Origin of the sequence: Atopomonas sediminilitoris (assembly GCF_022601735.1) — a bacterium.
Lineage (GTDB): Bacteria > Pseudomonadota > Gammaproteobacteria > Pseudomonadales > Pseudomonadaceae > Atopomonas > Atopomonas sediminilitoris.
In genome coordinates this window covers 54,584-111,541 of record NZ_JAKUMM010000010.1, presented here as the reverse complement: position 1 = coordinate 111,541, position 56,958 = coordinate 54,584, and the positions used below count along the sequence as shown (strand labels likewise).

Annotated in this window: 57 protein-coding genes and 1 other RNA gene (2 of these 58 only partly in view); 23 read left to right on the top strand and 35 right to left on the bottom strand. The window is 57.2% G+C overall.

The window, feature by feature from the left end:
• Positions 1 to 365, bottom strand: partial view of a nucleotide exchange factor GrpE gene (gene grpE, locus MKI83_RS15600; protein ID WP_241588156.1) — the 5' portion only. It extends 199 nt beyond the left edge of the window; 365 of the gene's 564 nt are visible here — the first part of the coding sequence; its start codon is at positions 363 to 365; its stop codon lies off the left edge, out of view.
• A 164-nt stretch (positions 366 to 529) separates the two neighbouring features.
• Here grpE and recN point away from each other — a divergent pair, with 164 nt between their 5' ends.
• Positions 530 to 2,203, top strand: a complete 1,674-nt coding sequence (recN, locus tag MKI83_RS15595; protein ID WP_241588155.1) for a DNA repair protein RecN — start codon at positions 530 to 532, stop codon at positions 2,201 to 2,203.
• A 65-nt stretch (positions 2,204 to 2,268) separates the two neighbouring features.
• Here recN and fur read toward each other — a convergent pair whose 3' ends face one another.
• Positions 2,269 to 2,679 carry a ferric iron uptake transcriptional regulator gene (fur, locus tag MKI83_RS15590; protein ID WP_241588154.1) on the bottom strand — a complete coding sequence of 137 codons (411 nt, stop codon included), beginning with the start codon at positions 2,677 to 2,679 and terminating at the stop codon, positions 2,269 to 2,271.
• 99 nt (positions 2,680 to 2,778) lie between these two features.
• Here fur and MKI83_RS15585 point away from each other — a divergent pair, with 99 nt between their 5' ends.
• Complete coding sequence (locus MKI83_RS15585) at positions 2,779 to 3,297, top strand: outer membrane protein assembly factor BamE (protein WP_241588153.1); 519 nt, start codon at positions 2,779 to 2,781, stop codon at positions 3,295 to 3,297.
• 273 nt (positions 3,298 to 3,570) lie between these two features.
• On the opposite strand, the gene lpxC is transcribed toward MKI83_RS15585, so the two are convergent.
• The 18 genes from lpxC to rsmI all read right to left on the bottom strand — a co-directional run bounded on the left by lpxC (position 3,571) and on the right by rsmI (position 22,821).
• Positions 3,571 to 4,482 carry a UDP-3-O-acyl-N-acetylglucosamine deacetylase gene (gene lpxC, locus MKI83_RS15580; RefSeq protein WP_241588152.1) on the bottom strand — a complete coding sequence of 304 codons (912 nt, stop codon included), beginning with the start codon at positions 4,480 to 4,482 and terminating at the stop codon, positions 3,571 to 3,573.
• A 112-nt stretch (positions 4,483 to 4,594) separates the two neighbouring features.
• The gene (ftsZ, locus tag MKI83_RS15575) at positions 4,595 to 5,782 is read right to left on the bottom strand and encodes a cell division protein FtsZ (protein ID WP_241588150.1); all 1,188 of its coding nucleotides are present in this window, start codon (positions 5,780 to 5,782) and stop codon (positions 4,595 to 4,597) included.
• Between the two features lie 55 nt (positions 5,783 to 5,837).
• Positions 5,838 to 7,076, bottom strand: coding sequence for a cell division protein FtsA (gene ftsA / locus MKI83_RS15570; protein WP_241588149.1), 1,239 nt, complete (start codon positions 7,074 to 7,076; stop codon positions 5,838 to 5,840).
• A gap of 16 nt (positions 7,077 to 7,092) precedes the next feature.
• A complete protein-coding gene (locus MKI83_RS15565; RefSeq protein WP_241588148.1) occupies positions 7,093 to 7,965 on the bottom strand; it encodes a cell division protein FtsQ/DivIB in 873 nt (290 codons plus the stop codon).
• Between the two features lie 4 nt (positions 7,966 to 7,969).
• Entirely contained in the window at positions 7,970 to 8,917 is a 948-nt protein-coding gene (locus MKI83_RS15560; RefSeq protein WP_241588146.1) for a D-alanine--D-alanine ligase, read from the bottom strand.
• Positions 8,914 to 10,350, bottom strand: coding sequence for a UDP-N-acetylmuramate--L-alanine ligase (murC, locus tag MKI83_RS15555; protein ID WP_241588144.1), 1,437 nt, complete (start codon positions 10,348 to 10,350; stop codon positions 8,914 to 8,916). The genes MKI83_RS15560 and murC overlap by 4 nt, the downstream gene beginning before the upstream one ends.
• Entirely contained in the window at positions 10,337 to 11,416 is a 1,080-nt protein-coding gene (murG, locus tag MKI83_RS15550) for an undecaprenyldiphospho-muramoylpentapeptide beta-N-acetylglucosaminyltransferase (protein ID WP_241588142.1), read from the bottom strand. Before murG ends, murC begins: the two co-directional genes overlap by 14 nt.
• The gene (gene ftsW, locus MKI83_RS15545) at positions 11,409 to 12,602 is read right to left on the bottom strand and encodes a putative lipid II flippase FtsW (RefSeq protein WP_241588140.1); all 1,194 of its coding nucleotides are present in this window, start codon (positions 12,600 to 12,602) and stop codon (positions 11,409 to 11,411) included. Before ftsW ends, murG begins: the two co-directional genes overlap by 8 nt.
• A complete protein-coding gene (murD, locus tag MKI83_RS15540) occupies positions 12,602 to 13,948 on the bottom strand; it encodes a UDP-N-acetylmuramoyl-L-alanine--D-glutamate ligase (protein ID WP_241588138.1) in 1,347 nt (448 codons plus the stop codon). The genes ftsW and murD overlap by 1 nt, the downstream gene beginning before the upstream one ends.
• Positions 13,949 to 13,958: 10 nt before the next feature.
• Complete coding sequence (gene mraY, locus MKI83_RS15535) at positions 13,959 to 15,041, bottom strand: phospho-N-acetylmuramoyl-pentapeptide-transferase (RefSeq protein WP_241588137.1); 1,083 nt, start codon at positions 15,039 to 15,041, stop codon at positions 13,959 to 13,961.
• A 3-nt stretch (positions 15,042 to 15,044) separates the two neighbouring features.
• The gene (locus MKI83_RS15530) at positions 15,045 to 16,409 is read right to left on the bottom strand and encodes a UDP-N-acetylmuramoyl-tripeptide--D-alanyl-D-alanine ligase (RefSeq protein ID WP_241588136.1); all 1,365 of its coding nucleotides are present in this window, start codon (positions 16,407 to 16,409) and stop codon (positions 15,045 to 15,047) included.
• A complete protein-coding gene (murE, locus tag MKI83_RS15525) occupies positions 16,402 to 17,865 on the bottom strand; it encodes a UDP-N-acetylmuramoyl-L-alanyl-D-glutamate--2,6-diaminopimelate ligase (protein ID WP_241588135.1) in 1,464 nt (487 codons plus the stop codon). The genes MKI83_RS15530 and murE overlap by 8 nt, the downstream gene beginning before the upstream one ends.
• Entirely contained in the window at positions 17,865 to 19,610 is a 1,746-nt protein-coding gene (locus MKI83_RS15520) for a peptidoglycan D,D-transpeptidase FtsI family protein (RefSeq protein ID WP_241588134.1), read from the bottom strand. Before MKI83_RS15520 ends, murE begins: the two co-directional genes overlap by 1 nt.
• Positions 19,607 to 19,903, bottom strand: a complete 297-nt coding sequence (gene ftsL, locus MKI83_RS15515; RefSeq protein WP_241588133.1) for a cell division protein FtsL — start codon at positions 19,901 to 19,903, stop codon at positions 19,607 to 19,609. The genes MKI83_RS15520 and ftsL overlap by 4 nt, the downstream gene beginning before the upstream one ends.
• Entirely contained in the window at positions 19,900 to 20,841 is a 942-nt protein-coding gene (gene rsmH / locus MKI83_RS15510; protein WP_241588132.1) for a 16S rRNA (cytosine(1402)-N(4))-methyltransferase RsmH, read from the bottom strand. The genes ftsL and rsmH overlap by 4 nt, the downstream gene beginning before the upstream one ends.
• The gene (gene mraZ / locus MKI83_RS15505; RefSeq protein ID WP_241588131.1) at positions 20,841 to 21,296 is read right to left on the bottom strand and encodes a division/cell wall cluster transcriptional repressor MraZ; all 456 of its coding nucleotides are present in this window, start codon (positions 21,294 to 21,296) and stop codon (positions 20,841 to 20,843) included. Before mraZ ends, rsmH begins: the two co-directional genes overlap by 1 nt.
• A gap of 304 nt (positions 21,297 to 21,600) precedes the next feature.
• Positions 21,601 to 21,943: RNase P RNA component class A (rnpB, locus tag MKI83_RS15500), an RNA gene on the bottom strand.
• 32 nt (positions 21,944 to 21,975) lie between these two features.
• The gene (rsmI, locus tag MKI83_RS15495; RefSeq protein ID WP_241588130.1) at positions 21,976 to 22,821 is read right to left on the bottom strand and encodes a 16S rRNA (cytidine(1402)-2'-O)-methyltransferase; all 846 of its coding nucleotides are present in this window, start codon (positions 22,819 to 22,821) and stop codon (positions 21,976 to 21,978) included.
• Between the two features lie 145 nt (positions 22,822 to 22,966).
• On the opposite strand from rsmI, the gene MKI83_RS15490 reads away from it, so the two are divergent.
• From MKI83_RS15490 to MKI83_RS15475, 4 genes are read left to right on the top strand one after another with little or no spacing between them, the layout of a single operon-like run.
• The gene (locus MKI83_RS15490) at positions 22,967 to 24,772 is read left to right on the top strand and encodes a penicillin-binding protein activator (protein WP_241588128.1); all 1,806 of its coding nucleotides are present in this window, start codon (positions 22,967 to 22,969) and stop codon (positions 24,770 to 24,772) included.
• Complete coding sequence (locus MKI83_RS15485) at positions 24,765 to 25,139, top strand: YraN family protein (protein ID WP_241588127.1); 375 nt, start codon at positions 24,765 to 24,767, stop codon at positions 25,137 to 25,139. The genes MKI83_RS15490 and MKI83_RS15485 overlap by 8 nt, the downstream gene beginning before the upstream one ends.
• 5 nt (positions 25,140 to 25,144) lie before the next feature.
• Positions 25,145 to 25,738 (top strand): phosphoheptose isomerase, encoded by a 594-nt coding sequence (locus MKI83_RS15480; RefSeq protein WP_241588126.1) that lies wholly within the window; start codon positions 25,145 to 25,147, stop codon positions 25,736 to 25,738.
• Positions 25,735 to 26,313 (top strand): BON domain-containing protein, encoded by a 579-nt coding sequence (locus MKI83_RS15475; protein WP_241588125.1) that lies wholly within the window; start codon positions 25,735 to 25,737, stop codon positions 26,311 to 26,313. The genes MKI83_RS15480 and MKI83_RS15475 overlap by 4 nt, the downstream gene beginning before the upstream one ends.
• Positions 26,314 to 26,373: 60 nt before the next feature.
• On the opposite strand, the gene MKI83_RS15470 is transcribed toward MKI83_RS15475, so the two are convergent.
• From MKI83_RS15470 to rplM, 7 genes are all read right to left on the bottom strand, one after another.
• The gene (locus MKI83_RS15470; RefSeq protein WP_241588232.1) at positions 26,374 to 26,802 is read right to left on the bottom strand and encodes a ClpXP protease specificity-enhancing factor; all 429 of its coding nucleotides are present in this window, start codon (positions 26,800 to 26,802) and stop codon (positions 26,374 to 26,376) included.
• An 11-nt stretch (positions 26,803 to 26,813) separates the two neighbouring features.
• Positions 26,814 to 27,440, bottom strand: coding sequence for a glutathione S-transferase N-terminal domain-containing protein (locus MKI83_RS15465; protein WP_241588124.1), 627 nt, complete (start codon positions 27,438 to 27,440; stop codon positions 26,814 to 26,816).
• An 85-nt stretch (positions 27,441 to 27,525) separates the two neighbouring features.
• Positions 27,526 to 28,308 (bottom strand): cytochrome c1, encoded by a 783-nt coding sequence (locus MKI83_RS15460; RefSeq protein ID WP_241588123.1) that lies wholly within the window; start codon positions 28,306 to 28,308, stop codon positions 27,526 to 27,528.
• Complete coding sequence (locus MKI83_RS15455) at positions 28,308 to 29,519, bottom strand: cytochrome b (RefSeq protein WP_241588231.1); 1,212 nt, start codon at positions 29,517 to 29,519, stop codon at positions 28,308 to 28,310. Before MKI83_RS15455 ends, MKI83_RS15460 begins: the two co-directional genes overlap by 1 nt.
• Positions 29,519 to 30,112 (bottom strand): ubiquinol-cytochrome c reductase iron-sulfur subunit, encoded by a 594-nt coding sequence (gene petA, locus MKI83_RS15450; protein WP_241588122.1) that lies wholly within the window; start codon positions 30,110 to 30,112, stop codon positions 29,519 to 29,521. The genes MKI83_RS15455 and petA overlap by 1 nt, the downstream gene beginning before the upstream one ends.
• Positions 30,113 to 30,340: 228 nt before the next feature.
• Entirely contained in the window at positions 30,341 to 30,733 is a 393-nt protein-coding gene (rpsI, locus tag MKI83_RS15445; RefSeq protein ID WP_241588121.1) for a 30S ribosomal protein S9, read from the bottom strand.
• A 15-nt stretch (positions 30,734 to 30,748) separates the two neighbouring features.
• A complete protein-coding gene (rplM, locus tag MKI83_RS15440; RefSeq protein ID WP_241588120.1) occupies positions 30,749 to 31,177 on the bottom strand; it encodes a 50S ribosomal protein L13 in 429 nt (142 codons plus the stop codon).
• Positions 31,178 to 31,395: 218 nt separating this feature from the next.
• Here rplM and MKI83_RS15435 point away from each other — a divergent pair, with 218 nt between their 5' ends.
• Entirely contained in the window at positions 31,396 to 32,436 is a 1,041-nt protein-coding gene (locus MKI83_RS15435) for an NADP(H)-dependent aldo-keto reductase (protein WP_241588118.1), read from the top strand.
• Positions 32,437 to 32,493: 57 nt separating this feature from the next.
• Here MKI83_RS15435 and MKI83_RS15430 read toward each other — a convergent pair whose 3' ends face one another.
• A complete protein-coding gene (locus MKI83_RS15430; protein ID WP_241588116.1) occupies positions 32,494 to 32,823 on the bottom strand; it encodes a DUF1820 family protein in 330 nt (109 codons plus the stop codon).
• 131 nt (positions 32,824 to 32,954) lie between these two features.
• Between MKI83_RS15430 and miaB the strand changes: the two genes are divergently transcribed.
• The 5 genes from miaB (at position 32,955) to lnt (ending at position 38,216) form a co-directional block, all read left to right on the top strand.
• Positions 32,955 to 34,283 carry a tRNA (N6-isopentenyl adenosine(37)-C2)-methylthiotransferase MiaB gene (gene miaB, locus MKI83_RS15425; protein ID WP_241588114.1) on the top strand — a complete coding sequence of 443 codons (1,329 nt, stop codon included), beginning with the start codon at positions 32,955 to 32,957 and terminating at the stop codon, positions 34,281 to 34,283.
• 92 nt (positions 34,284 to 34,375) lie between these two features.
• Positions 34,376 to 35,380: a PhoH family protein gene (locus tag MKI83_RS15420; RefSeq protein ID WP_241588112.1), complete on the top strand. Its 1,005-nt coding sequence runs from the start codon at positions 34,376 to 34,378 to the stop codon at positions 35,378 to 35,380.
• Positions 35,377 to 35,832, top strand: coding sequence for an rRNA maturation RNase YbeY (ybeY, locus tag MKI83_RS15415; protein WP_241588111.1), 456 nt, complete (start codon positions 35,377 to 35,379; stop codon positions 35,830 to 35,832). The genes MKI83_RS15420 and ybeY overlap by 4 nt, the downstream gene beginning before the upstream one ends.
• Before the next feature lie 7 nt (positions 35,833 to 35,839).
• A complete protein-coding gene (locus MKI83_RS15410) occupies positions 35,840 to 36,679 on the top strand; it encodes a CorC family transporter (protein WP_241588110.1) in 840 nt (279 codons plus the stop codon).
• A gap of 10 nt (positions 36,680 to 36,689) precedes the next feature.
• Positions 36,690 to 38,216: an apolipoprotein N-acyltransferase gene (gene lnt / locus MKI83_RS15405; RefSeq protein WP_241588230.1), complete on the top strand. Its 1,527-nt coding sequence runs from the start codon at positions 36,690 to 36,692 to the stop codon at positions 38,214 to 38,216.
• Here lnt and MKI83_RS15400 read toward each other — a convergent pair.
• Positions 38,180 to 38,959, bottom strand: a complete 780-nt coding sequence (locus MKI83_RS15400; RefSeq protein WP_241588109.1) for a YdcF family protein — start codon at positions 38,957 to 38,959, stop codon at positions 38,180 to 38,182. The two genes, lnt and MKI83_RS15400, sit on opposite strands and share 37 nt — an antisense overlap.
• A 32-nt stretch (positions 38,960 to 38,991) precedes the next feature.
• Positions 38,992 to 39,393, bottom strand: coding sequence for a hypothetical protein (locus MKI83_RS15395; RefSeq protein WP_241588108.1), 402 nt, complete (start codon positions 39,391 to 39,393; stop codon positions 38,992 to 38,994).
• Between the two features lie 160 nt (positions 39,394 to 39,553).
• On the opposite strand from MKI83_RS15395, the gene leuS reads away from it, so the two are divergent.
• From leuS to holA, 3 genes are all read left to right on the top strand, one after another.
• On the top strand, positions 39,554 to 42,166 hold the full coding sequence (gene leuS / locus MKI83_RS15390; RefSeq protein ID WP_241588107.1) for a leucine--tRNA ligase: 2,613 nt from the start codon (positions 39,554 to 39,556) through the stop codon (positions 42,164 to 42,166).
• An 88-nt stretch (positions 42,167 to 42,254) separates the two neighbouring features.
• Complete coding sequence (locus tag MKI83_RS15385; RefSeq protein ID WP_241588106.1) at positions 42,255 to 42,836, top strand: LPS-assembly lipoprotein LptE; 582 nt, start codon at positions 42,255 to 42,257, stop codon at positions 42,834 to 42,836.
• A gap of 42 nt (positions 42,837 to 42,878) precedes the next feature.
• Positions 42,879 to 43,928: a DNA polymerase III subunit delta gene (gene holA / locus MKI83_RS15380; RefSeq protein ID WP_241588105.1), complete on the top strand. Its 1,050-nt coding sequence runs from the start codon at positions 42,879 to 42,881 to the stop codon at positions 43,926 to 43,928.
• Positions 43,929 to 43,935: 7 nt separating this feature from the next.
• Here the strand turns inward: holA and thiO are convergent, their stop codons facing one another.
• Positions 43,936 to 45,039 (bottom strand): glycine oxidase ThiO, encoded by a 1,104-nt coding sequence (thiO, locus tag MKI83_RS15375; RefSeq protein WP_241588229.1) that lies wholly within the window; start codon positions 45,037 to 45,039, stop codon positions 43,936 to 43,938.
• A gap of 78 nt (positions 45,040 to 45,117) precedes the next feature.
• On the opposite strand from thiO, the gene MKI83_RS15370 reads away from it, so the two are divergent.
• The 8 genes from MKI83_RS15370 (at position 45,118) to MKI83_RS15330 (ending at position 53,916) form a co-directional block, all read left to right on the top strand.
• Positions 45,118 to 45,636, top strand: a complete 519-nt coding sequence (locus MKI83_RS15370; protein ID WP_241588103.1) for a GspH/FimT family pseudopilin — start codon at positions 45,118 to 45,120, stop codon at positions 45,634 to 45,636.
• A gap of 98 nt (positions 45,637 to 45,734) precedes the next feature.
• The gene (locus MKI83_RS15365; protein WP_241588101.1) at positions 45,735 to 46,247 is read left to right on the top strand and encodes a GspH/FimT family pseudopilin; all 513 of its coding nucleotides are present in this window, start codon (positions 45,735 to 45,737) and stop codon (positions 46,245 to 46,247) included.
• Between the two features lie 12 nt (positions 46,248 to 46,259).
• Positions 46,260 to 46,841, top strand: coding sequence for a type IV pilus modification protein PilV (pilV, locus tag MKI83_RS15360; RefSeq protein ID WP_241588099.1), 582 nt, complete (start codon positions 46,260 to 46,262; stop codon positions 46,839 to 46,841).
• On the top strand, positions 46,841 to 47,602 hold the full coding sequence (locus tag MKI83_RS15355; protein ID WP_272493072.1) for a PilW family protein: 762 nt from the start codon (positions 46,841 to 46,843) through the stop codon (positions 47,600 to 47,602). Before pilV ends, MKI83_RS15355 begins: the two co-directional genes overlap by 1 nt.
• A gap of 8 nt (positions 47,603 to 47,610) precedes the next feature.
• Positions 47,611 to 48,114 (top strand): pilus assembly PilX family protein, encoded by a 504-nt coding sequence (locus MKI83_RS15350; protein ID WP_241588096.1) that lies wholly within the window; start codon positions 47,611 to 47,613, stop codon positions 48,112 to 48,114.
• A gap of 8 nt (positions 48,115 to 48,122) precedes the next feature.
• Positions 48,123 to 48,449 carry a hypothetical protein gene (locus MKI83_RS15345; RefSeq protein ID WP_241588094.1) on the top strand — a complete coding sequence of 109 codons (327 nt, stop codon included), beginning with the start codon at positions 48,123 to 48,125 and terminating at the stop codon, positions 48,447 to 48,449.
• A gap of 11 nt (positions 48,450 to 48,460) precedes the next feature.
• A complete protein-coding gene (locus tag MKI83_RS15340) occupies positions 48,461 to 53,485 on the top strand; it encodes a pilus assembly protein (RefSeq protein ID WP_241588093.1) in 5,025 nt (1,674 codons plus the stop codon).
• Positions 53,485 to 53,916 (top strand): type IV pilin protein, encoded by a 432-nt coding sequence (locus tag MKI83_RS15330; protein WP_272493071.1) that lies wholly within the window; start codon positions 53,485 to 53,487, stop codon positions 53,914 to 53,916. Before MKI83_RS15340 ends, MKI83_RS15330 begins: the two co-directional genes overlap by 1 nt.
• Positions 53,917 to 53,968: 52 nt before the next feature.
• Here the strand turns inward: MKI83_RS15330 and ispH are convergent, their stop codons facing one another.
• The 4 genes in view from ispH to ileS are tightly spaced (at most 3 nt apart) and all read right to left on the bottom strand, a layout consistent with a single transcriptional unit that may run on beyond the window.
• On the bottom strand, positions 53,969 to 54,913 hold the full coding sequence (ispH, locus tag MKI83_RS15325; protein WP_241588092.1) for a 4-hydroxy-3-methylbut-2-enyl diphosphate reductase: 945 nt from the start codon (positions 54,911 to 54,913) through the stop codon (positions 53,969 to 53,971).
• A 3-nt stretch (positions 54,914 to 54,916) separates the two neighbouring features.
• Positions 54,917 to 55,363, bottom strand: a complete 447-nt coding sequence (locus MKI83_RS15320) for an FKBP-type peptidyl-prolyl cis-trans isomerase (protein WP_241588091.1) — start codon at positions 55,361 to 55,363, stop codon at positions 54,917 to 54,919.
• Positions 55,356 to 55,874 (bottom strand): signal peptidase II, encoded by a 519-nt coding sequence (gene lspA, locus MKI83_RS15315; RefSeq protein ID WP_241588090.1) that lies wholly within the window; start codon positions 55,872 to 55,874, stop codon positions 55,356 to 55,358. The genes MKI83_RS15320 and lspA overlap by 8 nt, the downstream gene beginning before the upstream one ends.
• Positions 55,867 to 56,958 carry the 3' portion of an isoleucine--tRNA ligase gene (gene ileS / locus MKI83_RS15310; protein ID WP_241588089.1) on the bottom strand. The gene runs 1,728 nt beyond the window's last position, so 1,092 of the gene's 2,820 nt are visible here — the last part of the coding sequence; its start codon lies beyond the right edge, outside the window; it ends in the stop codon at positions 55,867 to 55,869. The genes lspA and ileS overlap by 8 nt, the downstream gene beginning before the upstream one ends.

The following is a 56,958-nucleotide window of genomic DNA, read 5'->3' as shown; positions in this document are numbered from 1 at the left end:
AGTTGCAGCACTTGGTAACGTTCCAAAGCATCGAGGAAAACCTTGAGCGTTAGCTGCATCCCTTCACGCATCGGCTTAAGCGTGTCGTCATCGGCATTGGACAACTCCAAGCCACGCTCAAGACTATCCACCACCGGCAGCAAATCATTGGCAAACTTTTCCAAGGCGAATTTGTGCGCCTTCTCAACGTCTTGCTCGGCGCGGCGACGGGCATTTTGCACATCAGCAGCCGCGCGTAGCACTTGCTCTTTTGCCTCGGCTAATTGGTTTTCCAGCTCAGCGATGCGCTCGGCATCAGCACCCAGCACTTCAGCGGGCTGTTCCAAATCTTCCGGCGAGGTATCTACGCTTTGCTCGTCAGCCATTACTCACTCCTCAACAAAAAACTAAACTCGGGCACGCCCGCTCTGCGCTTAGATATGGGGGCATCTCCCGGTATTTCAAGAGAATATTTTTCGGCACTTGCACAAGCACGCAAGCACGCGCAAACTACTGTACAAATAACCAGACTCCTACGGAGAGCCACGTTATGCTGGTGCACCTGGCCATTCGCAACTACGCCATCGTTGAACAACTTGATCTCGAACTTGCCCCCGGCATGAGCGCCATCACCGGCGAAACAGGGGCGGGCAAATCCATCATGCTCGGCGCACTAGGGCTAGCACTGGGCGACCGCACCGACAGCGGTATCGTGCGCCCCAGCAGCGACAAAGCTGACATACTGGCGACCTTCGACATCAGCCAAATCCCCGAGGCCCGCGAATGGCTGAACAACCGCGATTTAGGTGACGACGAGCAAGTCATCCTGCGCCGCGTGATCACCAGCGAAGGCCGCTCGCGCGGCTACATCAACGGCACACCGTCACCACAAGCCGACTTGCGCGAGCTAGGCGAACTGCTGATCGACATCCACAGTCAGCACGAACATCAATCACTGTTGAAAAGCGACACCCACCGCCGCCTGCTGGATAACTACGCCGGTGCCGCCGAGCTCGCCCATCAGGTGCAACTGGCTGCCCAGCGCTGGCGACAAACCCAACAGGCTCTGCACAAGGCCACCAGCAGCAGCGACGAGCAGCAAGCACGCCTTCAACTACTCACCTATCAACTGGATGAGTTGGAAAGTCTGAGCCTTGGCGACAATGAACTAGAGCGCCTAGAGCAACAACAGCGCGAGCTCAGCAACGCCGAAGTGTTGCTCGCCAGCTGCCAACAAATTATCGACCTATGCGCCGACAACGACGCCGGCAACGTGCTGTCATCACTCAACACCAGCCTAAATCGCCTCAGCAACCTACAAAGTCAAAACGCCGCACTGAGCGAAGCCAGCAACTTACTCAGCAGCGCGCAAATACAAGTCGAAGAAGCTGTCGGCGAGTTACACCGCTTTCTCGACCACTTCGAGGCCGACCCACAGCGCTTACAAGACATCGAAGAACGCCTGAGTTTGATCTACCAACTGGCGCGCAAGCACAAAGTTAACCCCGACCAATTACTCGACTTACAACAGCAATTGCTCGACGAAGTGGAAAGCCTCAACGCTGACGACCAAGCCGGCGAACGACTGCAACAAGAGCTCGACGCGTACGCACGGCACTACCACGAAAAAGCACAAGCCTTAAGCGACTTACGCCAAGCCGCTGCCAACGCACTTAGCGCCGCCGTGAGCGAGCAAATGCAGTTGCTGGGCATGCCTGGCGGACAATTTGCCATTCAGCTAAAAGCACACAGCAACCTAGAGCCACACCCCCACGGCACTGAGCAGATTGATTTTTTGGTCAGCGCCAACCCGGGACAACCGATCAAGCCACTGGCTAAAGTCGCCTCCGGCGGTGAACTGTCGCGCATCAGCCTCGCCATACAAGTGATTACGGCGCAAACCTCGCGCGTACCCACGCTAGTCTTTGATGAGGTGGATGTCGGCATCGGCGGCCCCACCGCTGAAGTGGTAGGCCAACTGCTACGCCAACTCGGCGCACGCGGCCAAGTACTGACCGTGACGCACTTGCCGCAGGTGGCCGCGCAAGGGCATCAACATCTATTTGTGTACAAAGAGCGCGGCACAGACAGCACGCAAAGCGCCGTGCGCTGCTTAAGCGACGATGAGCGGATCGAAGAAGTCGCGCGCATGCTAGGCGGCATCGACCTGACCGAAGAATCCATCGCCCACGCCAGACAAATGGTCAGTACGGCTCGCCATTAATTGAGCAGGCCAATGCAAGAGCTAAAAAGGGTGCCACTGGGCACCCTTTTTAACTTGTCACTTACTTATTCTTTTTGGCGCGGCTTGCGTACATAAAGCACCAGGTTGTGATCAACCAACTCAAAACCGTGCTCTTTGACAATTTCACGCTGGCGTCGCTCGATCTCCGGGTCACAAAACTCGATCACCTCACCCGAATCGACATCCACCATGTGATCATGGTGACCGCTGTCCGCCAGCTCAAACACCGCATGACCGCCGTCGAAGTTATGCCGCTCCACTAAGCCTGCCGCCTCAAACTGTGTCAGAACGCGGTAAACCGTGGCCAGACCGACATCCTCGCCAGCTTCCATCAAGGACTTGTAAACATCTTCAGCGCTCATGTGGCGCTGGTCAGCCGAATCGAGCATTTGCAGTATCTTCACCCGTGGCAAAGTTACTTTTAATCCGACCTTACGCAGTTCATTGTTTTCCATAGTCTTTCGCTTCTCGCCATCCTACGCTTCGCAGCGCCGGAATATGCAGGTATGATCTTGGGCTTTGATTGCCCGCAAGATAGTGGAAGTCGCCAACCGATGCAAAAGTTGAAGATCATGCTCGCCGTAATTGGCAGCGCCCTCGCCCTTTCCGGATGCTCCTTTTCCTTTCCTGGTGTCTACAAGCTCGACATCCAGCAGGGCAACGTAGTAACGCAAGACATGATAGACCAATTGCGCCCAGGGATGACGCAGCGCCAAGTGCGCTTCATCATGGGCAACCCGCTGCTGCAAGATACCTTCCACCCATTGCGCTGGGACTATCTCTACAGCATCCAACCCGGCGGCGGCACACGCCAGCAGGAGCGCGTTGCGCTGTACTTCAATGACGAGCTGACGCTAGCCGGCCTCTCAGGCGATTTCATGCCAGGCGTCAGCCGCAACGAAGCCATCATGGGCGGCACCAGCAACACCGAGGTCAACGCCACCGAACCTAACGAGGCCGCCCAACCCAGCGAGCGCCCAGCACCCGGCAGCCTGCTTGAAGAAATTCAGCGCGAAGTGGACGAAGTCAAAGCCACGCCCGTGCCAACACCTGAGCCTCTAGAAGTCGAATAAGCTTCGATGCTCTGACAAAAAAGCCTGCGCAATGCGCAGGCTTTTTTTTGCAACCCGCTCAAGCCTACTGGCTGCTTGCGCAGAGCATGTTAGCCACACGCTGCGGGGGCAATCTCAAGCAATACAGCCGATAGATACGCCAGAGCTTGTCGTGTCATTTAAACCGCCGCCACCGCATAAGACCCCATCGACTGCGGAGTAACAGACCCGCTATCTAGGGACAAAAAAATACCCCGAACAAGTCGGGGTATTTTTAAGAGAGAGAGCTAAAACTCAGCCCGCTGCTGCAGGTCGCATATACGAGATAGGCGCCGTGCGCGCATCGTCAAACGTAACCACTTCCCATGCCTCAGTATCGGCAATCAAAGCGCGCAGCAACTGGTTGTTTAACGCGTGGCCTGACTTAAAGCCACGGAACTCACCAATCAAACTGTTACCCAGCAAGTACAAGTCGCCGATGGCGTCGAGAATCTTGTGCTTCACGAACTCGTCTTCATAACGAAGGCCGTCTTCATTCAGCACGCGGAACTCATCCACCACGATGGCGTTATCCACGCTACCGCCCAAGGCCAGATTTTGCGTACGCAAGTATTCGATATCACGCATGAAACCGAAGGTGCGTGCACGACTGACTTCTTTCACAAACGAGGTGCTGGAGAAGTCAACGCTGGCCTTTTGCGTGCGGCCGTGGAAAACCGGATGATCAAAATCGATCTCAAAAGTCACCTTAAAACCGTCAAACGGCAAGAAGGTAGCGCGCTTTTCACCGTCTTCAACGGTGACTTCGCGCTTGATACGGATGAACTTTTTCGCTTGCTCTTGTTCTTGAATCCCTGCCGATTGCAGCAAGAACACGAAAGGCCCGGCGCTACCATCCATGATTGGCACTTCAGAGGCGGAGATCTCGACGTAGGCGTTATCGATACCCACCCCTGCCATGGCCGACAGCAAGTGCTCAACCGTATCTACTTTTGCCTCACCAATGGTGAGGGTTGTCGATAGCAACGTCTCGCCCACGTTTTCAGCGCGCGCCGGAATCTGAACCATAGGGTCCAGGTCTGTGCGACAAAAAACGATACCCGTATCAACCGGAGCAGGTTTCAAGGTGAGGTACACCTTCTCTCCGGAGTGCAGACCCACGCCAGTGGCGCGGATGGTATTTTTGAGCGTGCGTTGTCTAATCATTCAGTCACTACTACTTGTGCTGGCTGCGAACCATTATCAACAAAGGTCGAACATGTTAGCAGAGCCGACTTAAGTTGAATACTCAACAGCGTTATAAGGCTGATTGAGGGCATCAATCAGCCTGACGGCGCAAGAAGGCAGGGATGTCTAAATAATCCAAATCATCCTGCGGGTTTAGCTTCGCCGCGGTGGCAGCACCACCTTGGTTACGCATTACCGTTGGACGATCTAAATCGCGATAGTTCACTGCCGCGTGATCTGCTGAGCGCGCGGCTGCCTGAGAAGGCGTCACCGGCGCTGCGGCTGCAGTGGTGTTATCCACGACTTTAACCGGCTTCTCGATACGCTGACCCAAGCCAGTGGCGACCACTGTCACGTGCAGCTCATCGCGCATATCCGGATCAATCACAGTACCCACTTTCACAGTGGCGGCATCGGAAGCGATGTCTTCGATGATTTCGCCGACAGTGGCGTATTCACCCAATGACAGATCAGGACCTGCGGTGATGTTCACCAGAATGCCGCGCGCACCGTGCAGGTTGATATCTTCCAGCAAGGGATTGCGAATAGCGGCTTCGGTCGCCTCACGGGCACGGTTAGTGCCGGTAGCAGAGCCGGTACCCATCATCGCCATGCCCATTTCGCTCATCACGGTTTTCACGTCGGCAAAGTCGACGTTCATCATGCCCGGACGCGCGATGATGTCAGAAATACCGCGCACGGCACCCATCAACACATCGTCAGCCTTGGCGAAGGCAGACAATAAGCTGGCATCTTTGCCGAGGATGGTCAGCAGTTTCTCGTTGGGAATGGTGATCAGCGAGTCAACCTGCTCAGCCAGTGCGCGAATGCCTTCTTCAGCCACTTGCATGCGCTTACGACCTTCAAAGGGGAACGGACGCGTGACCACAGCCACGGTCAGGATGCCCATTTCTTTGGCCACTTCGGCAATCACAGGCGCTGCGCCCGTACCAGTACCGCCGCCCATGCCCGTGGTGATAAACACCATGTCAGCGCCTTGCAGCACTTCGGTGATGCGATCACGGTCTTCTAGCGCTGCGCTACGGCCGATCTCTGGGTTGGTGCCTGCACCTAAGCCCTTGGTAACGCTGGGGCCAAGCTGCAACACAGTGCGCGCGCCAATGCTTTTCAGCGCTTGGGCGTCGGTGTTGGCACAAATAAATTCCACGCCTTCGATGTTGTTTTGAATCATGTGATTAACGGCATTACCGCCGCCGCCACCAACACCGATGACCTTAATAACTGCACTTTGTCCGTTGTTATCCACTAATTCGAACATGCCCCTCTCCTTCTCTCTTATAGTCGCCTACATCTGTCCGCACATGGGCTGTGCGTCAGAAATTCCCCTGTACCCAGCGCTTGATCCTTTCTAGCACTGGGACGTCAGGTTCTGGGTTGAACGAGCTTGATGGCTTGCCTTGTGCCTGCTTGCGCATGGCGTAGTGCAAGAGCCCCACACTCGTCGAATAAATTGGATTACGCACGACATCCGCCAAGCCCTTAATTGCTTGCGGCATGCCTAAACGCACTGGCATATGGAATATTTCCTCAGCCAGTTCGACAGCGCCTTCCATCTTGGCCGTTCCGCCCGTGAGTACTATGCCAGCTGGAATTAATGCCTCATAGCCACTACGGCGAAGTTCAGCCTGAACTAAGGTAAAAAGTTCGTCATAACGCGGCTCAACGACCTCTGCCAGCGCTTGGCGAGACAATTCGCGCGGTGGACGATCGCCCACACTGGGCACTTTGATGGTTTCACCGGCGCCGGTTAACTTGGCTAGCGCACAGGCGTAACGCACTTTGATTTCTTCGGCGTATTGCGTCGGCGTACGCAGCGCCATGGCAATGTCATTGGTGACTTGATCGCCAGCAATCGGGATAACCGAGGTATGGCGGATGGCACCTTCGGTAAAGATGGCAATATCTGTTGTGCCACCACCGATATCGACCAAGCACACCCCGAGCTCGCGCTCGTCTTCGGTCAACACGGGATAGCTGGAAGCCAGCTGTTCTAGTGTCATGTCATCGACTTCTAAGCCGCAGCGGCGCACGCACTTTTCGATGTTTTGCGCCGCGTTGGTCGCGCAAGTCACCACGTGCACTTTGGCTTCTAGGCGCACACCCGACATCCCCAGAGGCTCGCGCACGCCCTCTTGATTGTCGATCACATAGTCTTGCGGCAGCGTGTGCAGTACGCGTTGATCCGCTGGAATTGCCACCGCTTGCGCCGCATCCATCACCCGTTCGATATCGGCAGGACTGACTTCACGATCACGAATCGCCACGATTCCGTGCGAGTTCATGCTGCGAATGTGATTACCGGAAATCCCGACATAAGCTGAATGGATACGGCAGCCGGCCATCAGTTCGGCCTCTTCTACGGCGCGCTGGATCGATTGCACGGTGGACTCAATATTGACCACCACGCCTTTTTTCATCCCACGCGCGGGCTGCGTGCCGATGCCGACCACTTCCAACTCGCCTTCGGCACCGATCTCACCGACCAGACACACCACTTTGCTGGTGCCGATATCGAGCGCGACGATCATCCTGTTCTGCTGCACGTTTGCCATTCTTGTTCTCACTCCGTTACAGGGTCTGCGCAGCTTGCGCAGGCGCCTCAGGGGTTGCGGGTTCGCGCCATGCCACCGCCAATCCTTGCTGGTAGCGCAGGTCGACACGAGCAACCTGGTCTTTCTTGTTTTTCAGCGCTTTGTCGTAAATCACCACGAAACGCCGCATTTTTTCGATCAAATGACTGCTGCCGAGAACGATTTCCATGCCTTGCGCGGTATATAAGTGCCAGCTGCCATGCTCGCGCTGCTCTAAGCGGCTGATAGAAAACCCATACGGTCGCAGGATCTGGCTGAGCATCTGGTATTCCTGCATCACGCGGTGCTGCGCACGACGTGGCCCCCACAACTTGGGCAAATGCTGGTAGTTGGCGACTTCATCCGGGGCAAACGCTTCACCGGCGTTATTCAACAGGGCTTCGTTACCCCAGCGCGCCACCGGCAGCTGCTCTTCTAAATGCACTTGCACTTGATCAGGCCAAACGCGCCGCACTTCAACGCGGGCAATCCACGGCATTTGCTCCAAGCTGTGCTGCATGCCAGGAATATCCACGTGAAAGAAGCTGGCTTGGATAAACGGCGCCATACGCTGCTGCACTGCCTGCTGGCTGACGTAACTTAAATCGCCTTGCACACTGATGCGCGCAATCGGCCGGTCCGCGTAGGGCAGCACTCGCTGCGCCAGCTCATAGCTGCCATAGCCAAACAAGACCAATAGCACAGGCCAGCTCACACGCTTAAAACCCTGCCAACTGAAGCTGGGCCAGCTGATACTCACGCGCTCACGCAGCGGCGGCCGAGCCACGACACGGCTAGCCCCGCGCGCCGGAGCTTTTTTGCTCCCGCGGGCTGGGCTATGGCTGTGACGCAAACTCGGATCGGCGCGCATCGGGTTAGCCTCGTTGCTCTACGCTGTCAGCCAAAATGGCCAACACCAGTTGGGTGAAATCCAGCCCTGCCGCCTTCGCCGCCATGGGCACTAAGCTGTGATCGGTCATGCCTGGGGCGGTGTTAACTTCCAGCAACTGAAACTCGCCGTCGGCATCTTGCATCACGTCTACGCGCGCCCAGCCTTGCACGCCCACGGCCTCGCAAGCCGCCGCGCATAAACGCTTCAGTTCAGCTTCTTTTTCGGCGCTCAAGCCACAGGGAATCAGGTACTGGGTGTCATTGGCCTGATACTTGGCATCAAAATCGTAGAAGGTGTGCGGCGTCACCAAGCGGATCGGCGGAAGCACCTCGCCGCGCAGCACGGCAACGGTAAACTCGGGGCCTTGAATGACCTGCTCGACCAAGACTTGCGGGTCCAACTTAGCCGCCACCTGCCAAGCCTGCTCTAGCTCAGCAAGACTATCGACCTTGGCCATACCAATGCTGGAGCCTTCGTGCGAAGGCTTGACGATCAGCGGGAAGCCCAAACTCTGCGCTACGTGCGCACAGTCTTCCAACGAGCTCAACGCGGCATAACGTGGCGTGGGCAAACCGGTGCTCAACCACACTTGCTTGGTGCGCAGCTTGTCCATCGCCAACGCAGAGGCCAATACGCCGCTGCCGGTGTAGGGAATATCCAAGCACTCAAGCAGGCCTTGCATGGTGCCGTCTTCGCCACCGCGGCCGTGCAGAATAATGAAGGCACGGTCGATCTTTTCACTGGCCAAGCGCTGGAGGAAGTCCGCGCCTACGTCGAGACCGAAAGCATCCACACCCGCACTTTGCAAAGCACTCAGTACGGCGTTGCCCGACTTCAATGACACTTCACGTTCGGCGGAAAGCCCGCCAAACAGCACCGCCACACGACCAAAATCGGCGGCAGCAAAACGCGACTGCACGTGACTGATCATGCCTGCACCTCGCTGAATAGCGGATGCGCTTGCAGCGCCGGCGCAAGACCACCGATATCGCCCGCACCTTGGCACAACAGGATGTCGCCTGGCTGCAGCATGGGCTTGATTAAGGGCGCCAGCTCAACATCGCGTTCAATGTAAATCGGGTCTAACTGACCACGCTGACGAATGCTGTGGCATAGATGACGGCTGTCAGCCCCGGGGATCGGCTCCTCGCCTGCGGGGTAAACCTCCATCAGGCACAGCACGTTAGTGCCTGCTAGCACCTGCACGAAATCATCGTACAAATCGCGCGTGCGGCTATAACGGTGCGGCTGATACACCATGACCAAACGGCGCTCAGGCCAACCATCGCGTACCGCCTTGATTACCGCATCGACTTCGCGCGGGTGGTGGCCGTAATCGTCGACCAACATCACGCTGCCGCCTTCAATCGGCAGCTCGCCATACACTTGGAAGCGCCGGCCAACGCCTGTAAAGCCAGACAAGCCATTGACGATAGCGGCATCACTCAAGCCTTCATCGGTGGCGATGGCAATGGTGGCCAAGGCATTCAGCACGTTGTGCTTGCCGGGCATGTTTACGCTGACGTCCAGCGGCGGCAGGTCGCGGCGCAAGACGGTAAACGAGGTTTGCATACCGTCTTGGCTGATATTGATCGCGCGTACATCGGCGTCTTCGCTGGTGCCGTAAGTCACCACTTGGCGACTGACCTGCGGCAGAATTTCGCGCACCACGGGATCATCCACACACATCACCGCCAAGCCATAAAACGGCAGGTTGTGCAGGAACTCGACAAAGGTTTTCTTCAGCTTATTGAAGTCGCCTTCGTAGGTGCTCATGTGGTCAGCGTCGATATTGGTGACCACGGCCACCATCGGCTGCAAATGCAGGAATGACGCGTCGCTCTCATCCGCCTCGGCGATCAAATAACGGCTTTCACCCAACTGAGCATTGGTGCCGGCCGCGTTCAGGCGCCCGCCAATCACGAACGTGGGCGATTTGTTGTCGGCAGCAAACACCGCCGCCAGCAAGCTAGTAGTGGTGGTTTTACCGTGCGTACCGGCCACCGCAATGCCGTGGCGATAACGCATCAGCTCGGCCAGCATCTCAGCGCGGCGCACAACAGGGATACGGCGCTCCAGCGCTACCGCCACTTCAGGGTTACTCGGATTGATCGCCGACGAAACCACGATCACGTCGGCATGCTCGGCATGCTCGGCTTTGTGGCCCAGAAACACGGTGGCGCCGAACTCTTCTAAGCGCTGAGTGACGGCTGAGCCTTTAAGGTCGGAGCCCGACACTTCATAACCCAGATTCATCATCACTTCGGCGATACCGCACATACCGGTGCCGCCAATACCAACAAAGTGAATGCGACGAATACGGCGCATTTCTGGCTGCTGGAAACGTTGCTCAGTGCGCGACATGGGCCACCTCCAAGCAAATATCGACGACGTTATTCGTGGCATTCGGCAAGGCCACGGCGCGCCCTTGAGCGCCCATTGCCAGCAATAATTCAGGTTGCATGACTACCTCTGACAACACTGCCGCCAGCTCTGGGGCATCTGTTGTGGCTTGGGGCAACAGGCGCGCGGCGCCGTGCTGCACAAGAAATTCAGCGTTCTTAGTTTGGTGATCGTCGATTGCGTGCGGCAGCGGAATGAGCAGCGCCGGCAAACCTGCGGCGGCAACTTCACTGACGGTCAACGCGCCGGCGCGGCAAATTACCAGATCAGCCCACGCATAGGCAGCTGCCATGTCGCGAATAAAGGGTAAAACTTCCGCTTCGACCTTCGCCTCGCGGTAGCGAGCCACGCTCGGCTCAACATGGTTCTTACCGCACTGATGCTTAATCTTGGGGCGCTTTTCATTGGGCAGCTGGGCGATAGCCTCAGGCACCAGCTTATTTAATGGCTCAGCACCTAAGCTGCCGCCCAGCACCAGCAAACGCACCGCACGCCCCGCCAGTGGCGCACGCGGCGTTGGGATAAACAGTTCTTCACGCACCGGATTGCCGGTGGTGTAGCACTTGGCCGAGGCTTTAAACGTACCGGGGAAGGCTTCACACACCCGCGCGGCAATCGGCGCCAAGGTGCGATTGGCTGTGCCTGCAACCGCGTTTTGCTCATGAATCACTACGGGCACGCCGGCCATGCGCGCCGCCAAGCCACCAGGGCCGGTCACATAGCCGCCCATACCCAACACGCAAACCGGCTGTACGGTTTTGATCACTTGACGTGCTTGCCAAACAGCACGCAACAGCTCCAACGGGGCTTTCACTAGACTCTTAATGCCTTTACCACGCAGGCCTGTCACCTGAATCAAATGCAACGGTAAGCCCGCCTGGGGGACTAACTCGTTTTCAATCCCGCGCGGTGTGCCTAACCAATGCACCTCATAGCCACGGGCTTTGAATTCACGCGCGCAAGCCAGCGCTGGGAACACATGTCCGCCGGTGCCGCCCGCCATGATTAACACTGCGCCCTTAGCCATGCACCAAGTCCTCTTCGCTCAACTCTACTTGGGCATTACCCAGCGCATGACGACGTTCCCAGTCGATACGTAGCAACAGCGCCAAACACAAACAACACACCACCAGCGAACTGCCGCCATAACTCAAAAACGGCAGCGTCAGGCCTTTGGTGGGCAACAAGCCGACGTTCACGCCGACATTAATCAGAAACTGGCCAATCCACATGATGGCAATGCCGTACGCCACATAGGCGCCGAACAACTGATCGCTACGCTCGGCCAGCAAGCCGAGGTACAGCGCGCGCAGGGTGACAAACACAAACAAGGCGACGGTCAGCATGGCACCCACCGCGCCAAGCTCTTCGGCCAGCACGGCAAACACGAAGTCGGTGTGCGCTTCCGGTAGGAAGAACTGCTTCTGGATGCTGCCGCCTAAGCCTTCCCCGAACCAGCCACCACGGCCAAAGGCAATCAGCGCCTGGGTTAGCTGATAACCCGCACCGAACTGCTCGGACCACGGATCAATAAAGTTGGTCAGACGCTGCATCCGGTAAGGCTCAAGCCAAACCAGTGCGCCCACCGCGATGACGACAAACACCACCATCAACATAAAACGCAACAGGCCCACACCGCCTAAAAACAACATACCGATAGCGGCGCCCATCAATACCACGGTGGCTCCAAAGTCAGGCTCCATCAGCAGCAAACCAGCCATGGGGATCAACACCACGAAGGGCTTAAAGAAGCCCCACCAACTGGATTGCACTTCCGCTTGGCGGCGCACTAAGTAGCCGGCTAAGAAGAAGATCGCCGCCACCTTGGCCAGCTCGGAAGGCTGCACATTGAAGAAGCCGAAACCTAACCAGCGCATGGCGCCGTTCACTTCCCGCCCGACACCGGGAACAATCACCGCAAGCAACAACAAGAAGGCGCCAGCCAACACCATGGGCGCCAAGCGCCGCCACAAGTCCAGCGGCACCATCAAGGTGAACAGGGCGACCGCAGCCCCCACCGCCAGATAAAACAAGTGGCGCCACAGGTAATACAAGGATGAGCCTAAGTTTGCCGCCGCCACCTCAGACGAGGACGACGTCACCATCACCAACCCCAACCCCAGCAGCGCCATGCAACCGGCAAGCAGCGGGAAGTCTAAGTCCAGCCCACGCGGGCCAAACACTGGGGACGGGATCAGGCGCAGTTTGATCATCACGCCAGCCCCTCGACGGCACGGGCGAACACCTGACCACGCTCTTCGAAGTTGCGGAACATATCCAAGCTGGCACATGCCGGCGACAGCAGGACCGCATCGCCACGCTGGGCGCGCTCGGCACAGGCGCCTACGGCCTCTTCCAGACTGCTTACGCGGACTAGCTCCACGGTGTCGGCGAGCGCCTGTGCTAACAACTCGGCATCGCGCCCCAACAGCACCACCGCACGACAATGTGCCGCCACCGCAGGCTTGAGTGGGGCAAAGTCGGCGCCTTTACCGTCGCCACCGGCGATCAGCAGCAGCTTGCCGTCGATATCCGCGCCTAGGCCTTCGATCGCAGCCAGTGCAGCACCCACGTTGGTGGCTTTGGAGTCATCGTAGTAAGTCACGCCGCGGCGCTCGCGCAGCCATTCACAGCGATGCGGCAGGCCAGTGAACTGGCGCAGCGTCTCTAGCATCGGCTCTAGCGCCAAGCCCACAGCCTGCCCCAGTGCCAACGCCGCCATGGCGTTAGCTTGGTTATGCGCGCCACGGATTTTTAGCTCGCGCACCGGCAACAGCGGGTTAAATTCATAGGCGATGTGTTTTTCGCCGTTTTCTTCAAGCAGACCAAAGGCTTTTAAGTCCGGCTTATTTAGGCCGAACGACAAGCGTGGCAGGTCATCGGCCACCAACGGACGCGTCAGCGCGTCATCGCGGTTAATCACCACCTGCTGCGCACCGCGGAAGATGCGATGCTTGGCCAAGTGGTAGGCGGCAATACCGCTGTAGCGGTCCATGTGGTCTTCGCTGATATTCAGCACCGTGGCCACCGCCGCGCCGAGGTTATGGCAGCTTTCCAGCTGAAAGCTCGACAACTCCAGCACGTATAACTCAACGCTATCATCGAGCAGATCCAGCGCCGGCGTGCCCAGATTGCCGCCAATAGCAACCTTCTTACCGGCCGCCGCAGCCATGGCCCCCACCAGCGTGGTGACCGTGCTCTTGGCGTTGGAGCCGGTAATCGCCACCACAGGTGCTTTGGCGTAGCGGCTGAACAAATCAATATCACCTGACAACTTCACGCCACGCTCAGCCGCTTGTTGCAATGCGGGGGTGGCCAGCGCTAGACCTGGGCTGACGTACAGCTCTTGCGCCCGGCAAAGAAAATCCACATCCAGCGCGCCGCAACGCACCTCTACCTGCGGATAGTCGCGTTGCAAGGTAACCAACTCTGGCGGCTGCTCGCGCGTATCAGCCACCGCAAAGGGCACGCCTTGGCGCGCTAAAAAACGTACCAGCGACATGCCGCTCTTGCCGAGGCCGACAACAATGCGGAACTGGTCAGTGGCGATCAGGCTCATGCTGATATCCTCAACGCAGCTTCAGGGTAGCGAGGCCGATCAACACCAGAATCACGGTGATGATCCAAAAGCGCACGATGACACGCGGCTCTGGCCAGCCTTTGAGTTCGAAATGGTGATGAATCGGCGCCATGCGGAACACGCGTTTGCCGGTCAGCTTGAAGGACGCTACTTGAATCATCACCGACAGCGTTTCCATCACGAACACACCACCCATGATGAACAGCACCACTTCTTGGCGCACGATCACCGCAATAGTGCCCAACGCCGCGCCCAGCGCTAGCGCGCCGACATCACCCATAAACACTTGAGCGGGGTAGGTGTTGAACCACAGAAAGCCAAGCCCTGCGCCCACCAACGCCGCGCAGAACACAATCAGCTCGCCCGCACCCGGTACGTAGGGAATCAGCAGGTATTCAGCAAACTTCACGTTGCCCGACAGGTAACAGAAGATCCCCAGCGCACCACCCACCATGACGGTGGGCATGATGGCTAAGCCATCGAGGCCGTCGGTCAAGTTAACCGCGTTGCTTGAGCCGACGATCACAAAGTAGGTCAGCACAACGAACAACACGCCCAGCTGCAACTCGACGTTTTTCAGCAGCGGCATATAGAAGGTGGTTTCCACTGGCGACTGCGCGGTGGCATACAAAAATGCCGCAGCACCCAGACCAAACACCGATTGCCAGAAGTACTTCCAGCGGCTCGGCAAGCCGCGCGAGTTTTTCTCGATCACCTTACGGTAGTCATCGACCCAGCCAACCGCGCCGAACAAGATGGTCACCGCCAGCACCGTCCACACGTAGCGGTTGCTCAGATCAGCCCAAAGCAAGGTACTGATGGCAATGCTAGACAGGATCAATGCACCACCCATGGTGGGCGTGCCTTTTTTCGACAAGTGCGACTGCGGGCCGTCATTGCGCACCGACTGGCCAATTTGGCGCAGTTGCAAAGTCCGAATCATCCACGGCCCCAAGCACAGCGACAGCACCAGCGCGGTGAGCACGCCCAAGATGCCGCGCAGGGTCAGGTATTGAAATACCGCAAAGCCCGAATGCCAGTCTTTTAGAAATTCAGCCAGTAATAGCAACATGTCTCAGTGCGCCTCCCCCGCGCCGCCGAGCGCCAGCACAACCTTATCCATGGCTGCGCTGCGTGAACCCTTGAGCAAAATAGTGGTTTCTTTATTGGTTTCTTCGGCCAGCGCTTTAATCAGCGCCGCCTGATCTGCAAAGTGCCGGCCATGCTGACCAAACGCTTTGACGGCGTAGGCCATCATCGGCCCTACCGCATACAGGGCATCCACTTTGCCCTTGGCGTAAGCGCCCACTTCGTGGTGTGACGCTTGCGCCCATTGTCCTAGCTCGCCCATATCGCCGAGCACCAACACTTTGCGGCCGCTGAACTGACGCAAGGTATCGATAGCGGCTTTCACAGCCACCGGATTGGCGTTGTAGGTATCGTCGATCAGGCGCACATCGCCATGGCCCAAGGTGATCACCCCGCGACCACGCACTGGCGCCAAGCTGGCCAAGCCGCTGGCAATTTCCGCCAAGCTAAAACCGAGCTCACTGCAAGCCGCAGCGGCGGCCAACGCATTGGCCACATTATGCAGCCCCAGCAATTGCAGCTGGATGGCTTGCCGACCTGCGGCGCACACCAGCTCAAACTGAGGACAGCCGCGCGCGTCCTGACTCAAGCCCTGCGCGGTGAAATCCGCCGGCTTGCCATTCATCGAAAAACTCAGCACTTTACGGCCAGCGGCGCGTGCTACCCACTGTGCATAGGCCGCATCATCGGCATTCAGCACCGCGACGCCCGTCGCGGCCAAGCCGTCAATAATTTCGCCCTTGGCCTGAACAATTTTCTCCGGCCCACCAAACTCACCCACGTGCGCGGTGCCCGCGTTGGTGATGATGCTGATGTGCGGCTCAGCCAAAGCCACCGTGTAAGCGATTTCGCCAACATGGTTGGCGCCGAGTTCGATAACTGCGTGCTTGTGCTCCGGCGCAATGCTGAGCAAGGTCAGCGGCGCACCCAAGTCATTGTTCAGATTGCCGCGTGTGGCCAGCACTGCACCGTGCTGCGACAAGATCGCCGCGAGCATTTCTTTCACGGTGGTTTTGCCACTGGAGCCGGTCACCGCCAGCACTGGCCCGCTGAACTGACGGCGATTGATCTGGCCTAGCAAACCCAGCGCAATGCGGGTGTCCGCCACGTGCAATTGCGGGAGATTGACCTGGCTATCGATGGTATCCACCAGTGCCGCTGCCGCGCCTTGCGCCGCCACTTGCGCTAAATAAGCGTGACCATCAAAGCGCTCGCCGCGGAGAGCCACAAACAAGCTGCCCGCGCACAAGGTGCGACTGTCGGTGCTGACCGCCCCAAAGCTGGCGTCCAGCCCGTGGATTTGGCCATTCAAGGTGTCCGCTATCTGACTTAAGCGCAGGGCATCAAGCATGCTTGCTCTCCCACTGCGCCAACGCATTGGTCGCTTGTTCGATATCAGAGAACGCATGACGCACGCCGTTTATTTCTTGATACGGCTCGTGCCCCTTCCCGGCCAGCACCACCACATCACCGGCTTGCGCGCTGTTGATGGCTTGCTTGATCGCGTCCGCTCGGCCGGCGCGCAGTTCAGCCTTAGCCGCCGCGCTGAAGCCTTGCTGGATGTCGGCAAAAATTTGCGCGGGATCTTCGCTGCGCGGGTTGTCATCGGTCACCAGCACACGATCCGCCAAGTGCTCAGCGACCTGCGCCATCAGCGGACGCTTACCGCGGTCACGATCACCGCCGCAGCCAAACACGCAGATCAGCTGACCATGGCAATGCACGCGCATGGCCTCTAAGACTTTCTCTAGCGCATCGGGGGTGTGGGCATAATCCACCACCACCAAAGGCTGCTCGCCACCGCCCAACCGCTGCATGCGGCCTTGCGGCGCTTGGACAAACGCCAGCTCACGCAAGATATCTGCTAACGAATAGTCTTGCGCCAGCAAGGCACCGACGACCGCCAGCAAATTGCTGAGATTGAATCGACCAAGAAGATTGCTGCGTAGCAGACCAGCGCCGTAGCGGCCCGCCAGATTGGCGCGCACGCCTTGATCATCAAACTGCACGTCGGTGCAATACAGATCAGCTTGCGGATTATTAATGCTGTAGCTCAGCAACCGGCTCTCAGCAGGCTGCGTGGCCAACTCGGCACCGAAGGCATCGTCGATATTGATCACCCGGGCTTTTAATCCACGCCAAGCAAACAAGCGCGCCTTTACCGCGCCATAGCTGGCCATGTCTCCGTGGTAATCCAAGTGATCGCGCGACAAGTTGGTAAAGACCGCCACATCAAAATGCAGCTCAGCGACACGCCCCTGATCCAAACCATGCGACGACACTTCCATGCTCACTGCTTGAGCACCGGCCTGCTTAAAGCGCGCCAGCTCGGCCTGCACCGACAACGCATCCGGCGTGGTGTGCAAACCCGCTTGCAGCTCATCGAAGAAGCCATTACCTAAGGTGCCAATAATCGCGCACGGCCGCTGCAAGCGCCCCAGCACTTGCGCCAGCAACTGGCTCACACTGGTTTTGCCGTTGGTGCCAGTAACGCCAATTAACTCCAGATTACGACTGGGTTCGCCATAAAAACGCCCAGCGATGCTGGAGAGATGTTGCGCCAAATGACGCACCGGAATCAGCGGCACGTCGGTTTGCGGCAACTCAGGCGCGTTTTCACTTTCGTAAGCCACAGCCGCAGCCCCCTGCGCGATGGCATCAGCGATGTGCGCACGACCGTCTACCACATGCCCTGGCAAGGCGAGGAACAAATCGCCGGCATGCACTTTGCGGCTATCCAAGGTCAGCTCGCGGATCAAAACACTGCTGCTGGCTTCCACCAGCAATTGACTCAATGGCATTGGCATTAGCTGCGCCCTCCTTGCTTGGCTTTGGCTTGCTCAGCCAAGGCGGGCTCTTCTGGCGCAGGCTTAGGCAGATTGTCTGGCATCACGTTCATCAGGCGCAGCGCACCGCCTACCACCTCGCCAAACACCGGTGCGGCAACAAAGCCGCCGTAATACTGACCGAACTTGGGGCGTGGCTCGTCGATCACCACTACGCCGGCAATACGCGGCTTACTGATGGGCGCCACACCGGCAAACACCGAGCGGTACTTTTTGTCTTCATAACCACCTCCGGCCTTGGTTTTGTGCACGGTGCCGGTTTTGCCGCCAACCTGATAACCGGGAATACGCGCCTTGCTACCGGTACCGCCGTCTTCATCCACCACGGTGCGCATCATGGTCAACACCTGACTCGCCACCTCGGCATTCATCACGCTCACAGGCTCTGGCCGCTGATCCAATCGCACCAGCGACAACGGCACGGTTTTCCCTTCGTTGGCGAGCACGGCATACGAATGCGCGAGCTGCGCGGCGGTCACCGACAAGCCGTATCCGTAGGACATTACCGCCGTTTCAATCGGCTTCCAGACCCGAAAATTCGGCAAATTGCCGACGCGCTCACCCGGAAACCCCAGCCCCGTGTCCTGCCCCATGCCGACTTGCTGCAGCATGCTGTAGAGGTGCTCACCGCCCACATCCAAGGCAATGCGCGCCACGCCCACGTTGCTGGATTTTTTGATCACGCCGGTGATATCCAGTACGCCGTAGTTGTGCACATCGCGCACCGTTTTACGGCCGACCTGCATATAGCCAGGACGCGTATCCATCACGGTCGCCGGCGCATATTTACCGGAGTTCAACCCCATCGCCACGGTAAACGGTTTAACCGTCGAGCCCGGCTCGAACACATCAATCAGGGCGCGATTGCGCATGGCCGCAGGGTCAAGATTGCGGCGATTATTCGGGTTGTAGGTCGGCTGATTGGCCATCGCCAGCACTTCGCCGGTCTGCACATCGACCAGCACCAAGGAACCGGCCTTGGCATCGAAATCCAACAGCGCTTGGCGTAAGGCACGGTGGGCCAAGTACTGAATACGCAAATCAATCGACAAGGCCAAGGTCTTGCCGCGTCGCGCATTGCTCAGCACTTGCACATCTTTGATCACTTGGCCGCGACGGTCTTTGAGCACCTGACGCTTACCCGGCACGCCACGCAGCCACTCATCAAAGGCCAGCTCAACGCCCTCTTGCCCTTGCTCATCCACGTTGGTGAAGCCGACCACATGTGCCGCCACTTCGCCTGAGGGATAAAACCGGCGGAATTCGTCTCGCGCGTACACGCCATCGAGGTTCAGCTTGAGCACGCTAACGCCCTGCTCAGGGGTCATGCCGCGCGCCAAGTACATGAATTCACGTTGAGCGTTGATTTCAATCCGACGCGCCAGCTCTTTACCGTCGACACCCAGCGCCTGCGCTAACTCAGCCCAACGGGCGCGCTCGCCCATAAGCTCTTTAGGATTGCCCCATAACGTCAGCACTTGTGTGCTCACTGCCAGCGGCTCGCCATTGCGGTCGGTGATCAAGCCGCGATGTGCAGGAATCGGCACATAACGCACGCTACGCGCGTCGCCATGCGCTTGCAGGAATTCACGATCGACAATATGCAGATCAATGATGCGCCAGCCAATAACGCTGGCCAGCGCAACCACAGCCACGCAGACCAACCCGAAGCGCCACGGATAACGGGCCGAGGTTAAACGGCTCATGGCGACACCAACTGCACGTCAACGGCTGCCGGTACGCGCATCCCCAGCTGACCCGTGGCCAATGTTTCGATCCGTGCGTGTGAGGTCCACGTGCTCTGCTCCAGCACCAAGCGCCCCCACTCCGCCAGCGCGCGATCGCGCACGCTGAGCTCGGCGTACAAATCATTCAGCAGCAGGCGATTCCAGTGCTGGGTGTAGGCCACACCCAACGCAGTCATCAGCACCAGCACGAACATCACCAACAGCAGCAAGCTGCCGGCCGGCATACCCAAGCTTAAGCCGCGCGCGTTCATCGCAGCTTCTCCGCGATACGCAACACGGCGCTACGAGCGCGCGGGTTGGCACGCACTTCGGCATCGCTGGCCTTAAGCGCCTTACCCATTAACTTCAGACGTGGCTGGAAGGGTTCCAAGCGCACCGGCAAGTTACGCGGCAGGTTGTCTTGCTCACCTTTAACTTGCTTGCGCATGAACTGTTTGACGATGCGATCTTCCAGCGAATGGAAGCTGATAACCGCCAAGCGACCGCCCACCGCCAAAACGTCCAGCGCGGCCTCTAGGCCGCGCTCCAAATCTTCTAGCTCCTGATTCACATGAATCCGCAGCCCTTGGAACGCCCGCGTGGCTGGGTGCTTACCCTTCTCCCAAGCCGGGTTCGCCTCTTTGATAACTTCCGCCAGATCCAGCGTATGGGTAAACGGCGCTTGCTCGCGGCGCTGCACAATGGCGCGCGCCATCCGACGGGAGAAGCGCTCCTCACCGTACTGGTAAAACACGCGCGCAATTTCTTCTTCGTCAGCAACAGCAATCCACTCAGCCGCGCTCACGCCCGCATCAGGATTCATGCGCATATCCAGCGGGCCGTCTTGCAAAAAACTAAAGCCGCGACTGGCATCGTCTAACTGCGGTGACGACACGCCCAAATCCAGCAGCACGCCATCTACATGTCCAGCCAAGCCCCGCACCGCCAACTCATCAGCCATCTCGGCAAAGGAGCGCTGCACAATGGCAAACCGCGCATCCTCGCTAGCCAGCGCTTGGCCCGTAGCGATCGCTTGCGGGTCTTTATCAAAGCCCAGCACACGGCCCTGCTCGCCCAACTGAGCCAACACCGCGCGGGTGTGGCCGCCGCGACCGAAAGTGCCATCCACATAGCAGCCGCCCGCCACAAGGCTTAAGGCCTCGATACTGGGCTCCAGCAGCACGCTGATGTGTTGGTGACTATCGCTCATCACAAGGTCAGGCTCTGTAATTCTTCCGGAAGACTTTCCGGACCAGTGATCGCCGCTAGATCTGCCTCGCACTGGGCATCCCACGACGTCTCGTTCCACAACTGAAATTTGTTGATCTGGCCAACCAGTACCGCTTTCTTGTCCAGCCCTGCACGCTCACGCAAGCGTTGCGGCACCAAGAAACGACCACTGCTATCGAGCTCCATCTCAACGGCATTACCAATCAACACGCGCTGCAAACGACGCGCCTGCTCATTCAAAGAGGGCAAGGAGCGCAATTTGCTTTCGATGATTTCCCACTCGGGCAGCGGGTAGACCAAGAGGCAAGGGTCAACGGTGTCCAGCGTCACGATTAACTGCCCTTCACAGGCGGACACCAACGCATCGCGATACCGACTCGGCATCGCTAAGCGCCCTTTGGCGTCCAGCGTGATGGCGTTAGCTCCGCGAAACACTGTGGTTAACCCCCTTGATTAGCTGTCCATGCCTAATTAATCCCACTTCTACCCACTTCATACCACTTGAGCACACTATAGGTACGCAGAATGCGCCGCGCAAGACAGCAATACGGGAAAAAACCCTTATCTGACGGAGGGTTAGCAAAAACAGGGGAAAGTGGGACAGCAAAACGCCAGTGCTTTGACTTGCGTTATTTTGCAAGACAAGGCACTGGCGCTAGAACTTAAAGTAAGTTCTCAAGAGTAAGATTTTTTCAATCTTGATTTGGAACTAGATATGCCGAAGTCGACATAAAAGAATAAAACGAGTTGGTCTATAAGCCGGGTTCTGTCGAGGACAGTCATTCCTCTGGGATCGCCATCACTGACAACCTCTAGCAACCTACCCGAACCCAGCGCGGGCCACGCCAATGGGTTCCTATTTGGTCTTGCTCCAAGTGGGGTTTACCACGCCACGAACTGTTACCAGTCGCGCGGTGCGCTCTTACCGCACCGTTTCACCCTTACCGGCGCTTTCGCGCTTAGGCGGTCTACTCTCTGCTGCACTTTCCGTAGGCTCGCGCCTCCCAGGCGTTACCTGGCACTTTGCCCTATGGAGCCCGGACTTTCCTCCACCTTGCGGCAGCGACTGTCCAACCAACTCGGGGCGCAAGCTTATAGAGTGCTCAAGCGAAGCTCAAGCTTTACGCGCCAGCGCCTGCTGATACAGCAGGTTTTTACGCACGCCGGTAATTTGCGCTGCCAGCGCCGCCGCCTTTTTCACCGGCAGCTCAACCAACAGTGCATCGAGTATCGCAAGCGTAGCGGCATCCAGCGACTCATCACCTTCAGGCTTCTGCCATGGCGCAATCAACACTGCACACTCTCCGCGCTGCTGATTGCTGTCAGCGGCAATCCACGCAGCTAACTCAGCCAGCGGCGCACCATGGATCGTCTCAAAGGTTTTCGTCAGCTCACGCGCCAAGACTGCCTGGCGCTCAGCCCCAAACACCGCGCACATCGCCTGCACGCTGTCTAAGAGACGGTGTGGTGCCTCATAGAAGATCAGCGTGCGCTCATCCTCAGCCAGCCCTTGCAGTCGTGCCAGACGCCCGGCCGACTTAGCCGGCAGGAAGCCTTCAAAGGCAAAACGATCTGACGGCAACCCTGCCGCCGACAGCGCCGCAACCATTGCGCAAGCTCCGGGCACCGGCACTACCACCAGCCCGGCATCGCGGACCTGACGCACTAAGTGATACCCCGGGTCAGAGATCAGCGGCGTACCCGCATCCGAAATCAAGGCCACCGACTCGCCGGCTTGCAAGCGCGTGACAATCCGCTCAGCCAAAGCACGCTCATTGTGGTCATGGCAGGCGATCAGCGGTGTGTTGATACCAAAATGCTGTATTAACTTGGCGGAATGGCGCGTATCTTCGGCAGCGATGACCGCCACCTCGGCCAAAATACGCAACGCACGCGCGGTGATGTCCTCAAGATTACCAATCGGCGTAGCCACAATGTAAAGCTGTCCTGCCGCGGCCATACGCCACCTCGCGCCGTGAATGAGCGCACATTGTAACCGCAAGCAGCGCCCATCCTGCGAGTCCGCGGCACACACAATCGCCTCTTACCCTCCGCTTTGGTTACAATCGGCGCAGCATAAAAAGCCTACGGCGGAGCCCGACCCCATGCCCTCTACTTTGCGTTTGCTAGCCACCCTTAGCCTGGCCAGCCTTTTGGCCGCTTGCGCCAGCCAGCCCAAGTCCACGCTCGGCCAGTTACCCCAGCTCCCTGAACAAGCCAGCGTTGACCAATTACTGCTGGAGGCCAGCAGCCAAAATGGCGAAAGCGCCGATTTGTTACGTCTGTCCGCCGCCGACTTAGCGCTGCAACAGAACGATCCCAGCCGCGCCAGTCAAGTCCTAGACTTGGTCAACATCGACCAGCTCAAGCCGGCACAACAAGTCTTCGCCCTCACGCTAGAAGCCGAAGCAGCCCTAGCACGCAAGCGCCCTCGCTCAGCCTTACGCGCGCTTGAGCACCCCAGCATGATGTACTTGGCTGAGCTGCCACTGGCACAACAAGAACGCACGCAACTGGCACGCGTCGTAGCATTAGAAGCCAACGACCAGACCTTGAAAGCACTGCGCGAGCGCTTGTATCTAGCCCCGTTATTACAAGGTCAGGCAGCCTTTTATAACCATCAGGCCATCTGGGCACTCGCCAGCCAACTGCCTAGCGACACCCTGCGCAGTGGCGCGCCCAGCGAAATCGACCTCGACGGCTGGATGAAACTGGCGCTTATCGTGCGCGAGAGCTCCTCAGCCGAACTGTTGCAACAAAACGTGCAAGCTTGGCGCAGCGATTACCCACAGCACCCAGCAGCCGCAGAGCTACCGAGCAAGCTAGAACAACTGCTCAGCAGCGCAGGCCAACCGCTGCAGCACATTGCTTTATTACTGCCCGCAGAAGGCGAGCTCGCCGGCGTAGGCCGCGCCTTGCGCGATGGCTTTATGGCCGCGCGACTGCAGTCCGTGCAGCAAGGCGCCGACACGCCGGAGATCACTCTGTATGACAGCAGCCGTCTCACCAGCCTCGACGACTTTTATCAGCAGGCCGCTGCCGCCGGCGCACAACTGGTCATTGGCCCACTGGACAAGCAGCAAGTCAGCGAGCTAGCTCGCCGTACTGAGTTACCGATTCCCACACTGGCACTCAATTACGCCGAAGGCACCAGCAGCGCGCCCGCACAAATGTTCCAATTTGGCCTCGCCGCCGAAGATGAAGCCCGCTCAGCCGCTCAACAAGCTTGGGCCGACGGGCATCGCCGCGCCATCGCCATGGTGCCTAACAGTGCCTGGGGCCGTCGTGTCGCGGGCGCCTTTGAGCAAGCGTGGACCAGCATGAGCGGCCAACTACTGGCCACCAGCCATGTTGATCAGCCGGTTGAGCTGGCCAACCAAATCGCCGAGTTCTTAGACCTGCGCAGCAGCGAACAGCGCACCAAGCGCTTAGCCGCCACCTTAGGCAAAGACCTCAACGCCGTACCGACACGCCGGCAAGACGTTGACTTTGTCTTCTTAGCCGCCAGCCCCATTCAAGCGCGTCAAATCAAGCCGACATTGACCTTCCAATACGCTGGCGACCTGCCGGTGTACGCCACGTCGCACGTGAACTCCGGCTTCAGCGCGCAAGAAATCAAAGACATGAACGGCATTCGCTTCTGCGAAACCCCGTGGCTACTCGATCAAGAAGACGCATTACGTCAGCAACTGGCAAGCACCTGGCCACAAGCGACCGGCAGCCTAGGCCGACTCTACGCCATGGGCATCGACGCCTACCGACTGGCCCCTCGCCTGAATCAACTGCTGCTCATGCCTGACGCCCCCGTAGATGGTGAAACCGGCCGTTTGAGCCTCACCAGCGAACGCCGCATACAACGCAGTCTGCCATGGGCTGAGTTCACTGACGGCCAAGTACGCACTCTTGACTAACAGCACCCGCGAGCGCGGCCAGCACATTGAGCAGGCCGCTCGCCAGTACTTAGAGCAAGCCGGCCTGCGCCTGCTCAGTCAAAACTGGCATTGCCGGTATGGCGAATTAGATTTGGTCATGCTGGATCAGGATACCGTCGCCTTTGTTGAGGTGCGCTATCGCCGCAGCCAAGGTTTCGGCGGCGCTTTGGCCAGCATTGACCGCCGCAAACAAGAAAAACTCGTCACCAGCGCGCAGGCTTGGTTACAAGCCAATGCGAAGTGGTCGCATCTGGCCTGCCGCTTCGATACCATCAGCGCTTCTGGCCCCGAACATCAGCTGCAACTGGAATGGCTACGCGATGCCTTCCGCCCAACTTCAAGGTGAGCCCCATGGATTTGCAAGCCCGTATCCGCCAAATGTTTAACGACAGCATCGAAACCAAAACCCGCGCTATCGACGTGCTAACCCCACAGATCGAGCTAGCCAGTCAGGTAATGGTTAATGCTTTGCTGAGCGAAGGTAAAATCCTTGCTTGCGGCAATGGCGGCAGCGCTGGCGACTCTCAGCATTTCTCCTCTGAGCTACTGAATCGCTTTGAGCGCGAACGCCCAAGCCTGCCCGCCATCGCGCTGACCACCGACAGTTCAACCATCACCTCGATCGCCAACGACTACAGCTACAACGAGATTTTCTCCAAGCAGATTCGCGCCCTCGGCCAACCGGGCGATGTGCTGCTAGCCATCTCCACCAGCGGTAACTCCGGCAACGTAGTGCAAGCGATTCAGGCCGCGCACGATCGCGACATGCATGTGGTCGCCCTGACCGGTCGTGACGGCGGCGAGATGGCTGCGCTATTGCTGCCAGAAGACGTTGAGGTGCGGGTACCGTCTCGCGTCACCGCACGCATTCAAGAAGTGCATCTGCTGGCCATCCACTGCTTGTGTGACCTAATCGACCGTCAATTGTTTGGGAGCGAAGAATGAAGCAAACGCTCAAATCGCTTGCCTGTGTCGGGCTAGTCATCAGCCTAGCCGGCTGCAGTTCAATCTTAAGCGCCACCCGCGACGACCCAATCGTCGATGACCGCGGCACCCGCACCACAGGCAGCGCTATTGATGACAGCCTAATCAGCACCAAGGTGGACGTTAACGTCGACAAAGCCCACCCCGACTTAGCCAGCCAAAGTCGCGTACTCAACGTCACCTACAACGGCGTCGTGCTGCTGATTGGCCAAGTGCCTCGCGCAGAACTGAAAGACCTCGCCGCCCGCGCGGCGCAGAACGTTCAGCGCGTTAAACGCGTACAAAATGAGATCACCATCGGCCAGCCGATTGGTTTTGCCGCGCGCAGTAACGACAGCCTGCTAACCACCAAAATCAAAACCCAGATGCTGGCTGACAGCAACATTCCTGGGCGGCGCATTACGGTCACCACCGAAAATGGCGTGGTCTATTTAATGGGACTACTCACGCGCCAAGAGGCAGATCTCGCCACAGGTTTGGTGCAAGGGATTTCTGGCGTACAGCGCATCGTGCGCGTTTTCGAATACATCAATTAACTCGTCCCACATAAAAAAGGCGACCAATCCAGGTCGCCTTTTTTATTACTTCAGCCTTGGTTACTTCACCACACGCAAACGTGGTTTTTTACCAGAGGCTGGTGAGCCACCGCCGTCATCGTCTGGACCATCATCAGTCCCATCGACCGACTCTGCATCGGCGAGCTCCTCGGGCATGCTGGGCTCTAGATCAAACACCATGCCCTGGCCATTCTCACGCGCATAGATGGCCATGACCGCCTCAACCGGAACGCGCAAGTTATGCGCTTGACCACCAAATCGACCATCAAAAGTTACCCACTGGTTATCCATAAATAGATTACGGATTGCACTGGGCGACAAGTTGAGCACGATCTGGCCATCGTTGACATACGCCTGCGGCACCTCGGTATTGGGCCACTGTGCGTTGACCAAGATATGCGGCGTGGCCTCGTTATCCAGAATCCATTCGTACAGCGCACGCAGCATGTAAGGCCGGCTAGAGGTCATGGCAGCCATAGTTAGCGAATATCCCGCTCGTACTTGGACAAGCTCGCCTGCACGCCCTCGCGCGCGAACATACGCTCCATGTACTCCTGAAGCGGCTTGGCTTGCCGCGGCAGCTCGATATCTAAAATCGGCAAACGCCACAAAATCGGGATCAAGCAGCAATCCACCAAACTGAACTCTTCACCCATGAAGTAAGGCATTTCAGCGAAAATCGGCGAAACACCGATTAGGCTCTCACGCAGCTCTTTACGGGCAGCGGTTACCTCTGCAGGCTTGCGCTTGCTATCCAGAATGGTATCGACCAGACGACACCAATCACGCTCAATGCGCTGCACCAGTTGGCGGCTATTCGCACGCGCCACCGGATAGACTGGCAATAATGGTGGATGAGGGAAACGCTCATCGAGGTATTCCATCATCACATTGGCGTCATACAAGGTCAGATCGCGATCTAACAGTGTTGGCACACTGGCGTATGGATTGGCTTCGAGGAGTTCTTCTGGGTATTTACCCGCTTGAACATCGACGATATCGACCGTAACGCCTTTCTCGGCCAACACAATACGAACACGGTGACAGTACTGGTCACTGGGTTCAGAAAAAAAAGCCATCGTCGAACGCTTGTTGGCAACCGCCATGCGTATCCCCTATTTACTACAAAAATTAAAAACGCAAACGCGCGCCCCTTGTGGGGGCGCGCGTTACTTACAGGCTAGCTGTCGATTAATGCACATCCTTCCAATATTCGCGCTTCAGTAGGTAGGCGAAAATGAAGAAGAAGGCCAAGTACAGCAACACATAACCACCAATACGCTGCGACTCCAGCTTGTTCGGATCAGCCGAATAAGCCAAGAAGGTCACCAAGTTTTTCACCGTAGCGTCAAACTCATCAGCGCTTTGCGTACCCGTTTTCGGCACCACAGTCAGCTCATCGCAGCTTTCTTTGGTAATTGGCTTGGCGGTCAGCGGGTCATAAACCACTTTGTGATTGTCATCACGCAGCGGCACCTGCTTACAACCAATCACCTGACGACCTTGCAAGCCAGCCAGAACGTTCGGCATGCCCACATTGGGGAACAACTTGTTGTTTGCCCCCAAAGGACGCGCGTCATCTTCATAGAAGGTGCGCAAGTAGGTGTACAACCAATCAGCACCACGAACACGCGCGACCAGCGTCAGATCCGGCGGCGCGGCGCCAAACCAAACCTTGGCATCGCCAGCGCGCATACCCGTATTCATGTGATCGCCAATTTTGGCGCCGGTGAAGACCAAGTTATCCATCATCAGCTCGTGCGGAATACCGATATCATCGGCCACGCGCTCATAACGTTGGTACTGCGCTGAGTGACAACCCATGCAGTAGTTGGCAAAGGTTTTTGCGCCATCTTGCAATGCCGCCTGATCACGCAGATCAATATCAACCTTGTCCAGCGGATAACCCGAGCCAGCAGCCAGTGCAACAACCGGCATCAAGGCAATAATCCATGCAAAGAAATGCTTTTTCATTAGCCTGTCACCCTTTCTGGAACCGGTTTGGTCTTTTCCATCCTGGTATAGAACGGCATCAGGATGAAGAACGCGAAATACAGGAAGGTGCACACCTGCGATAGCAGTGTGCGCTCCGGTGTGGGTGACAACACACCCAGCACGCCCAAGATCACGAACGACACAACAAACACAGCCAGCCAAATCTTGCTCATCCAGCCTTTGTAGCGCATCGACTTCACTGGACTACGGTCCAGCCAAGGCAGCACAAACAGAATGGCAATCGCCGCACCCATGGCAATCACACCCAGCAGCTTGTCCGGTACGGCGCGAAGAATCGCGTAATACGGCGTGAAGTACCACACTGGCGCGATGTGCTCAGGCGTCTTGAACGGGTTCGCCGCTTCGAAGTTTGGCTTCTCGAGGAAGTAGCCACCCATTTCTGGGAAGAAGAACACGATGGTGCAGAACACAAACAAGAACACCACTACGCCAACAATATCTTTCACCGTGTAGTACGGATGGAAAGCAATGCCGTCCAGCGGAATACCGTTTTCGTCTTTGTGCTTTTTGATCTCAACGCCGTCAGGGTTGTTTGAACCCACTTCGTGCAGAGCAATGATATGCATCACCACCAAGCCCAAGATCACGATCGGCAGAGCAATCACGTGCAAGGCGAAGAAGCGGTTAAGGGTAATCCCTGAAATCAGGTAGTCACCACGAATCCACTCGGTCAAGCCATCCCCAATGTACGGAATCGCACCGAACAGCGAGATGATCACCTGCGCACCCCAGTACGACATTTGACCCCATGGCAACAAGTAGCCCATGAAGGCTTCCGCCATCAGCGCCAAGTAGATCAGCATACCGAAGATCCACACCAGCTCACGCGGCTGACGGTACGAACCGTACATCAGGCCACGGAACATATGCAGATACACCACCAAGAAGAATGCCGAGGCACCGGTGGAGTGCAGGTAGCGAATAATGTAGCCGTATTCCACATCACGCATGATGTACTCAACCGAGGCAAACGCGCGCTCAGCCGATGGCTCAAAACTCATGGTCAGCCACACGCCGGTCAGGATCTGGTTAACCAGAACCAACAGCGCGAGCGAGCCAAAGAAGTAGAAGAAGTTAAAGTTCTTCGGGGCGTAATACTTACTCAGATGCTCTTCCCACATTTGTGTGGCGGGGAAGCGCGCATCGATCCAGGCCATGAACTTTTCCATCATGCTTTCTCCTGGTCAACACCAACGATGATCACATCATCGGTTTCATAAGTATGCGGCGGTACTGGCAGGTTCAGCGGCGCCGGCTGTGCCTTGTACACACGACCAGCCAAGTCATAACGTGAGCCGTGGCAGGGGCAGAAATAGCCACCTTTCCACTCTGGACCCAAGTCCTGCGGAGCCACTTCAGGGCGGAACGTTGGCGCACAACCCAAGTGGGTGCACAAGCCAACCAACACCAGCAGTTCTGGCTTGATGGAACGCACCTGAGGATCAACATAGGTCGGCTGTACCGACTTCTGCGACGTTGGGTCGGCAACCGAGCCGTCCATCGCAGCCAATGTCTTCAACGTTTCCTCTGTACGGCGCACGATAAACACCGGCTGGCCGCGCCATTCTGCGACCATTTGCTGGCCTGGCTCGAGCTTACCTACGTTTACCTTAACCGGAGCACCTGCGGCTTTCGCCTTAGCACTCGGGAACCATGACCCCACGAACGGGACAGCAGCACCGACTGCACCTGCCGCACCTACCACAGAGGTAGCCGCGATCAGCATGCGACGCCGGCCTACATTCACGCCGTCATTGCTCATTATATGTGTCTCCCCATCGGCTTTACGTGACCCTTTTACAGAGTCTAATCGGGTTGGGAACAACTGCCCAAAAAACCGAGGCATGGTAAAGAAAACCCCTGTTTTTCGCAAGGTGAAGACCAACCGCACTCGACGCAAACATGCGCCACAGAGCGGTTAAATCTTTTTTTCAACGCAAACAAAAACGCCCAAAGACAAGCTTTGGGCGCTTTTGTTGAAGGCAGCGAATTAACGCTTAGAGAACTGCGGACGCTTACGCGCTTTACGCAGACCAACCTTCTTACGTTCAACCTCACGAGCATCGCGAGTTACGTAACCAGCCTTACGCAGCGAAGCGCGCAGGGTCTCGTCGTACTCGATCAGAGCGCGAGTGATACCGTGACGGATAGCACCGGCTTGACCGGAGATACCACCACCAGCAACGGTGACCACGATATCGAACTTTTCAGTGTTCTCAGTCAACTCGAGCGGCTGACGAACAACCATGCGAGCAGTTTCGCGACCGAAGAACTGCTCCAAAGAGCGGTTATTGATGCGAATGTTACCGGTACCCGGACGCAGGAAGACGCGAGCGGTAGCGGTCTTACGACGGCCAGTGCCGTAGTTTTGAGTCGCCGACATAATCAACCTACTCCGTTAAAACTTCAGTTCTTGGGGCTGCTGAGCGGTATGCGGGTGATCAACACCTGCGTACACTTTCAGCTTACGGTACATGGCGCGACCCAGCGGGTTCTTCGGCAGCATGCCCTTAACCGCAGTTTCGATCACACGCTCAGGAGCACGCTCAATCAACTTTTCAAAGCTGATCGACTTAATGCCACCTGGGAAGCCGCTGTGATGGTAGTAAATCTTGTCGCTGGTCTTAGCACCGGTCACGCGTACTTTTTCAGCATTGATAACGACGATGTAATCGCCAGTATCAACGTGAGGAGTGTACTCAGGCTTGTGCTTGCCACGCAGACGCATAGCAATTTCGGTGGCCAAACGACCCAGGGTCTGACCTTCAGCGTCGACTACAAACCAGTCGCGCTTGACCGTTTCCGGTTTTGCAGAAAAAGTTTTCATCTAAATAGCCTCAAGGGCCGCCACGAATTCAGGGCGGCACATCTTACTGGACAGTGCTCATCAATACAAGCATGCAGCCTCGGACTAACGCACCAAAGTGGGGCTCGGGTCGAGCGTCAGTACTGGGCAAATACTCGGCAGGCTAGGCATCCCCCGCCGAAAAGCTGCGGCATTATGCCTAGCTCAGCGAGAAATTCAAGCAAAACAAGGAGATTCTCATGCAACAACGCCCATTAGGCCGCACCCCACTCAACGTTAGCAGCCTATGCCTTGGCAGCATGACCTGGGGCGAACAGAACACTCAAAGCGAAGCCTTTGCCCAAATTGACTGCGCCAAGACCTACGGTATCAATTTTATCGACACGGCAGAAATGTACCCCGTACCGCCGCGCAGCGAGACCTACGGCAGCACCGAGCAAATAATTGGCAACTACTTACAGCAACGCGGTGGCCGCGAGCAGTGGGTTATTGCCAGCAAGGTTGCCGGCCCCGGCAACTGGCTGAACTACATTCGCGACGGACAACCGCGCCTGAATCGCCAGCACATCGACGCCGCCTTAGACGCCAGCCTCAAACGCTTACAAACCGACTACATCGATCTTTATCAACTGCACTGGCCCGACCGTAGCACCAATTTTTTCGGCCAACTCGGGTACCAGCACCAACCTGCGGAAGAATGTACCGCCATCGAAGACACCCTCGAAGCCTTACAGCGCCACGTCGACAGTGGCAAAATCCGCCACATCGGCCTCTCCAACGAAACACCTTGGGGCGCTATGCGCTACCTACATCTCGCCGAGCAACACCAATGGCCGCGCGCGGTGAGCATTCAAAATCCGTACAACCTGCTTAACCGCACCTTTGAGGTCGGCCTTGCGGAAATCGCGCAACGCGAACAACTCGGCCTACTGGCTTATTCTCCCCTAGCCTTTGGCGTTCTGAGCGGCAAATACCTCAACGGGGCCCGCCCCACAGGCGCGCGCCTGTCTTTATTCACTCGCTTTCAGCGCTACACCAACCCTGAAGCCGAACTCGCTTGCGCCCGCTATACCGCCCTAGCTCAAGAACACAATCTCGACCCTGCTCAAATGGCGCTGGCTTATGTCACCAGTCGTACCTTTGTCACCAGCAACATCATCGGCGCCACCAACCTCCAGCAACTGGAAAGCAACCTCGCCAGCTCCGAGCTCCAATTTAGCGAAGAGGTTTTGCAGGGCATTGAAACCATCCACCGCCAACAACCAAATCCCGCGCCATAACGCAAAAGGCCTTATCGCACAGCGATAAGGCCTTTATTTAAACGCCGCAGCCCGCTACTAACTGCGGTCGCCACTCGGTGCCGGCATGGGAAAAGGCATCACATTGCCCTTCGCCTCACTGATCTTCGCCACGCCCAAGCGTTCAACCTCATCAATACGCACCACCGCATTGAGCGGCACATAGCTGCGCTGCACGCCTTCAAACTGCGCTTTGAGCTTTTCTTCGGCAGGATCAACCAGTAATTGCGAACGCTCGCCGAAGACAAACTCTTCAATCTCTAGAAAGCCCCACAGATCGCTCTGAAAGACTTGCCGCGCGTACATTTCAAACACCTGGCCTTGGTTTTGAAAAATCACCCGATAAATTGTTGTCTCTGCCTGACTCATGGCGTTACCGCGCACCCACACACTAAAAGGGCGGCGAGGATAACAAAGCCGAGACAACCGGCGCTAGGAAGCAGCGACCAGCATCCTTATAATGCGCGGTTCAGTCTTGACCTGCGGCTTTCCAACACACTATGGCAAAGAAACTTTATATCCAGACCCACGGCTGCCAGATGAACGAATACGACTCATCGCGCATGGCGGACCTACTTGGCGAACACGGCGCCATGGAGCTGACGGAAAACCCTGACGAAGCCGATGTCATTCTGCTTAACACCTGTTCGATTCGTGAGAAGGCGCAAGAAAAAGTCTTCTCCGAGCTCGGCCGCTGGCGACCACTGAAGCAAAAGAACCCCGACTTGGTGATTGGCGTCGGCGGCTGCGTCGCCAGCCAAGAAGGCGCCGCCCTGCGCGAGCGCGCACCCTTTGTCGACGTCGTGTTTGGCCCGCAAACCCTGCACCGTCTGCCCGAGATGATCGACGCGGCGCGCAGCACCGGCAGCGCGCAAGTCGATGTCAGCTTCCCCGAAATCGAGAAGTTTGACCGCCTCCCCGAGCCACGCGTCGACGGCCCGACCGCGTTCGTTTCGATCATGGAAGGCTGCAGCAAGTACTGCACCTTCTGCGTAGTGCCTTACACCCGCGGCGAGGAAGTCAGCCGTCCGTTCGATGACGTCTTGGCCGAAGTGCTGCACTTGGCTGAAAACGGCGTGCGCGAAGTCACCCTACTGGGCCAGAACGTCAACGCCTACCGCGCCGAAACCCACGGCGGCACCACGGCCGATCTGGCCGAACTGGTCCGCACCATTGCCGCCATCGACGGCATCGAACGCATTCGTTACACCACCAGCCATCCGGTGGAATTCTCGGACAGCCTGATCCAAGCGCACGCCGAAGTTCCGGAACTCGTAGCGCATTTGCACCTGCCTGTTCAGTCCGGCTCCGACCGCGTACTGGCCGCCATGAAGCGCAACCATACGGTGCTTGAGTACAAATCCAAGATCCGCAAACTCAAGGCCGCCGTACCGAATATCTGCATCAGCTCTGACTTCATCATCGGCTTCCCCGGCGAGACCGAAAAAGACTTCGAGCAGACCATGAAGCTGGTGGAGGACGTAGGTTTCGACTTTTCTTACTCCTTCGTTTACAGCGCCCGCCCAGGCACGCCCGCGTCAGATCTCATCGACGACACCCCAGACGACGTCAAGAAGCAGCGCCTGCAAATTCTGCAAGGCCGTCTGAATCAGCAAGGCTTTGAGATCAGCCGCCGCATGGTCGGCACCGAACAGCGCATTCTGGTTACCGACTATTCCAAGAAAGACCCAGGCATGCTGCAGGGCCGCACCGATAACAACCGCGTGGTCAATTTCCGCAGCGACAACCCGCGCCTGATCGGCCAGTTCGTCAAGGTCAGCATCGAAGAAGCCATGCCGCACTCATTGCGCGGCACGCTGTTGTCATAACGTCGCACCCCGCGCGCGCCGCTTTGCATCGCGGCGTGCGCGGGGTATTCTTGCCACCATGTCCCCGCCGCTCTGCGGCCCATGTCATTACTTTGAACAGTCAACTCTCCTCCTTGCAGTTCACGCTGGACGCCAGCGATGCCCAACGCTTCGCCAATTTGTGCGGCCAACTCAATGAGAACCTGCAGCAAATTGAAAAGCGCCTCAACATTCGCATTGCCAACCACGGCACCGCTTTTGATCTGGAAGGCCCAGACGAGCACATCAAGGCGGCTGAACGCCTGATCAAGCGTCTGTACCGCGAAACCCGTAACGGCACCGAACTCACCCCTGCGATTGTGCATTTGTACCTGCAAGAGTCGGCCTTAGAAGACCTCGACGAGCCCAGCGAGGGCGCGCCGATCACCCTAAAGACACGCAAGGCACACATTCGCCCCCGCGGCGCCAACCAGCAGAAGTACGTGAAGTCGATTCAAGACCACGACATCAACTTCGGCATTGGCCCCGCCGGCACAGGCAAAACCTATCTCGCCGTGGCCTGCGCCGTGGATGCACTAGAGCGCGAACAGATCCGCCGCATTTTGTTGGTGCGCCCGGCGGTTGAGGCGGGTGAAAAACTCGGCTTCTTGCCCGGCGATTTGGCGCAAAAAATCGATCCGTACCTGCGCCCTCTGTACGACGCGCTCTACGAAATGCTGGGCTTTGAGCATGTCAGCAAGCTGATTGAGCGCAACGTGATTGAAGTCGCGCCACTGGCCTACATGCGCGGCCGCACCCTCAACAACAGCTTCATTATTTTGGACGAAAGCCAAAACACCACGGTGGAACAAATGAAAATGTTCCTCACCCGTATCGGTTTTGGCTCGACCGCGGTCATTACCGGCGACATCACTCAGGTCGACCTGCCTCGCGGTACCCGTTCAGGCCTCGCCCATGTGGTCAACGTGCTGGATAACGTACCAGGCATTGGTTTTACCCACTTCCGCCCGAAGGATGTGGTACGCCACCCGCTGGTGCAGCGCATTGTTGAGGCCTACGAGGCCTATGAAGACAAACCCGCGCCACGCCGCCACAAGCCCGAGACACCCCAAGCATGAGCCTGATAGTGGATGTCGAGGTTGCCTGCGATGACAGCGGCGTGCCGAGCCCCGAGCAATTTGAACGCTGGTGCAGCATTGCCCTGCGCGAGCGCGAAGACACCGAGCTAGCCATCCGTATCGTCGACACCGACGAAGGTCGCGAACTCAACAACACCTATCGCCACAAGGACTACGCCACCAACGTATTGTCCTTTCCCGCCGACTTACCCGCAGAGCTCAACCTACCGCTACTGGGCGACTTGGCCATTTGTGCGCCGGTGGTCTTGCGTGAAGCGGGCGAGCAACAAAAAACTGTCGAAGCCCACTGGGCGCACATGGTCATCCATGGCTGCCTACACCTGCTGGGCTACGACCATATTGATGACGGCGACGCCGAGGTGATGGAAGCGCTGGAACGCCAGCTGCTAGCAGAACTCGGCTACCCTGATCCCTACCACGAGGAAGAGTGACACCACGATGAGCGAAGAGCGATCGAGCAACGGGCAGAAGTCCTGGCTGAACAAGTTGATGCAGTCTTTTGCCCACGAGCCCAAGAGTCGTCAGGAGCTACTTGAACTGCTCCACGAAGCCCATCACAACAAGCTCCTCGACAGCGAAGCGTTGTCGATTGTCGAAGGCGCTATTCAAGTGTCGGATCTGCAAGTGCGCGACATCATGGTGCCGCGCTCGCAGATGACCACCATCAAGGCGGGTCAAACCCCGCGCGAGTTTCTCCCAGGCGTGCTCGAAACCGCGCACTCACGCTACCCCATTGTTGGCGACAGCAATGATGAAGTGCTGGGCATCCTGCTGGCTAAAGACTTGCTGCCTTTGGTGCTTAAGCCTGAAGAGGAATTTAACCTCAAGGACTTACTGCGCCCCGCCACCTTTGTGCCGGAATCCAAGCGCTTAAACGTGCTGCTGAAAGACTTCCGCACCACACGCAATCACATGGCCATCGTGATTGACGAATACGGCGGCGTGGCCGGCTTAGTCACTATTGAAGACGTGCTTGAGCAAATCGTCGGTGAGATCGAAGACGAGCACGACGTCGCCGAAGACAGCTACGTCAAGCCGCTCCCCAGCGGCGATTGCATCGTCAAAGCACTCACCCCGATCGAAGACTTCAACGAATTCTTCGAGACCGAATTCTCCGAAGAAGACTTCGACACCATCGGCGGCTTGGTGATGAACCACTTTGGCCACCTGCCTAAGCGCAACGAGGTGGTCGAAATCCACGGTTTCCGCTTCCGCATTTTGCACGCTGATAGCCGTCGCATTCACCTGCTGCGCGTCACACCGGGCAACGCCAACTGAGGTTTCTATGCTGCGCCGTTTTGTTAAGCCGGGCTGGGCCGGTCACTTGCTGGCCCTGCTCGTCGGCGCTTGCACGCCGCTGGCGTTAGCGCCTTTCGATATTTGGCCGATCGCACTGCTGATCACCGGCCTACTTTATTTACTGCTGCAAAACCTCACGCCCCACCAAGCCCTGCAGCGCGGCTGGAGCTTCGGCCTCGGCGCATTTCTTACCGGCACCGGCTGGATTTACGTCAGCATTCACGATTACGGCGCCGCATCACCGTTATTGGCCGGCGGACTAACACTGGCGTTTTGCGCCGGCGTGGCGCTGTTTTTTGCCCTGCCCGCTTACGTGTGGGCGCGCTGGTTGCGCCAGTCACCCGGCCTGCTTAACCCGCTGATTTTTGCCGCCTGCTGGACGCTGGGCGAAATCTTTCGCGGCTGGTTCTTAACCGGCTTTCCGTGGTTGTACTTAGGCTACAGCCAACTGGATGGCCCGCTGGCCGGCTTGGCGCCAGTCGGCGGTGTTTGGCTGATTTCCTTTGCCATCACCTTAAGCGCCGCCTGTTTTGCCGAATTGTTCACCACGCGTCACGACACCCCCACACGCTTTGCCATGGCTGGCTTATTGAGCTTACCGTGGCTGGGTGCCGTGCTGGCTGGCAGCCTAAGCTGGACCACCCCGCTAGGTGAGCCGGTAAAGGTCAGCCTAGTGCAGGGCAATATCAACCAAGCGCTGAAATGGCAGCCGGAAGAGCTGACCCGTACGCTGCGCCTGTACCGTGATCTGAGTCTCGACGAGCAGGCCGACATCATCGTCTGGCCGGAAACCGCCGTGCCCATCCTGCGCGAATACGCCGAAGACTACTTAAGCGAGCTGGATCAACTGATGAACCAAAGCCAACGCGCGCTCATCACCGGCATTCCGCTGCGCGAGGCTGCACCGCACGGTTGGCGCTACTTCAATGGCATCACCGTACTGGGCAATGGCGAAGGCACTTATTTGAAGCAAAAGCTGGTGCCCTTTGGCGAATACGTCCCGTTAGAAGACTGGTTACGCGGCCTGATCAGCTTCTTCGACCTGCCCATGAGCAACTTCTCTCGCGGCGGCGACGCGCAGAGCCTGCTGGAAGCGCAAGGCTTACAGTTCGCCAGCTACATTTGCTATGAAGTGGTGTACCCCGACTTTGCCGCGCGCCTCGCCGCCGACAGCAGTGTGCTGCTCACCGTCAGCAACGATGCCTGGTTCGGCGACTCCATCGGCCCGCTGCAACACCTGCAAATGGCACAGATGCGCGCACTGGAAGCCAATCGCTGGATGCTGCGCGCCACCAACACCGGCGTTACCGCTTTCATTAGCCCCGACGGCCGTATCAGCAGCCGCTTACCAGCCTTCGAGCAAGGCGTGTTGCGCGGCAGCGTGCAGCCCGTGCAAGGGCTAACGCCCTATTTGCGCTGGCAGAGCTGGCCACTGCTGACACTCTGCCTGTTACTGGCAGCACTGGCTATTTGGCAGCGTCAGCGCGTTACTAAAGCGGAACTGGCTTCTGCGTAAAGCCACGGGTACAGCAGCAAGCCAACCCATTCATTAAATAGCGCTTGGCTTTGCCACAGCGCTTTGCCCTCGGGCGCCCAACCACCACCGGGGCGTCCGTGTGCTGCGCTCATAAAGCCCATCGGCGCACTGATCACCTCGAAACCTTGCTGTTCAAAACACCAACGGGCGCGCGGCATGTGCCACGCCTGCGTGACCAGCACGACGCGCTTAATGCCTTCGGCTTTAAGCAACGGCGCACTGTAAACCGCGTTTTCCCACGTTGTGCGGCTTTGTTCTTCTTGCCAGCGTAGCGGCACGCCAAAGTCGGCCAGCATCTCGCCAGCCAAGGCGGCTTCACTGGGCGGCTGGCCAAAATGCAAACCACCACTGGCAAGCACCGGCAAACCACTGGCTTTGGCTAAACGCGCGGCGTAATGCAGGCGTTCAGCGGCATACAGGCTAGGCACATCGCCACCCCAGCCCGGATCAGCGCGCTCACGCCCACCACCGAGCACCACAATGGTCTGCGCCTGTTTCGCCCAATCGCTTTGCCAATCCAGCGCCGGCTCGCGCTCTAACAGCTGCGCTTGCCACTGCACCACCGCCGGCGCGGCCATCGCCAGCAGGCCAAGCAGGCTCACGGCAAACACAGCATTGGCCAATCGCGGCCAACGGCTACGCAACAGCCACGCCAAGAGCAAGCCCAGCAGCAAACCGCCGGGCGGCAATAAAAACATTTTCAGCAGATAACGCAGTTCCATGAGCGCCCCCAAGGTAAGAGCGCGCAAGGATATCAGCGTCGTTGGATGGCTCTAAACAAACTTGAGCCACAATTCGGGCAGGGTTGCACGCCTTTACGCGGCTGTTGGATCAGCGAGGTTTGGCACAGCGCGCACACCAAGCCGCAGGGCTCGTCATTCAAGGTCGCTGGCGGTTCACTCTGCTGGCACAGGGTTAAGCTGCGCATGCGCCGTGCGGCGGCGTGCCAGCCACGCAACCACTGTAAGTCACGTTGTACAAAGGCGCGCAGCCACGCCACTTCTTCTTCAGATAGTCCTTCCAGATCGACTTCTGCCGGCGCCGCTCCACCCTCCGCACTGTGTTCATCGGCGTCCTCAAGGGCGTGCACGACACGTTCCAGCAAGCGTTCGTAGAGACCGTCGGCGAAGACTTCATCCTGCTTCACAGTCGCCATGGTCAAGCCTCATTCAATACTGCATCTAGCTACCTTCAAAGCGTAGACCCTGACACTCGCGCACCAAGGCAGGTGCGACAAACGGTCTGCAGGCTACCGTCACAGGCGGGGTCTCAGGTATCCTTGCTGTTTTTCCACCGTCAGGTCGCAGCGCCCAGTTATGCACGAGCAATACCAGCATCACGATGTCGAAGCCCAAGCCCAGCAAGCCTGGGATAGCGCGCAATCCTTTAAGGTCCAAGAACAGCCGGGCAAGGAGAAGTTCTATTGCCTGTCGATGTTCCCCTACCCCAGCGGCAAACTGCACATGGGGCACGTGCGCAACTACACCATCGGTGACGTGATCAGCCGCTACATGCGTATGCAGGGCAAGAACGTACTGCAACCCATGGGCTGGGACGCCTTCGGCATGCCGGCCGAAAACGCCGCGATGAAAAACGGCGTCGCACCGGCCAAGTGGACCTACGAAAACATCGACTACATGAAGACTCAGCTCAAATCGCTGGGTTTAGCCATTGATTGGTCGCGCGAAGTCACCACGTGCAAGCCCGACTACTACCGTTGGGAGCAATGGCTGTTCACCAAGCTGTTTGAAAAAGGCGTGATTTACCGCAAGAACGGCACCGTGAACTGGGACCCGGTTGACCAAACCGTTCTGGCCAACGAGCAAGTGATCGACGGTCGCGGCTGGCGTTCCGGCGCGCTGATCGAAAAGCGCGAAATCCCCATGTACTACTTCAAGATCACCGCCTACGCGGATGAGCTGTTAAGTAGCCTCGATGAACTGGATGGCTGGCCTGAACAGGTCAAGACCATGCAGCGCAACTGGATTGGCAAGAGCTTTGGCGCCGACATCGTGTTTGATTACGACGTCGCCAGCATCGGCATTGAAGGCCAGCTCAAGGTCTACTCCACCCGCCCTGACACCCTGATGGGCGCCACCTACGTGGCAGTGGCCGCCGAGCACCCGCTGGCGCAGCGCGCCGCTGAAAGCAGCGCCGAGCTACAAGCCTTCATCGCCGAATGCAAAGCCGGCTCCGTGGCAGAGGCCGACATGGCCACCATGGAAAAAAAAGGCTTCGCCACCGGCCAGTACGTGATTCACCCGCTGACTGGCGACAAACTGCCGGTATTCGTCGCCAACTATGTTTTGTGGGGCTATGGCGAAGGCGCCGTGATGGCCGTACCGGCGCACGACGAGCGTGATTTTGAGTTCGCCCACAAGTACGCCTGCACCATCACGCAAGTGTATAGCGCCGCCGACAAAGACTATGACGCCAACACTTGGCAAGCGTGGTACGGCGACAAAGACGGTCTGACCACGATCAACTCCGGCGTTTACGACGGCAAGACCTTTACCGAGGCTTTCGACGCCATCGTCGCCGACCTCGAAGCCAAGCAGCACGGCACCCGCAAGACTCAGTTCCGCCTGCGCGACTGGGGCATTAGCCGCCAGCGTTACTGGGGCTGCCCGATCCCGATCATCCACTGCCCAAGCTGTGGTGATGTGCCGGTGCCGGCCGAACAACTGCCGGTGGTTCTGCCGGAAGATGTCATCCCCGATGGCGCTGGCAGCCCACTGGCAAAAATGCCGGCGTTCTACGAATGCACCTGCCCCACCTGCGGCAGCGCGGCCAAGCGCGAAACCGACACCATGGACACCTTTGTCGAGTCGTCGTGGTACTACGCCCGCTACGCCTCACCGCAGTTCACCGCCGGCATGGTCGACAAAGACGCCGCCAACTATTGGCTGCCCGTTGATCAGTACATCGGCGGCATTGAACACGCCATTTTGCACCTGCTCTACGCGCGCTTCTTCCACAAACTGATGCGTGACGAAGGCCTGGTCGATAGCAACGAACCGTTCAAAAACCTGCTGACCCAAGGCATGGTCGTCGCCGACACCTACTTCCGCACGTTGGAAAACGGCGGCAAAGACTGGTTCAACCCCGCCGATGTCACCGTCGAGCGTGACAGCAAAGGCAAGATCATCGCCGCCAAGCTGATTGCCGACGGCCAGCCCGTGGAAATCGGCGGCACAGAAAAAATGTCCAAGTCGAAAAACAACGGCGTGGACCCGCAAACCATGATCGACGCCTACGGCGCCGACACCTGCCGTCTCTTCATGATGTTCGCGTCACCACCGGACATGAGCCTTGAGTGGTCTGACGCCGGCGCTGAAGGTGCCAACCGCTTTATGCGCCGCGTATGGCGCTTGGCTCACAGCCACGTCAACGCCGGTCCAGTGACTGCATTAGACGTCAGCACACTGGATGATGGGCAAAAAGATATCCGCCGCAGCATTCACTTGGCGATCAAACAAGCCAGCCAAGATATTGGCCAACACCACAAGTTCAACACCGCCATCGCGGCCGTGATGACCCTGATGAATGTGTTGGAGAAGGCCCCGACCGCCACCGCCCAAGACCGCGCCCTGCTGCAAGAAGGCCTTGAAGCCGTGGTACTGCTGCTCGGCCCGATTACGCCGCACATCGGCCACGGCCTCTGGCAAGCATTGGGCCATAGCGACTTGCTGATCGACGCCACGTGGCCAAGCGTGGATGAAAACGCGCTGGTACAAGACACACTGGAGTTGGTCGTCCAAGTCAACGGCAAGCTGCGTGGCCACATTCATGTCGCCGCCGAAGCCAGCCGCGAACACATCGAACAAACCGCCTTGGCTTGCGACAGCGCCGCGCGCTTCCTCGAGGGCGTTACCGTGCGCAAAGTGATCGTCGTACCCGGCAAATTGGTTAACATCGTGGCCAACTAAGGCGACACTCACCCTATTCCGGCGCAGCGTGCTGCGCCGATCACTAATCACCCAGATTAAGAACAATCAGACTCAAGGAGAGTCGAGCATGAAGAACAACACGCTGTCCGCCCTGCTGGTGCTGGTGATGTCCAGCCTGCTGGTTGCTTGCGGCTTTCAACTGCGCGGCACGGGTGCTGCGGCCTTCCAGCTGCAAACGCTGAATGTCACCGCCCGCGACACCTATGGCGAGCTACAAAAAGACGTGCGCCAAGCCCTAGAAAACGCCGGCGTAGCGGTCAACAGCAGCGCCCCCTTCACCCTCGACCTCGCTCAAGAGAAGCGTGAAGTGCGTACCGCCAGTTACAGCTACTCCACTCAGAGCGCTGAAAATCGCCTGATGCGCAGCTTGGATTACCAAATTCGCGACAATAAAGGCTTGGTACTGTTAAGCGACCGCATCGATGTTGAGCGCTACTACAGCACCTACAACGCCATCAGCAACACCGAGCAAGAAGCCCAGCTCGATCGCGAAATACGCAACGATGTCGTGCAGCAACTGATGCTGCGCCTGCAACAACTGACTACCAGTCAACTGGAAGCACTGCAGCGCCAAGAGCAAGCCAAACAGCGCGCCGAGCAAGAAGCCCGCGCCGCGGCACAACAAAACGCCACTCCGGCCGCGCAATAAGCGTGGCATCACAGGGGCCGCAAGGCCCCTTGTGCACTCTGAATGAAGCTCAATAGCAACCAGCTCAGCCGCCACCTCAACGGTGACCTTCTGCCCATTTACGTGGTGAGCGGTGACGACCCACTGCTATCGCAAGAAGCCTGCGACGCCATTCGCCAACAGGCACGCAGCCAGGGCTTCAGTGAGCGCGACGTGTTTCATGTCGACAACCAACACTTTGACTGGAGCCAAGTGCTGCAAGCCGGCAACAGCTTGTCGTTGTTTGCCGACAAACGCCTGATGGAGCTGCGCATCGCCAATGGCAAACCCGGTGACAGCGGAGCCAAGGCCATTCTCAGCCTGCTTGAGCGCCCACCAGAAGACACCTTACTACTGCTGATTTTGCCCAAGCTGGACGGCACCACCGCGCGCAGCAAATGGGCCAAAGCCCTGCAAGAAAGCCCTGCCAGCGGCTTTATTCAGCTGTGGCCGATTGAAGCACACCAGCTGCCGCAGTGGATCAGCCAGCGCCTCGCCCAAGGCGGCCTCAGCGCCACCCCCGAAGCAATCGAAGTGCTGTGTCAGCGCGTTGAAGGCAATTTGCTCGCCGCCGCGCAAGAAGTAGAAAAGCTCAAACTGCTGGCCGACGGCACACAAGTCACCCTCGACACCATCCAAGCCAGCGTTGGCGAGAGCGCACGATACGACGTCTTCGGCCTTGTCGACGCCCTGCTCGCCGGCGATGCTGAGCATGTACTGCGCATGCTGCAAGGCTTACGCGGCGAAGGCGTCGAGCCGCCAGTACTGCTGTGGGCGCTCAGCCGCGAACTGCGCAATCTCGCCAGCTTGGCGCAATTGACCAACGGCGGCCTGCCATTTGACCGCGCGTGCAGTCAAATGAAGCCGCCCATTTGGGATAAACGCAAACCACTGGTCAGCCGCGCGCTCAACCGCCTTAGCAGCGATCGCTGGAGCGCGCTGTTACAAGACGCGCAGCACATCGACGCGCAAATCAAAGGCCAAGCCGCCGGCGACCCTTGGCTGCTACTCAGCCAAGTGTGCCTAAAAATGTGCGGCAAAAAGCTTAAGCTCCCCAGCGCCCGTCTTTACTAACGGCGCTTTAAAGCGCCAGCAAACGCGTGCGCGGATCATAAGGCGCAGGGTCAACAATCGGCTCGCGCCCCAGCAGCAAATCAGCCAATAAACGGCAACTGGCCGGCGCCATCACCAGACCATTGCGGAAATGTCCGCAGTTAAGCCACAAGCCCTCAACACCGGGTACCGGGCCAATAAACGGCACGCCATCGGGCGAGCTCGGGCGCAGCCCCGCCCAGTGCGCGACCGGCTGCTCTTGTGCCAGCTCAGGCAACAACTCAGCGACACTGGCTTGCAAACTCTGATTGGCCTCAGCAGTTGGCGTCTTGTCAAAGCCTTCATATTCCAGCGTGCTACCAAAAACGATATGCCCGTCACGGCGTGGAATCGCATAGCGCCCATCAGCCAGCACCATGCTTTTAAGCCACCCAGCCGGCTTCTTATACAGCAGCATTTGCCCCTTCACCGGCTCAACCGGCAAGGTCAAGCCCAAAGGCTTAAGTAACTCCGCCGTCCACGCCCCAGCGCACAGCACCACCGTGTCAGCGGCAATAAAACCTTGCGCCGTGTGGACGCCACGAAACTTGCCGCCTTGTACTTCTAAGCGCTGAATCGGGCACTGCTCCTGCAACGTAAACGAGGCATCCGCCGCCAACGCCGCCTGCAGCGCCTTACCTAGGCGCGGGTTTCGCACATTCGCCACACTGGGCATCCACAAAGCCCGTTGGTAGCTGCGCCCTAACGCCGGCACCTGCTGACGAACGGCGTCAGCAGACACACAGTGCATTTCACGACCATGCAACTGCGCCCACGCTAGCGCCCGCTCTTCATTGGGCAAGTCCAGCCAGTACAAACCGGTGCGCGTAACCTCAGGATCAATCCCCGTTTGCGCATGCAGCTGGTCAGCCAGCTGCGGGTAAAAGTCTTGCGACCACAAGGCTAACGCCGTGACCGCCGGCTTATAACGCCATGGATACAAGGGCGAGACGATACCACCGCCAGCCCACGAGGCCTCGCGGCACGGACTCTGCCGCTCCAGCAGACTGACCTTCACCCCAGAGCCCAGCAACTCGCGCGCAACCAGCAACCCCACCGCACCTGCGCCTACAACCAGTACATCCGACAAAATACACGCTCTCCAAACCTGCAAAATTACAAACACGTGCCAGACTAACAAGCACCTTAAACACGGATGTTAGAGGCAAACATGACCACCACCCAGCAAGGCGGAGCATCGCTGCTTGACGCCTTAGTTGCACTCAGCTTTTTAGTCACACTCGCCTGCCTAGCGGCACCCCTCGAGCAACTCATCGAGCAACAGCAGCTGCGCGCCGCCGCCAGCGAGCTCACCCAGATGACGCATCAAGCCAGAGCCTACGCACTGAGCAATAATACGCGTACGACACTCTGCTATCTCGATCAGGATCAACGCTGCAGCTCACAATGGCAGACTGCGATCAGCGTATTTACCGACAGCAACGGTAATCGCCGACTCGACAACCAAGAGCAACTCTTAAGCTTTAGCCGCCTAAAAAACATACAGCTCATCTGGCGCGGCATGGCTCCAGCTAACTCACTGCACTTTAACGGCAATGGGCATACCTTTGTCAGCAATGGCACATTCACCCTCTGCCACCCACACCTGACGCAAGGTCGAAAGCTAATCATCAACCGCCAAGGCAGGCTGCGGAGTGAGAACTCAAGCACACCTTGCGAGCATGACTAACCGTTCAGCGCGGCGACAAAACCAACCATCTGCGAAGTGTTGATGTGGGCAAAGGGAAACCGAATGATGTATCCAGACATCAATGGATACAAAGTCTCATGCAAAGATCACATGGCTTTACCCTGATCGAACTAATGATCACCGTGACCATTTTAGCGATCATCATCGGCCTAGCCGTGCCAGCTATGACCGACTTCGCCACACGCCAGCGCGTGAGTGGGCAAGCCGGCGACTTAATGCTCACCCTCGCCTACGCCCGATCAGAAGCCATCAAGCGCGGTGCAAACGTCATTGTCATACCCAAAGTCAATCAGACCACTGGCTGGTCAAATGGTTGGTGCGTGCGCTCTGATACTGCCTCCTCTTGCACTGACGATGCCAGTCTACTCAAGGACTTTGGCTCTTCCTCTACCGTGAGCATCACCAGCAGCTGGCTGGCCAGCACCCCTCAGCTGACCTTTCGCCGTGACGGCACGGTCAACGCGCAGCACAAATTCAAAGTCAGTTCAGACAAGCTCGATGCCACACGCTCAGACGCCCGCTGTGTAGAGATCACTTTTATGGGCAGAGCGGCAATCAGCAAAATCACCAAAAGCACCACGTGCCAATAAAGGATGAACGCGATGTCATTTAATACTCATCAGCAGCGCGGCAGCTCCCTCATCGAGATCCTTGTCACCGTATTGATCTTTAGCATCGGCATGCTCGGCATGGCGGCACTGCAATTGAACGCCCTGCGCAGCACCAGTGATAGTAGTCAGCGCGCGCAAGCGGTATGGCTTGCGCAGGACCTGGCCGAACGCATGCGTGCTAACCCTTCCGGCTCAGTCGCCGAATATGCCGGCGCTGGCAATGCCCCAGACTGCACCGCCTTGCCAACAACGCAATGCGCCGATCGTTATAACCCCTCAACCTCAACGGTTGTCCAAGCCACTGCCTGCACCGCAGGACAAATGGCCAAATTTGACCGCTGGGAAGCTGAATGCAGTTACTCAGGATTAGCCGCTTATAGCGCGTCTAACGGTCGCGCTTCCAGTCGCGACTTCATCAGCCTTCGTGACGGCGTCAATAACCTCTTTACCCTGACCGAAAACGGTACCACCGTTGAAATCAGCGCCAATGTCGGCAGCAAGCTAATGCAAAAAACAGGTAACAGCACAGTCGCCACACAAAACAGCATCCCCATGATGCAGGTGCAACGCTAATGAACGTCTTATCACTGAAAAAAAGCCAACGTGGCTTATCGGTTGTCGAGTTAATGATCGCCCTGGTTTTAGGCCTGATCTTGATGACTGGCATCATTCAAGTCTTTTTGACCAGCCGGCTGACCTACGCCACCAACGAAGCCATGGGCCGCTTACAAGAAAACGGCCGCTTCGCCTTAGATTTTATTAGTCGTAATGCACGTAATGCAGGCTACATAGACCCGATTAACCTGGCCAATCTGCCTGACCCACTGCCACGCTCAAACTGCAGTGACATTTGCTTGGGCGACGACACCGGCACCAACACCGACCGAATTACTTTTGCCATGCAACCGGTGCTACAGGACGGTAACCGCTACAGCTGTTCCGGGGATCTGGTGACCACCGCGAATGCGGTCATTTACAACAGTTTTTATGTTGAGAATGGCTCGCTGTGGTGCAACTGGGGCGAAGTAGGGCAACCTAAAAAAACCGCCAAAGAAATTGTCTCCGGCATCGACAGCTTACGTGTCCTCTACGGTGTATCGGCCAGCACCAACTCATCCAGCGCTTCGCAATATGTTCCTGCCAGCAGGGTGAGCGACTGGAGCCTAGTGCGCTCAGTTCGCATTGCCGTTTTAGCCAACTCGGTAGAAAAAATATCACCAGCCCCTGCCGGCGGCCTGAACTATTACCTGCTTGACGCCCCCCCCGTAAATCAAGGCAACGACGGGCTTGCTCGACAGATCTTCTCCACCACCATTCAGCTTAAAAACATCTAGGCACCCTTATGAAAAACCACACTCAGCAAGGCGCAGCACTGATCGTTGCTCTGATATTTTTGGTGGTAATGACCATCGCCGGCGTGACTGCGATGCGCTTTGCCAATCTAGAAGAGAAGCTCACAGGCAACTCGCTCATCAAAGGCCACAACTTCCAAGTCGCCAACAGCGAATTGCGTGCGCAATTGCTCAGCATTAATACCAGTCTCAGCGCGATTGACACTTTACAAAAAGCCATGGCGCAACCCCTACCGACAGATGCTGAAAAAGCAGCTGACCCAACAGCCGCCATGCTGCCCAACACAACGAGAAAGAACCAAGCCTTAACAGCAAAGGTTTCAAACACGCTAAACACAATCAACAGCTCTGTGAGGTTTTTAAAAACCTCCGTGTGCCCGGAATCCAGCGTAGAAAAATTCACTTGTTACACCTTTGAACTCAATTCAACCGCCGCTGCCGGTAACAGCAGATCTTGGCAGAGCCAAGGTTTTGACTTAGCCCTGAGCAAATGAGGCCTATCATGAAAACAATCATCATCACTGCACTGGCTTCAGCACTGACATTGACTGCACTGCAAAGCCAGGCCGAAGAAAACTTAGAAGTATTCACCGAAGCAGAACGCATCATGGTGCTGTGGGCACCGAGCGGTAATAACTTGGGCCGGGCACACGTCTTTACCTGCGAGCAATGCCAGCCCCACGTGATGACATTTGACCAAAACACAACACTGCGCCTGCAAGGGCAGCCTGCTTTGATCGAAGAATTGAAACTTAAAGTTGACTGGGCCGGTTTAGTGCAAAGCAATACAGCACAGCCAGACCGCATCATTAGCCTTGATTTGGAATAAGGGGCATGACCATGAAAATGAATAAACTCGCCATGGCCATCAGCGCCTGCTTATATACCAGCTTAACGTTTCACACTGCGCTAGCTGACGACACTGAAATTTACGTACCCAAAGACCTGCCCGCCGACCAACAAGTGCGGCCAAATATTTTATTTATCTTGGATTCATCTGGCTCCATGGACAGCAAAGTGGCAGGCACGAACCAGACCAGAAACACCGTAATGAAGAACGTCGTGAACAACCTCATCGACGAACTTAAAGCTAAGGAAGATGTCAATATTGGCATCATGCGCTTTCGTGGCTACAACAACAACAACGAAGAAGGCGGACATATCTTATATCCCGTCACTCGCCTAACAAGCAGTAGTGCCACATCCGTTAAAACTATCGTCAACAACATTCCCGCTGTTGACTGGACACCCTTATCAGAAACCTACCACGAAGCTTACCTGTACATGACAGGCCAAGCGCCCAAATACGGTAACACGCTAAGCATTAATTCTTCGAAATCTGGCGGCAAATATATTTCTCCGGTTGAACATAGCTGCCAGCAATCACACATCATCTACATCACTGACGGCGAACCTACTAAAGACACCAGCAGTAGAAGCGAAATACTTTCATTAACAAAAAACGCCAACACGACCTATACAAGCTGCGGCACAGGGAACGGCGCATGCCTGCCTAACTTAGCCGAGTACATGGGCAATCAAGACTTGTTCCCTAACCCCAGCTTTGACGACCCCACTAGCCGCAAGCAAACCGTCACTTCACATTTCGTAGGCTTTGCCATTGACTTACCTCTACTTAAAAACTCAGCTGAAATCAGCGGCGGCAAGTATTACACCTCAAGCAACGTATCCGGCCTAACGGATGCACTGAAAGCCATTGTTACCGACATCACCGCCGCCAACACCACGTTTACCGCCCCCAGCGTTGCTGTTAGCGCCTTTAACAACCTAGGTTATCGCGACGACCTCTATTACGCCTTATTCCGCCCAGCTGAAGGCGCACGCTGGCCGGGCAACGTTAAGCGTTACAAACTAGCTACCGACAGTAATGGCGCGCGTATTATTGCTGATAAAAACGGCAACAACGCCATTGACGCAAGTACGGGCTTCTTTAATGACAATGCTTCTAGCTACTGGTCCACGCTCGACGGCAAAGACATTGCCAAAGGCGGCGTCGCCGCATTGCTGACATCGCCCAATTCGCGCAACATATTAACTTGGAGCGGCACTGAGCCCACACCCACAGCCAGCAGCGGAGTAACGGGCACCACATCATTAGTTCCCCTGTCCTCGTTGGATAGCAATGGAAACAACTCACTGTTTGGCGCGAGCAACAACGCTACTCGCCAAAATTACGTGAAATGGGCCAAAGGCATTAATCCTGACGGCAGCAACCGCCTAGCCATTGGTGACGTACTGCACAGCGAACCATTGTTGGTGGCGTACAAAGTCGACGATTACTTAAATCGCGAAGCAGAAACCTCTGTGTCATCCAAAGAAAAGCTCTATATGTTCTTTGGCACCAACGAAGGCTACTTACACGCCATCGACCCGACTGATGGCTCAGAGAAATTCGCCATTATCCCTAAAGACCTATTAAAAAACCCTGGCGCTTATTACGAAAACCGCACAGGCTCTAGCAATAAAGCTTATGGCTTAGACGGCAAAATCACTATTGCAGCCGATTACACTGGCACAAATACCACTGAATACACGACCGACCGCACTCGCACTTTAACCAAAGCTAATCTATATGTTGGTATGCGCCGCGGCGGTAGCAACTATTACGCATTTGATCTTGCCGACATCAGCAGCCCAAAACTTAAGTGGGTTATCAAAGGCCCGCAACAGAACAAACAAGCGGATGGAAGTTTCACCAATGACAGCTCGGTGGCCACCCCGGGCTTTGAAAAGCTAGGCAACACCTTCTCAGCCGCAAAAGTAGCAAAGATCAAATTAACTAGCGGCGCCGAGCAACAAGTCTTGGTTTTCACCGGCGGCTACGATCTTGATCAAGATAAAATTGGCACAAACGTGCCTAAGAATGATGACGTCGGTAACAGCCTTTACATTGTCAACGCCGATACCGGCCAGCTCATTTGGCGCGCCGGCAATACCGGCGACAGCACTGCCAACCTGAAAGTGGCTAACATGACCAACAGCATGGCGGCCGACCCTACCTTGGTCGATATTGATGGCGATGGCCTGCTGGACATCATTTACGCCAGCGACATGCGCGGCCAAGTGTTCCGTTTTGACATCAACAACACCGGCACCGGCAGCACCTTTGACGGTGCCCGCATTGCCCAGCTTGGCGGCGTGGATGCGGCGCACAATCGTCGCTTCTTTACCTCACCCGATGTGGCGTTAATTCGCGAGCGCGGCGGTGCGACTTACTTCACCATTTCGATTGGTTCAGGCTTCCGTGAAAGCCCTCTTAACACCGACACCAACGATCGCTTTTATGTCTTACGTGACCCGTTTGTTAACACCAAACCCAGCACAACAGCCCCTAGCACTTACCCCAACATCAGCGAGAGCGACTTGGTTGATGTGTCCAGCGTAAACCTGACAGACTCCCAAGCGACCACCGTGCTAGCGGATATCAAGGTAAAAGAAGATGCCATGACGGCACTCAACGACGCCTTGGCCACCGCGCGCGCGAATTTGGATGCTTATAAGGTCAGTAGCGGCTTTCAAGCCAAACAAGACGCGGCCAACCTGAACAAGACGTTAGCCAACGACAAGCAACGCTCGATGGATGACATCACCAGCACCCAACCGTACATTGAGCAACACGCGCCTAACACCAAGGCGCAGAGTGACTACCAAGCCCTGATTCGCGACACCCATGCCGCGCTGCAAGGGGTTGAAGCTGCCTATCAAGCCGCGAAATCACTCGACGACAGCGCCGACTCCGCTGCGCTGACCTCGGCTGCCACCTCGGCACAAGGTGAGCTAACCACTGCAAGCAACAATTACAACGCCGCCAAACTGATTTCCGATGCCGATGCCGCTGACTTCGCGAGCAAAGACAATACGGCAACAAACGCTGAAACTGCTGCCACCGCTGCAGAGGCCTTGGCAGCCACCAAGCTGACAGAACAACAAACTGCACAGCAAAACTATGACGATGCAGTGGCAGACGTACCGGGGAAAACTGCCGCTAAAACCGCAGCCGACAGTGCGCACGCCACCGCCTTTACAAACCACGGCAATGCGGTGTCCGCGCAAGGCAGCGCGGTGACAGCCAAAGACAACGCTGTTAGTGATCTCACCAGCAAAACAACCACTCGCGACACCGCACAAACAAACCTTAATACAGCAATTGCAGATCTAGCGCTCAACCCAACCGACCCAACGCTAATTGCCGCGAAAGACTCTGCACAAGCAACATTCGACGCCGCTGAAGCGGCCTACAATGCTGCCGTTATTGTTCGCGACAATGCTGTCACGGCACTAGACACAGCCAATAGCGACCTTACTGCTGCAAACTCCGCACTAGCGACTGCCGCTGCCGCGCAAACTGCAGCCAACATCGCGCTCACTGCAGCCACTGCCCTTGTGGCAACCACCAACACAGCCTTGGGCACAGCCAATACCGCCCTTGCTAGCGCCAATACTGCTGCCACAGCCGCGCGCAACCAAGCCACCGCAGATCGCGGCATAGCCAATACCGCGCAAGGCGTAGCAACGGCGTCGGCCACAACCACAGCCGCTAAGCTGCAACTGAAGACGGACGCACAAACCGCTTACGACAATGCGGTCGCAGCGCGTGACAAAGCAGTCACCGATGATGCTGCTGCGTCTGCGATGCTCAGTTTGCGAGACAAGTTGGCCTTAGAGGTTGAAAGCCTCACTGCACTACGCGACGCCGCTGATGCCAAATGGAAAGTCGTTACCGACCTCGAGGACGCCTTAATCGCCGCTAAAAATGATCCTAATTTTGATAGCGATTTGATCCCTGGCATGGAGACAACCCTAAGCACTGCTCGTACGACCTACGCTGCGGAACAAGCCGTCATCGACCGTGCCGCCATCAACGCCAACAGCACCAGCATCCAAGCGCTACTCGCGCAAATTAATAGCGCATTAAACGCAGGCGCTACAGGCCCTACAGGTCCTACAGGTCCTACAGGTCCGGACGCTACCGCGATTGCTGCCGCGCTGGTAACACCGCTGGCTGATCTCAAAGCCGCACTTGGCTTTAGCGGCACGGCGACTAAAACGGCCGCTGAACTACTGGCCATCGACGAAGCCACCAAAGCGACCGAGCTAGCCAACTTGGCCACTAACCAAGCCAGTGTCGTTGCCACGCTAATTCAGCTGGCCACCGACCGCGACGCTTACCTTACCTTGGCCACTGGCTACCAAACTGATGCCGATACCATCGCAGCGGTGCTCTACACTAGCGGCCTACTAACGTCGCAGCAGTTTAGCGACGCGACCGCAGCAGCAGCACCGGAAGCCCTGACAGTGTTTGCGGCGTACCAGTATTTGGTGGACTTAGCGATTAAGAACGCCGAAGACCCTGTCACCGGCCTACCTGCTCTGCGCACGCAAATTAACAACCTCTATACCCAGCTCACCCCCGGCAACAGCTACACACCGAACACCGCGCTACTCAAATCAAGCAAGGGTTTTTACCTACGCTTGCCTAAAGGCGAAAAGGTCTTGTCGACCTCCGTTTCCTTCGGTGGTGCCGTCTTGTTCACTACCTTTAGCCCGCGCGGTCAAACCACTTCAACCTGTGGCTCGGATGTGGGTGTAGGCCGCTTGTATGCCATGAGCCTGCGCGATGCCTCAGCGGTATTTACCCAAACCATCAACGGGACTAAAACCCCAGTACGCAGCTTTGATTTGACCCGCTCAGGTATTCCACCAAGCCCTGCCGTGGTGTTAGGTCAAGATAAACCTGCCATCATTGTGGGTAGTGAATCGCTAGACTTAACCTGCGTAGACGCTAACAACGCATTGTGTAGCAACCAAAGCGCAGCCGACCCTCTTTACTGGAGAGAAAATTAATGAATCAACGTGGCTTCTCTCTGATGGAGTTGATGATCGTGGTAGCAATCGTCGGCATTTTGGCCGCGATTGCTTACCCAAGCTATCAGCGCTATGTAGTTAAAACCGGCCGCACCGACGGCCAAGCCAAACTTAGCGAGATCATGCAAGCACAAGAGCGTCGCTTTGCCACTGCCCAAAGTTACATCACTAACTTAGGTGCTGGCGGCCTCGGCTATGGCGTTGTCGCCGACGCGGCCGTGCCCTCGGATGAAGGTCGCTATAACATCAGTGCCGCTGCGTGCGCAGGACTAACCATTGCGACCTGCGTAGTACTCACCGCGACCCGCCAGGGCGCGCAAGCCAATGATGCCGAGTGCGGCAATCTGACGCTGGATAGTCGCGGCATTAAAGGCGAAAGCGGAACCCTTACAGTCGATGACTGTTGGTAAACCCAACCCATAAAAAAACCGCCTTCGGGCGGTTTTTTTATGGGTTCTTCCGTTAAAGCTCTTTCAATCGCAGCTCTTTGGGCATTGAGAACGTGACATTCTCCGGCTCGCCGTCTAACTCAACCGCAGCGACACCACCCAGCGCCTGTAAGCGTTCGATAACACCCTGCACCAGCACTTCCGGCGCGGAGGCGCCGGCGGTGATGCCTACTTGCTTAACACCCTTGAGCCATTGCGGCTGTATTTCTTCAGCGCCGTCGATTAAGTACGCGGGGGTGTGCATGCGTTCGGCTAGCTCGCGCAGGCGGTTGGAGTTGGAGCTATTGGGGCTGCCCACCACCAACACCAAGTCACACTCGCTGGCCAGCTGCTTAACCGCATCTTGGCGGTTTTGCGTGGCGTAGCAGATGTCGTCTTTCCGTGGCCCGTGGATGGCTGGGAATTTCGCACGCAAGGCGTCGATGACTTTACTGGTGTCATCCATCGACAAGGTGGTTTGGGTAACGTAGGCCAAGGCGTCTGGATTGCGCACGGTCATGGCGGCGACGTCGGCTTCATCTTCTACCAAATGAATCGCGCCGCCGTTGCTGGCGTCATACTGGCCCATGGTGCCTTCTACTTCAGGATGGCCTTCGTGGCCAATCAGCACGCATTCGCGGCCTTCGCGGCTGTAGCGCACCACTTCCATATGGACTTTGGTGACCAGCGGGCACGTGGCATCAAAGACTTTTAAGCCGCGCCGCTCTGCCTCTTGGCGCACGGCCTGACTCACACCGTGGGCGCTAAAAATCACGATGACGTTATCGGGCACTTGATCGAGCTCTTCGACAAACACCGCGCCGCGCTCACGCAGATCGTTGACCACAAACTTGTTGTGTACCACTTCATGGCGCACATAAATCGGTGGGCCGAACACCTCAAGCGCGCGATTGACGATTTCGATGGCGCGATCGACGCCGGCACAAAAGCCGCGCGGATTGGCTAGCTTGATCTGCATGCCTTACCCAGCCGTGGGCTGGACCTCCAAAATCTCAACGTCAAAGGTCAGCGCTTTGCCGGCGAGCGGATGGTTAAAGTCGATCACCACAGTATCGCCCTCCAACGCTTTAACCACGCCGGGCAATTCGGCATTGGCGGCATCGTTGAAAATCACCAACAGCCCTTCGGATAATTCCATGTCTTGGAAGTTATCGCGTGGCATGCGCTGCACGTTCTGCGGATTGGGCTGACCAAAGCCTTGTTCCGGTGTGATGGCGAGGCTTTTTTGCTCGCCGGCACGGCTACCAAACAATGCCTGCTCAAAACCGGGCAACAGGCTGCCGTCACCCACGGTAAAGGTGGCCGGGCTCTTGTCGAAGGTGGAGTCCACCACCTCGCCATTGTCGGCAAATTTGAGGGCAAAGTGCAGGGTTACGCGGCTATCCGGGCCAATCACAACGTCAGACATGTTTTTCTCCGGACGGGGCTTCGTCTTTCTTGAATACATCTTTAAACAGCATCACCGCACCCACGGTAATGCCACAATCGGCGAGGTTAAACGCCGGAAAATAATACTCGCTACGCCAGTGCACGAGGATAAAGTCCACCACTTGGCCCAGCATCACGCGGTCGTACAAGTTACCCAGCGCACCGCCGAGCACCATGGCTAAGGCGATTGCCGTCCAGCGGTCTTGCTTAGGTAAGCGCTTAAGCCAGATCACCAAGGCGATGCTCACACCCACCGCAATCACGGCAAAAAACCAGCGCTGCCAGCCAGAGTGCCCCGCCAGAAAGCTAAACGCAGCGCCTTTGTTGTAGGCCAGCGTCCAGCTGAAGTAGTCGGGAATGACCACGATCTGCTGGTACACCTGATAGTTAAACAAGCCTTCGAAGTACACCTTGCTCAGGCGGTCTGCCACCAACAGCAGCAGACTCAGCCACAACCACGGCAAACCGCCTTGTTTGAGGCGATCAAGCATGCTGACGCACCTCACCTGCGCCACTGATGTTTTCGACACAGCGGCCGCAGATTTCTTCGTGCCCAGCCTGTTGGCCGACGTCTTCGCGGTGATGCCAGCAGCGCACGCACTTGGGTGCTTGGCTGACCACAATGCTCAGCTTCAGCCCGTCTACCTCGGTGGCAACGGCGTTATCGCCAGCGGCTGCCAGGTCTTGCACGCTGGCCTTGGAGGTAATCAAGACAAAGCGCAGCTCATCGCCTAGACGGGCAAAATCGGCTTGAATCTCAGCCGTGGCAAACAGGGTAACTTCCGCTTGCAGGTTGGCTTTGATCAGCTTTTGGCTGCGCTGATTTTCTAGCTCTTTGTTCACCGCATCCTTGACCAGCATCACGCGCTGCCAGAACGCCATGTTCAACTCAGCATCCGCCGGTAAGGCTTCGAGGCCGGTATAGAATGTGTTCAACAGCGTGGATTCGTTACGCTCGCCCGGCAAGAAGCTCCAAATCTCATCGGCGGTAAAGCTCAGAATCGGTGCAATCCAGCGCACCAAGGCTTCGGCGATGTGGTACAGCGCACTCTGACACGAGCGGCGCGCGCGGCTATTGGCCTGCGTGGTGTACTGACGGTCTTTGATGATATCGAGGTAGAAGCCGCCCAACTCCTGCACGCAGAAGTTATGCACCTTTTGGTACACCACCAAGAAGCGGTAGTTGCTGTAAGCCTCAAGGATTTCTGCCTGCAACTCGGCGGCGCGGGCCACGGCCCAGCGATCGAGATCAAGCATTTGCTCGCACGGCAACAAGTCTTGCTTGGGGTCAAAGCCATTCAGGTTAGCCAGCAGGAAGCGCGCGGTGTTGCGGATGCGGCGGTACGAATCCGCCGTACGACTAAGAATTTGGTCCGACACTGCCATCTCTGCCGAATAATCGGTGGAGGCAACCCACAGACGCAGAATATCCGCACCCAGCTTGTCCATCACCGATTGCGGCGCAACCACATTACCCAAGGATTTGGACATCTTGCGCCCGTCTTGATCGACGGTAAAGCCGTGGGTCAGCACTTGCTTGTAAGGCGCTTTGCCGTGGATAGCGATGCTGGTTTT

Bases quoted from the DNA above. Each gene is read 5' to 3' on its own strand.
- recN (WP_241588155.1), top strand. From the start codon at position 530: ATGCTGGTGCACCTGGCCATTCGCAACTACGCCATCGTTGAACAACTT.
- fur (WP_241588154.1), bottom strand. From the start codon at position 2,679: ATGGAAAACAATGAACTGCGTAAGGTCGGATTAAAAGTAACTTTGCCA.
- MKI83_RS15585 (WP_241588153.1), top strand. From the start codon at position 2,779: ATGCAAAAGTTGAAGATCATGCTCGCCGTAATTGGCAGCGCCCTCGCC.
- lpxC (WP_241588152.1), bottom strand. From the start codon at position 4,482: ATGATTAGACAACGCACGCTCAAAAATACCATCCGCGCCACTGGCGTG.
- ftsZ (WP_241588150.1), bottom strand. From the start codon at position 5,782: ATGTTCGAATTAGTGGATAACAACGGACAAAGTGCAGTTATTAAGGTC.
- ftsA (WP_241588149.1), bottom strand. From the start codon at position 7,076: ATGGCAAACGTGCAGCAGAACAGGATGATCGTCGCGCTCGATATCGGC.
- MKI83_RS15565 (WP_241588148.1), bottom strand. From the start codon at position 7,965: ATGCGCGCCGATCCGAGTTTGCGTCACAGCCATAGCCCAGCCCGCGGG.
- MKI83_RS15560 (WP_241588146.1), bottom strand. From the start codon at position 8,917: ATGATCAGTCACGTGCAGTCGCGTTTTGCTGCCGCCGATTTTGGTCGT.
- murC (WP_241588144.1), bottom strand. From the start codon at position 10,350: ATGTCGCGCACTGAGCAACGTTTCCAGCAGCCAGAAATGCGCCGTATT.
- murG (WP_241588142.1), bottom strand. From the start codon at position 11,416: ATGGCTAAGGGCGCAGTGTTAATCATGGCGGGCGGCACCGGCGGACAT.
- ftsW (WP_241588140.1), bottom strand. From the start codon at position 12,602: ATGATCAAACTGCGCCTGATCCCGTCCCCAGTGTTTGGCCCGCGTGGG.
- murD (WP_241588138.1), bottom strand. From the start codon at position 13,948: ATGAGCCTGATCGCCACTGACCAGTTCCGCATTGTTGTCGGCCTCGGC.
- mraY (WP_241588137.1), bottom strand. From the start codon at position 15,041: ATGTTGCTATTACTGGCTGAATTTCTAAAAGACTGGCATTCGGGCTTT.
- MKI83_RS15530 (WP_241588136.1), bottom strand. From the start codon at position 16,409: ATGCTTGATGCCCTGCGCTTAAGTCAGATAGCGGACACCTTGAATGGC.
- murE (WP_241588135.1), bottom strand. From the start codon at position 17,865: ATGCCAATGCCATTGAGTCAATTGCTGGTGGAAGCCAGCAGCAGTGTT.
- MKI83_RS15520 (WP_241588134.1), bottom strand. From the start codon at position 19,610: ATGAGCCGTTTAACCTCGGCCCGTTATCCGTGGCGCTTCGGGTTGGTC.
- ftsL (WP_241588133.1), bottom strand. From the start codon at position 19,903: ATGAACGCGCGCGGCTTAAGCTTGGGTATGCCGGCCGGCAGCTTGCTG.
- rsmH (WP_241588132.1), bottom strand. From the start codon at position 20,841: ATGAGCGATAGTCACCAACACATCAGCGTGCTGCTGGAGCCCAGTATC.
- rsmI (WP_241588130.1), bottom strand. From the start codon at position 22,821: ATGGCCGCGGCAGGACAGCTTTACATTGTGGCTACGCCGATTGGTAAT.
- MKI83_RS15490 (WP_241588128.1), top strand. From the start codon at position 22,967: ATGCCCTCTACTTTGCGTTTGCTAGCCACCCTTAGCCTGGCCAGCCTT.
- MKI83_RS15480 (WP_241588126.1), top strand. From the start codon at position 25,145: ATGGATTTGCAAGCCCGTATCCGCCAAATGTTTAACGACAGCATCGAA.
- MKI83_RS15475 (WP_241588125.1), top strand. From the start codon at position 25,735: ATGAAGCAAACGCTCAAATCGCTTGCCTGTGTCGGGCTAGTCATCAGC.
- MKI83_RS15470 (WP_241588232.1), bottom strand. From the start codon at position 26,802: ATGACCTCTAGCCGGCCTTACATGCTGCGTGCGCTGTACGAATGGATT.
- MKI83_RS15465 (WP_241588124.1), bottom strand. From the start codon at position 27,440: ATGGCGGTTGCCAACAAGCGTTCGACGATGGCTTTTTTTTCTGAACCC.
- MKI83_RS15460 (WP_241588123.1), bottom strand. From the start codon at position 28,308: ATGAAAAAGCATTTCTTTGCATGGATTATTGCCTTGATGCCGGTTGTT.
- MKI83_RS15455 (WP_241588231.1), bottom strand. From the start codon at position 29,519: ATGGAAAAGTTCATGGCCTGGATCGATGCGCGCTTCCCCGCCACACAA.
- petA (WP_241588122.1), bottom strand. From the start codon at position 30,112: ATGAGCAATGACGGCGTGAATGTAGGCCGGCGTCGCATGCTGATCGCG.
- rpsI (WP_241588121.1), bottom strand. From the start codon at position 30,733: ATGTCGGCGACTCAAAACTACGGCACTGGCCGTCGTAAGACCGCTACC.
- rplM (WP_241588120.1), bottom strand. From the start codon at position 31,177: ATGAAAACTTTTTCTGCAAAACCGGAAACGGTCAAGCGCGACTGGTTT.
- MKI83_RS15435 (WP_241588118.1), top strand. From the start codon at position 31,396: ATGCAACAACGCCCATTAGGCCGCACCCCACTCAACGTTAGCAGCCTA.
- MKI83_RS15430 (WP_241588116.1), bottom strand. From the start codon at position 32,823: ATGAGTCAGGCAGAGACAACAATTTATCGGGTGATTTTTCAAAACCAA.
- miaB (WP_241588114.1), top strand. From the start codon at position 32,955: ATGGCAAAGAAACTTTATATCCAGACCCACGGCTGCCAGATGAACGAA.
- ybeY (WP_241588111.1), top strand. From the start codon at position 35,377: ATGAGCCTGATAGTGGATGTCGAGGTTGCCTGCGATGACAGCGGCGTG.
- MKI83_RS15410 (WP_241588110.1), top strand. From the start codon at position 35,840: ATGAGCGAAGAGCGATCGAGCAACGGGCAGAAGTCCTGGCTGAACAAG.
- MKI83_RS15400 (WP_241588109.1), bottom strand. From the start codon at position 38,959: ATGGAACTGCGTTATCTGCTGAAAATGTTTTTATTGCCGCCCGGCGGT.
- MKI83_RS15395 (WP_241588108.1), bottom strand. From the start codon at position 39,393: ATGGCGACTGTGAAGCAGGATGAAGTCTTCGCCGACGGTCTCTACGAA.
- leuS (WP_241588107.1), top strand. From the start codon at position 39,554: ATGCACGAGCAATACCAGCATCACGATGTCGAAGCCCAAGCCCAGCAA.
- MKI83_RS15385 (WP_241588106.1), top strand. From the start codon at position 42,255: ATGAAGAACAACACGCTGTCCGCCCTGCTGGTGCTGGTGATGTCCAGC.
- holA (WP_241588105.1), top strand. From the start codon at position 42,879: ATGAAGCTCAATAGCAACCAGCTCAGCCGCCACCTCAACGGTGACCTT.
- MKI83_RS15370 (WP_241588103.1), top strand. From the start codon at position 45,118: ATGACCACCACCCAGCAAGGCGGAGCATCGCTGCTTGACGCCTTAGTT.
- MKI83_RS15365 (WP_241588101.1), top strand. From the start codon at position 45,735: ATGCAAAGATCACATGGCTTTACCCTGATCGAACTAATGATCACCGTG.
- pilV (WP_241588099.1), top strand. From the start codon at position 46,260: ATGTCATTTAATACTCATCAGCAGCGCGGCAGCTCCCTCATCGAGATC.
- MKI83_RS15355 (WP_272493072.1), top strand. From the start codon at position 46,841: ATGAACGTCTTATCACTGAAAAAAAGCCAACGTGGCTTATCGGTTGTC.
- MKI83_RS15350 (WP_241588096.1), top strand. From the start codon at position 47,611: ATGAAAAACCACACTCAGCAAGGCGCAGCACTGATCGTTGCTCTGATA.
- MKI83_RS15345 (WP_241588094.1), top strand. From the start codon at position 48,123: ATGAAAACAATCATCATCACTGCACTGGCTTCAGCACTGACATTGACT.
- MKI83_RS15340 (WP_241588093.1), top strand. From the start codon at position 48,461: ATGAAAATGAATAAACTCGCCATGGCCATCAGCGCCTGCTTATATACC.
- MKI83_RS15330 (WP_272493071.1), top strand. From the start codon at position 53,485: ATGAATCAACGTGGCTTCTCTCTGATGGAGTTGATGATCGTGGTAGCA.
- ispH (WP_241588092.1), bottom strand. From the start codon at position 54,913: ATGCAGATCAAGCTAGCCAATCCGCGCGGCTTTTGTGCCGGCGTCGAT.
- MKI83_RS15320 (WP_241588091.1), bottom strand. From the start codon at position 55,363: ATGTCTGACGTTGTGATTGGCCCGGATAGCCGCGTAACCCTGCACTTT.
- lspA (WP_241588090.1), bottom strand. From the start codon at position 55,874: ATGCTTGATCGCCTCAAACAAGGCGGTTTGCCGTGGTTGTGGCTGAGT.